48 protein-coding genes and 3 tRNA genes (1 of these 51 running past the window's edge) are annotated in these 57,671 nt (G+C 63.8%); 33 read left to right on the forward strand and 18 right to left on the reverse strand.

Annotated features, from left to right (window positions below; genetic code table 11):
• The first annotated feature begins 31 nt into the window (after positions 1–31).
• Positions 32–268, forward strand: coding sequence for a DUF1674 domain-containing protein (locus BLP10_RS04105; protein ID WP_091130511.1), 237 nt, complete (start codon positions 32–34; stop codon positions 266–268).
• Between the two features lie 87 nt (positions 269–355).
• Positions 356–1,654: a class I SAM-dependent methyltransferase gene (locus tag BLP10_RS04110; RefSeq protein ID WP_091130514.1), complete on the forward strand. Its 1,299-nt coding sequence runs from the start codon at positions 356–358 to the stop codon at positions 1,652–1,654.
• A gap of 88 nt (positions 1,655–1,742) precedes the next feature.
• On the opposite strand, the gene BLP10_RS04115 is transcribed toward BLP10_RS04110, so the two are convergent.
• Together BLP10_RS04115 and acs are read right to left on the reverse strand one after the other, a co-directional pair.
• Positions 1,743–2,240 (reverse strand): L,D-transpeptidase, encoded by a 498-nt coding sequence (locus tag BLP10_RS04115; protein WP_091130517.1) that lies wholly within the window; start codon positions 2,238–2,240, stop codon positions 1,743–1,745.
• 244 nt (positions 2,241–2,484) lie between these two features.
• Complete coding sequence (acs, locus tag BLP10_RS04120) at positions 2,485–4,443, reverse strand: acetate--CoA ligase (protein WP_091130520.1); 1,959 nt, start codon at positions 4,441–4,443, stop codon at positions 2,485–2,487.
• A gap of 210 nt (positions 4,444–4,653) precedes the next feature.
• Between acs and BLP10_RS04125 the strand changes: the two genes are divergently transcribed.
• Positions 4,654–5,265, forward strand: a complete 612-nt coding sequence (locus BLP10_RS04125; protein WP_091130521.1) for a DUF1287 domain-containing protein — start codon at positions 4,654–4,656, stop codon at positions 5,263–5,265.
• A 932-nt stretch (positions 5,266–6,197) separates the two neighbouring features.
• On the opposite strand, the gene BLP10_RS04130 is transcribed toward BLP10_RS04125, so the two are convergent.
• The 4 genes from BLP10_RS04130 to tsaD all read right to left on the reverse strand — a co-directional run bounded on the left by BLP10_RS04130 (position 6,198) and on the right by tsaD (position 9,177).
• The gene (locus BLP10_RS04130) at positions 6,198–6,611 is read right to left on the reverse strand and encodes an EVE domain-containing protein (protein ID WP_091130522.1); all 414 of its coding nucleotides are present in this window, start codon (positions 6,609–6,611) and stop codon (positions 6,198–6,200) included.
• Between the two features lie 71 nt (positions 6,612–6,682).
• Positions 6,683–7,678: an NAD(P)H-dependent glycerol-3-phosphate dehydrogenase gene (locus BLP10_RS04135; protein WP_091130523.1), complete on the reverse strand. Its 996-nt coding sequence runs from the start codon at positions 7,676–7,678 to the stop codon at positions 6,683–6,685.
• Entirely contained in the window at positions 7,675–7,950 is a 276-nt protein-coding gene (locus tag BLP10_RS04140) for a hypothetical protein (RefSeq protein ID WP_091130524.1), read from the reverse strand. The genes BLP10_RS04135 and BLP10_RS04140 overlap by 4 nt, the downstream gene beginning before the upstream one ends.
• Before the next feature lie 171 nt (positions 7,951–8,121).
• Positions 8,122–9,177 (reverse strand): tRNA (adenosine(37)-N6)-threonylcarbamoyltransferase complex transferase subunit TsaD, encoded by a 1,056-nt coding sequence (gene tsaD / locus BLP10_RS04145; RefSeq protein ID WP_091130525.1) that lies wholly within the window; start codon positions 9,175–9,177, stop codon positions 8,122–8,124.
• 128 nt (positions 9,178–9,305) lie between these two features.
• Here tsaD and hemC point away from each other — a divergent pair, with 128 nt between their 5' ends.
• From hemC to BLP10_RS04180, 7 genes are all read left to right on the forward strand, one after another.
• Positions 9,306–10,232, forward strand: coding sequence for a hydroxymethylbilane synthase (gene hemC, locus BLP10_RS04150; RefSeq protein WP_091130526.1), 927 nt, complete (start codon positions 9,306–9,308; stop codon positions 10,230–10,232).
• Positions 10,232–10,930, forward strand: a complete 699-nt coding sequence (locus BLP10_RS04155; RefSeq protein WP_175493773.1) for a uroporphyrinogen-III synthase — start codon at positions 10,232–10,234, stop codon at positions 10,928–10,930. Before hemC ends, BLP10_RS04155 begins: the two co-directional genes overlap by 1 nt.
• Before the next feature lie 183 nt (positions 10,931–11,113).
• Entirely contained in the window at positions 11,114–12,529 is a 1,416-nt protein-coding gene (locus tag BLP10_RS04160; protein WP_091130527.1) for a COG4223 family protein, read from the forward strand.
• 20 nt (positions 12,530–12,549) lie between these two features.
• Positions 12,550–14,148: a heme biosynthesis HemY N-terminal domain-containing protein gene (locus BLP10_RS04165; protein ID WP_091130529.1), complete on the forward strand. Its 1,599-nt coding sequence runs from the start codon at positions 12,550–12,552 to the stop codon at positions 14,146–14,148.
• An 82-nt stretch (positions 14,149–14,230) separates the two neighbouring features.
• Positions 14,231–14,306: transfer RNA gene (locus BLP10_RS04170), tRNA-Thr, on the forward strand.
• Positions 14,307–14,371: 65 nt separating this feature from the next.
• Positions 14,372–14,447: transfer RNA gene (locus BLP10_RS04175), tRNA-Ala, on the forward strand.
• Positions 14,448–14,477: 30 nt separating this feature from the next.
• Positions 14,478–14,552 (forward strand) — tRNA-Gly (locus BLP10_RS04180).
• Between the two features lie 474 nt (positions 14,553–15,026).
• On the opposite strand, the gene BLP10_RS04185 is transcribed toward BLP10_RS04180, so the two are convergent.
• The 5 genes from BLP10_RS04185 to BLP10_RS04205 form a co-directional block, all read right to left on the reverse strand.
• Complete coding sequence (locus BLP10_RS04185; protein WP_175493774.1) at positions 15,027–16,739, reverse strand: methyl-accepting chemotaxis protein; 1,713 nt, start codon at positions 16,737–16,739, stop codon at positions 15,027–15,029.
• A 92-nt stretch (positions 16,740–16,831) separates the two neighbouring features.
• The gene (locus BLP10_RS04190; RefSeq protein ID WP_091130532.1) at positions 16,832–17,719 is read right to left on the reverse strand and encodes a cation diffusion facilitator family transporter; all 888 of its coding nucleotides are present in this window, start codon (positions 17,717–17,719) and stop codon (positions 16,832–16,834) included.
• Positions 17,720–17,831: 112 nt separating this feature from the next.
• Positions 17,832–19,808: a CHASE2 domain-containing protein gene (locus BLP10_RS04195; protein WP_280141069.1), complete on the reverse strand. Its 1,977-nt coding sequence runs from the start codon at positions 19,806–19,808 to the stop codon at positions 17,832–17,834.
• A 2-nt stretch (positions 19,809–19,810) separates the two neighbouring features.
• Entirely contained in the window at positions 19,811–23,446 is a 3,636-nt protein-coding gene (locus tag BLP10_RS04200) for a FecR domain-containing protein (RefSeq protein WP_091130535.1), read from the reverse strand.
• A gap of 165 nt (positions 23,447–23,611) precedes the next feature.
• Positions 23,612–23,989: a response regulator gene (locus BLP10_RS04205; protein WP_091130539.1), complete on the reverse strand. Its 378-nt coding sequence runs from the start codon at positions 23,987–23,989 to the stop codon at positions 23,612–23,614.
• 249 nt (positions 23,990–24,238) lie between these two features.
• Here BLP10_RS04205 and BLP10_RS04210 point away from each other — a divergent pair, with 249 nt between their 5' ends.
• Together BLP10_RS04210 and BLP10_RS04215 are read left to right on the forward strand one after the other, a co-directional pair.
• Positions 24,239–25,201 (forward strand): glycine betaine ABC transporter substrate-binding protein, encoded by a 963-nt coding sequence (locus BLP10_RS04210; protein WP_425286933.1) that lies wholly within the window; start codon positions 24,239–24,241, stop codon positions 25,199–25,201.
• 125 nt (positions 25,202–25,326) lie between these two features.
• Entirely contained in the window at positions 25,327–26,067 is a 741-nt protein-coding gene (locus tag BLP10_RS04215; protein WP_091130542.1) for a glutamine amidotransferase, read from the forward strand.
• On the opposite strand, the gene BLP10_RS04220 is transcribed toward BLP10_RS04215, so the two are convergent.
• Positions 26,064–27,497, reverse strand: coding sequence for a helix-turn-helix domain-containing protein (locus BLP10_RS04220; RefSeq protein WP_091130545.1), 1,434 nt, complete (start codon positions 27,495–27,497; stop codon positions 26,064–26,066). The two genes, BLP10_RS04215 and BLP10_RS04220, sit on opposite strands and share 4 nt — an antisense overlap.
• Positions 27,498–27,714: 217 nt before the next feature.
• On the opposite strand from BLP10_RS04220, the gene BLP10_RS04225 reads away from it, so the two are divergent.
• From BLP10_RS04225 to BLP10_RS04290, 14 genes are all read left to right on the forward strand, one after another.
• Positions 27,715–27,924: a DUF4170 domain-containing protein gene (locus BLP10_RS04225; RefSeq protein ID WP_091130552.1), complete on the forward strand. Its 210-nt coding sequence runs from the start codon at positions 27,715–27,717 to the stop codon at positions 27,922–27,924.
• A gap of 233 nt (positions 27,925–28,157) precedes the next feature.
• Positions 28,158–29,018, forward strand: coding sequence for a glycine betaine ABC transporter substrate-binding protein OsmF (gene osmF / locus BLP10_RS04230; RefSeq protein WP_244510415.1), 861 nt, complete (start codon positions 28,158–28,160; stop codon positions 29,016–29,018).
• A gap of 60 nt (positions 29,019–29,078) precedes the next feature.
• Entirely contained in the window at positions 29,079–30,284 is a 1,206-nt protein-coding gene (locus BLP10_RS04235; RefSeq protein ID WP_244510390.1) for an ABC transporter permease, read from the forward strand.
• Complete coding sequence (locus BLP10_RS04240; protein ID WP_091130569.1) at positions 30,281–31,219, forward strand: ABC transporter ATP-binding protein; 939 nt, start codon at positions 30,281–30,283, stop codon at positions 31,217–31,219. The genes BLP10_RS04235 and BLP10_RS04240 overlap by 4 nt, the downstream gene beginning before the upstream one ends.
• A complete protein-coding gene (locus tag BLP10_RS04245; RefSeq protein WP_091130572.1) occupies positions 31,216–31,968 on the forward strand; it encodes an ABC transporter permease in 753 nt (250 codons plus the stop codon). Before BLP10_RS04240 ends, BLP10_RS04245 begins: the two co-directional genes overlap by 4 nt.
• Positions 31,965–32,531, forward strand: coding sequence for a biliverdin-producing heme oxygenase (locus BLP10_RS04250; protein WP_091130583.1), 567 nt, complete (start codon positions 31,965–31,967; stop codon positions 32,529–32,531). Before BLP10_RS04245 ends, BLP10_RS04250 begins: the two co-directional genes overlap by 4 nt.
• The gene (locus BLP10_RS04255; RefSeq protein WP_091130591.1) at positions 32,528–34,768 is read left to right on the forward strand and encodes an ATP-binding protein; all 2,241 of its coding nucleotides are present in this window, start codon (positions 32,528–32,530) and stop codon (positions 34,766–34,768) included. The genes BLP10_RS04250 and BLP10_RS04255 overlap by 4 nt, the downstream gene beginning before the upstream one ends.
• Positions 34,769–35,218, forward strand: coding sequence for a response regulator (locus BLP10_RS04260; protein WP_091130597.1), 450 nt, complete (start codon positions 34,769–34,771; stop codon positions 35,216–35,218).
• Positions 35,219–35,226: 8 nt separating this feature from the next.
• Positions 35,227–36,276: a sensor histidine kinase gene (locus tag BLP10_RS04265; RefSeq protein ID WP_091130600.1), complete on the forward strand. Its 1,050-nt coding sequence runs from the start codon at positions 35,227–35,229 to the stop codon at positions 36,274–36,276.
• Positions 36,277–36,325: 49 nt separating this feature from the next.
• Positions 36,326–38,419 carry a sensor histidine kinase gene (locus tag BLP10_RS04270; protein WP_175493775.1) on the forward strand — a complete coding sequence of 698 codons (2,094 nt, stop codon included), beginning with the start codon at positions 36,326–36,328 and terminating at the stop codon, positions 38,417–38,419.
• Between the two features lie 90 nt (positions 38,420–38,509).
• On the forward strand, positions 38,510–39,802 hold the full coding sequence (locus BLP10_RS04275) for an amidase (RefSeq protein WP_091132019.1): 1,293 nt from the start codon (positions 38,510–38,512) through the stop codon (positions 39,800–39,802).
• A gap of 85 nt (positions 39,803–39,887) precedes the next feature.
• Positions 39,888–40,283: a YbaN family protein gene (locus BLP10_RS04280; protein ID WP_091130612.1), complete on the forward strand. Its 396-nt coding sequence runs from the start codon at positions 39,888–39,890 to the stop codon at positions 40,281–40,283.
• A 316-nt stretch (positions 40,284–40,599) separates the two neighbouring features.
• Positions 40,600–42,192 carry an isocitrate lyase gene (locus BLP10_RS04285; protein WP_091130618.1) on the forward strand — a complete coding sequence of 531 codons (1,593 nt, stop codon included), beginning with the start codon at positions 40,600–40,602 and terminating at the stop codon, positions 42,190–42,192.
• A gap of 192 nt (positions 42,193–42,384) precedes the next feature.
• Positions 42,385–42,759: a hypothetical protein gene (locus tag BLP10_RS04290; RefSeq protein WP_244510391.1), complete on the forward strand. Its 375-nt coding sequence runs from the start codon at positions 42,385–42,387 to the stop codon at positions 42,757–42,759.
• A 6-nt stretch (positions 42,760–42,765) separates the two neighbouring features.
• Here BLP10_RS04290 and BLP10_RS04295 read toward each other — a convergent pair whose 3' ends face one another.
• Positions 42,766–43,740, reverse strand: a complete 975-nt coding sequence (locus BLP10_RS04295) for a sugar-binding transcriptional regulator (RefSeq protein ID WP_091132023.1) — start codon at positions 43,738–43,740, stop codon at positions 42,766–42,768.
• Positions 43,741–43,959: 219 nt separating this feature from the next.
• Between BLP10_RS04295 and BLP10_RS04300 the strand changes: the two genes are divergently transcribed.
• The 6 genes from BLP10_RS04300 to BLP10_RS04325 all read left to right on the forward strand — a co-directional run bounded on the left by BLP10_RS04300 (position 43,960) and on the right by BLP10_RS04325 (position 51,604).
• A complete protein-coding gene (locus BLP10_RS04300; protein ID WP_091130620.1) occupies positions 43,960–44,946 on the forward strand; it encodes an ABC transporter substrate-binding protein in 987 nt (328 codons plus the stop codon).
• Positions 44,947–45,093: 147 nt separating this feature from the next.
• Positions 45,094–46,707: an ABC transporter permease gene (locus BLP10_RS04305; RefSeq protein ID WP_244510416.1), complete on the forward strand. Its 1,614-nt coding sequence runs from the start codon at positions 45,094–45,096 to the stop codon at positions 46,705–46,707.
• Positions 46,695–47,777: an ABC transporter ATP-binding protein gene (locus tag BLP10_RS04310; protein WP_091130624.1), complete on the forward strand. Its 1,083-nt coding sequence runs from the start codon at positions 46,695–46,697 to the stop codon at positions 47,775–47,777. The genes BLP10_RS04305 and BLP10_RS04310 overlap by 13 nt, the downstream gene beginning before the upstream one ends.
• Positions 47,774–48,943 (forward strand): MBL fold metallo-hydrolase, encoded by a 1,170-nt coding sequence (locus BLP10_RS04315; protein WP_342025918.1) that lies wholly within the window; start codon positions 47,774–47,776, stop codon positions 48,941–48,943. The genes BLP10_RS04310 and BLP10_RS04315 overlap by 4 nt, the downstream gene beginning before the upstream one ends.
• Positions 48,940–49,740, forward strand: a complete 801-nt coding sequence (locus BLP10_RS04320) for a 5'/3'-nucleotidase SurE (protein WP_091130629.1) — start codon at positions 48,940–48,942, stop codon at positions 49,738–49,740. The genes BLP10_RS04315 and BLP10_RS04320 overlap by 4 nt, the downstream gene beginning before the upstream one ends.
• Positions 49,741–49,909: 169 nt before the next feature.
• Positions 49,910–51,604: a Na/Pi cotransporter family protein gene (locus tag BLP10_RS04325; RefSeq protein WP_091130633.1), complete on the forward strand. Its 1,695-nt coding sequence runs from the start codon at positions 49,910–49,912 to the stop codon at positions 51,602–51,604.
• Between the two features lie 76 nt (positions 51,605–51,680).
• On the opposite strand, the gene BLP10_RS04330 is transcribed toward BLP10_RS04325, so the two are convergent.
• The 5 genes from BLP10_RS04330 to BLP10_RS04350 all read right to left on the reverse strand — a co-directional run bounded on the left by BLP10_RS04330 (position 51,681) and on the right by BLP10_RS04350 (position 57,293).
• The gene (locus BLP10_RS04330; RefSeq protein ID WP_091130643.1) at positions 51,681–53,102 is read right to left on the reverse strand and encodes an acetoin dehydrogenase dihydrolipoyllysine-residue acetyltransferase subunit; all 1,422 of its coding nucleotides are present in this window, start codon (positions 53,100–53,102) and stop codon (positions 51,681–51,683) included.
• Between the two features lies 1 nt (position 53,103).
• On the reverse strand, positions 53,104–54,102 hold the full coding sequence (locus BLP10_RS04335) for an alpha-ketoacid dehydrogenase subunit beta (protein ID WP_091130647.1): 999 nt from the start codon (positions 54,100–54,102) through the stop codon (positions 53,104–53,106).
• Between the two features lie 7 nt (positions 54,103–54,109).
• Positions 54,110–55,138 (reverse strand): thiamine pyrophosphate-dependent dehydrogenase E1 component subunit alpha, encoded by a 1,029-nt coding sequence (locus BLP10_RS04340; protein WP_091130656.1) that lies wholly within the window; start codon positions 55,136–55,138, stop codon positions 54,110–54,112.
• A 53-nt stretch (positions 55,139–55,191) separates the two neighbouring features.
• Positions 55,192–56,520, reverse strand: coding sequence for an NAD(P)H-dependent oxidoreductase (locus tag BLP10_RS04345; protein WP_091130663.1), 1,329 nt, complete (start codon positions 56,518–56,520; stop codon positions 55,192–55,194).
• A gap of 152 nt (positions 56,521–56,672) precedes the next feature.
• A complete protein-coding gene (locus tag BLP10_RS04350) occupies positions 56,673–57,293 on the reverse strand; it encodes a hypothetical protein (protein WP_091130668.1) in 621 nt (206 codons plus the stop codon).
• Positions 57,294–57,517: 224 nt separating this feature from the next.
• Here BLP10_RS04350 and BLP10_RS04355 point away from each other — a divergent pair, with 224 nt between their 5' ends.
• Positions 57,518–57,671 carry the beginning of a transcriptional regulator GutM gene (locus BLP10_RS04355; RefSeq protein ID WP_091130669.1) on the forward strand. The gene runs 272 nt beyond the window's last position, so 154 of the gene's 426 nt are visible here — the first part of the coding sequence; its start codon is at positions 57,518–57,520; its stop codon lies beyond the right edge, outside the window.

A 57,671-nucleotide genomic window follows, 5' to 3' on the forward strand; every position in this document is an offset into this window, starting at 1 on the left:
ATCGGGAGCACAGACCTGATAAAGGCTTCTCATGAGCACCGACGACACCCGGCCGACCTTGTCTGCACCTGCCCTCGAAGGGGCCGCACCCAGAAAACCTCTCTCGCCCGCAGCTCAGCGGGCTCTGGAGGAGGCCGCCCAGCGGCGCAGGGAAATCGACGCCAAGGCGGCGGAGATCGCCAAGGAGAAGGAGCTTCAGGGCCGCGGCGGCCTGGAGCCCGTGCGCTACGACGACTGGGAGGTGAAAGGCCTCGCCAGCGACTTTTAAACGGCTCTCTTCCCGGAAACGATTGTCTCAGGCCACACCCCCGCTTAGTGTCCTCCGCAATGACGAAGCACCAAAGGTAGTGGGGTGATGAGCGGGGCAGAGCGGCTCAGGCTTTTCCGGGATCTTCTGGAGGACGCGCACAAGGCGCTCGACCTGCAATTCGGCTTCGAATTGTGGGACGGCTCCACGGTTCCTGCCGACCTGCCGTCCTATGCCATGCGTCTCGCCATCCGGCACGAGAACGTGGTGGCAAGCCTCGTCCGCCGCCCGACTCTGGACACGGCGCTCAATGCCTATGTGTCGGGCCTGTTGGAACTGAAGAACGGCACCATCTTCGATCTCGCCGCCCAGCGTCCGCAGAAGGCCGGGCGTCGTCTTCGCGGGTTGAGCAAGGTCAAGGCGCTGAAGACCGCCTATCATTTCCTGCGCGCGCCCGCCGACATGCCGCGCCCGCTTGCCCGCGTCGAGGAGAACCCGAAGGCGCGGGAGGGAAAGCCCCAGACCAACAAGAAGAACGTCGCCTATCACTACGACGTGTCAAACGCGTTCTACGGCCTCTTCCTCGATCCGGAGATGGTCTATACCTGCGCCTACTTCCAGCCGGATTGGCACGACGATCTCGCCCGCGCGCAATTCGACAAGCTCGACATGATCTGCCGCAAGCTGCGGCTGAAACCGGGCGAGCGCTTCCTCGATATCGGCTGCGGCTGGGGCGCGCTGGTCTGCCATGCGGCGCAGCATTACGGCGTGAAGGCCACCGGCGTGACGCTCGCCGAGGAGCAGGCGAAGCTCGCCCGCGAGAAGGTGGCGCGGCTGGGATTGCAGGACCGCGTCGAGATTCTCGTGAAGGACTTCACGCAGATGGAGGGCGAGTTCGACAAGATCTCCTCCATCGGCATGTTCGAGCATGTGGGCATCAGGAATCATCCCACTTATTTCCGCTCGGTGCATCGCCTGCTTCGTCCGCGCGGGCTTTACCTTCATCACACCATCGCGCGGCGCGCGAAGAAGAGCGAGCGGGCCTTCCGCAAGCTCAAGCCCGAATACAAGGCGCTCACCCGCTATATCTTCCCCGGAGGCGAGCTCGATCACCTCGGCATGTCGATCGCCAATCTCGAGCGCTTCGGCTTCGAGGTGCACGACGTGGAAGGCTGGCGCGAGCATTACCAGCGCACCACGCGCCTGTGGTGGGAGAACCTGAATGCGAGGCGGAAGGAGGCCGAGGCCATGGTGGGCAAGGAGAAGACCCGCATGTGGCTTCTCTACCTGGCTGGCTGCTCCCTTGCCTTCGAGCGTGCGGCGGTGGGCGTGAACCAGACCCTCGTCTCCAAGCGCACGCGCGGCCCCTCGGGCCTGCCGCCGTCGCGGGCGGATCTCTACGCCTAGAGCCGATTCCATTTGCATGGAACGGCTCTCTTCTTTGTCATGCCGCATTTTTTGACGGCGAACCGGATCCACTTCGCCGAAAAATGCTCTAGCGCGTCACCACCACCCGCGTGCCTACATTCACCCGGTTGTAGAGATCGACGATGTCCTCGTTGAGCATGCGGATGCAGCCATACGAGGCATAGGTGCCAATGGAGCTGGGACGGTTGGTGCCGTGGATGGCGTATTCGTCGAGATTGAGAGTGAGCGCCCGCGCGCCCATGGGATTGTTCGGCGCCCCGCCCGGGATCACGTCGGGCAGGCGGGGGTTGTCGCGCTTGACCTCTGCTGGCGGCGCCCAGGCGGGCTTCATGTATTTGCCGTCGATCTGCGCCTCGCCGAACCATTGCTTGCCGGGTTTTCCGACCGCCACGCGATAGCGCAGGGCCGTCCCGTCGCCGCGCACGTAGTAGAGCCGCCGCTCGCCCGTCTTGATGACGATGGTGCCGGGCGAGATGCTTTCCTGAAACGGCACGACCTCGCGGGCGAATGCGTCCGGGGTGGCAAGGGTGAAGGCGGCCAAGGCGATGGCGATCCGCGCGATCATGTGAAAACCCTCCTGCTGCTAGCGTGAGGGTGAGACGCAAAGGAAACGGTGACGGTTCCGAGGCTCCACGAAACGCATCGTACTGGAGGGCGTGAGCCGATCTGGCTCTCTAACGCTCTGCCTCATCCTGAGGAGGTTTGATGGTCTGAAAACGAGATGGCCGAGACGAGCTCGGCCATGACGTGAAGAGTGTCTGGAACCATCCTGGGCTCCACAGCGCGGCCCCAGGATGACGCGCTCCGGATCAGGCCGCCTGCGTGCGCTTGTTCTGCCTGTTGGTGATGAGGTCGTCGACCACGGCGGGGTCGGCGAGGGTCGAGGTGTCGCCCAGCGAGCCGAACTCGTCCTCGGCGATCTTGCGCAGGATGCGGCGCATGATCTTGCCGGAGCGGGTCTTCGGCAGGCCGGGGGCGAACTGGATCAGGTCCGGCGAGGCGATCGGGCCGATTTCCTTGCGCACCCAGGCCACCAGCTCCTTGCGCAGCTCCTCCGTGGGCTGCTCGCCCGCCATCAGCGTCACGTAGGCGTAGATGCCCTGGCCCTTGATGTCGTGCGGATAGCCGACCACGGCGGCTTCCGACACCTTCGGATGAGCCACGAGCGCGGATTCCACTTCCGCCGTGCCCATGCGGTGGCCGGACACGTTGATCACGTCGTCCACGCGGCCGGTGATCCAGTAATAGCCGTCCGCATCGCGGCGGCAACCGTCGCCGGTGAAGTACTTGCCGGGATAGGTGGAGAAGTATGTCTGCACGAAGCGCTCATGGTCGCCATAGACCGTGCGCATCTGGCCCGGCCAGGAATCGGCGATCACGAGATTGCCTTCCGTTGCTCCCTCCTGCACGTTGCCTTCCGCATCCACGATCTGCGGCTTTACGCCGAAGAAGGGCCGTGTGGCCGATCCTGGCTTCAGCTTCGTCGCGCCGGGAAGCGGCGTGATGAGGATGCCGCCGGTTTCCGTTTGCCACCAGGTATCCACGATGGGGCAGCGGCTGTCGCCGACCACGCGGTGGTACCATTCCCAGGCTTCCGGGTTGATCGGCTCGCCCACGGAGCCTAGCAGGCGCAGGGTCTTGCGCGAGGTCTTCTTCACCGGCTCCTCGCCCGCCTGCATGAGCGAGCGGATCGCGGTCGGCGCGGTGTAGAAGATGTTCACGTTGTGCTTGTCGATCACCTCCCAGAAGCGGGAGATCGACGGATAGGTGGGCACGCCCTCGAACATCAGCGTGGTCGCGCCGTTCGCGAGCGGTCCGTAGAGAATGTAGGAGTGGCCCGTCACCCAGCCCACGTCGGCGGTGCACCAGTAGATGTCGCCGTCATGGTAGTCGAAGACGTATTGATGCGTCATCGCCGCATAGACGAGGTAGCCGCCGGTGGTGTGCAGCACGCCCTTCGGGGTGCCCGTCGAGCCGGAAGTGTAGAGGATGAAGAGCGGGTCCTCCGCGTTCATCTCCTCATAGGGACAATCGTCCGAGACCAGCCCGGCCGCCTCGTCGTAATACACGTCGCGGCCCGGCACCATGTTGACGGCGCCGCCCGTGCGGCGCACGACGAGCACATGGTCGACCACGCCCGCGCCGACGCGCTCGATGGCGGCATCGACATTGACCTTCAGCGGCACCTTGCGGCCGCCGCGCAGGCCCTCGTCGGCCGTGATGACGAAGGCGGATTTGGCGTCCTGAATGCGGCTTGCGAGCGAATCCGGCGAGAAGCCGCCGAAGACCACGGAATGGATCGCGCCGAGACGCGCGCAGGCCAGCATCGCATAGGCCGCTTCCGGGATCATCGGCATGTAGATCGTGACGCGGTCGCCCTTCTCGACGCCGCGATTGCGCATGATGTTGGCCATGCGGTTCACCTGCGCGTAGAGCTCGCGGTAGGTGATCTTTTTGGATTCGGACGGATCGTCGCCTTCCCAGATGATGGCGACCTGATCGCCGCGGGTGTGCAGATGCCTGTCGACGCAGTTATAGGCGACGTTGGTGACGCCGTCCTCGAACCAGCGGATCGAGACGTCGCCGGGCCCGAAATTGGTATTCTTGATCCGGGTCGGCTCCTTGAACCAGTGGATGCGCTTGGCTTCCTCGGCCCAAAACGCCTCCGGGTCCTTCACCGAGGCCTCGTATTTCGCGCGGTAGCCGGCGTCGTCCAGATAGGCACGGTGGGTCCATTCGGACGGCACGTCGTAGATCTTCTCTTCCATGACGTTTCTCCCAGACAGGTCGTTATGAGGTAATTAGGTCTAGGTTTACGGAAAGAGAGAGGGGTCGGGCAAGCGGTGCAGGGCTCGCACTTTGGTCGCTGCTACTTTTGGTGCGGTGCAGCATGGCTGCCTTAGAGATCTGAATGAAACTTCATTGCAAATCCGTCGGAGGACCCTAATCTTTGACCCCAGGAAGAAGGATGGGGGCTCATGCGGCTTTTCGGCTTCGCGTTGTTCGTGTTGCTTCTGGTCTCAGAGCATTCGGTTTTTGCGGAAGCCCTCGATCCTTCACTCAAACTGGTCAGGGCCGCCAGGGCGCAGGTGGGCGTCACCGTTTCCTACAATCCGGCTTATGTGCGCCTGCCATATCCCGGCGGAGATGTTGCGCCTGAGCAGGGTGTCTGCACGGATGTGATCGTGCGGGCCTATCGCACCGCTTTGAGCATCGATCTGCAAAAGCTCGTGCATGAGGACATGAAGTCGTCGTTCGCCCTCTATCCGAAGCAATGGGGGTTGAAGCGGCCCGATCCCAATATCGACCATCGGCGCGTGCCCAACCTTCAGACGCTCTTCCGGCGCAAGGGCGCATCATTGCCGGTGACAGCCGATCCGGCCGATTACCGGCCCGGGGATTTGGTCACGCAGATGCTGCCGGGAAACCTGCCCCATATCGCGATCGTTTCCGACCGGCGCAGCGCCGACGGCAAAAGGCCGCTCGTGATTCACAACATCGGCGCGGGGACACGCGAGGAAGACGGGCTGTTCGCATTCCCTGTCACGGGCCATTATCGCTTCGCGCCAATCTCGTCATCTTCGCTCTGAGGGCGAGAACCGGAAGCCTGATGCGCCTGCCGGCTGTTCACATCCCGGCATCGCCCGGCGCATCGGAAGACCTGCTGCACAATCTGAGTGAAGCATGGGATGGAATCATCGCGTCCGCTTCGTGTCGGAACCTGAATTATCAAAGAGCAAGCGGGAGTGTCCTCGCGAGCTTTTCGCTCCGAGGTTTGGGGACGAGGGAGGCGCGAGGGGTCGTCCGGCTCGCTATGGAAGGAATGAAGAACCTGACGGCCCCTCACGCACGGTTTGTTTAGGCGTACATCGCGTCTTGCAGCGATGGGCCTCCCATCCAGGCGCTGCGTCAGCGCCTGCACAGGACCGCTCCCAACCCCGCACATGCGACGCCTCGCGAGCGCGCCCCTCAGCGGGTCGGGACAGGCAAGGATATAGCCCAGCTTAGGACCAAAGTCAAGAACAAAGTAAGAACATTGCATCTGGCCCAGCCAGAGCCGGGAGCGTCGGCGGATGAGGCGGGTGGTCCCTCCCCCTTGCGGGGAGGGGAAGGGGGGGGGGTGGTCTGACTGGGTGAGCGCTCAGACCAGTGAAGCGCTGGAAGACCTCTCCCGGGTGGGAGAGGTCGGAGCGCAGCTCCGGGTGAGGGACTGCCTGATCCGGAAAGGGCACTCCCTCACCCCTTGCCCCTCTCCCACCCGGGAGAGGGGATGTGCTGTCGAGCTGTCGTGCGGTCTGGATGCTTGCTGCGCTTTGACATTCCGACCCCACCCCTAACCCCTCCCCGCAAGGGGGAGGGAACACGCGCTCTTTGCGTCGGGTTCTCCCGGGATTCCCGCGACTCTCAAAACGAGATCACCGGCCCAAGGCCGGTGATGATGATGAGGGTGTCTCCGGCACGGCGTGAGCCGAGCAGGGGTCCTCTGCAGGATAGCCTTTCGCTCAGGGAGAGGCGCGAGGGATTACACTCCGCCCAGCTTGCAGACGATCTCCCACTCCTCCTCCGTCACCGGCTGCACCGAGAGGCGGGAATTGTTGACGAGGATCATCTTTTCGAGACCGGGATGCTTCTTGATCTCGTCGAGCGTCACGGGACGCTTGAAGGGCTTCACCGCTTTCACGTCCACCATGCCGAACTTGCCGCTCTCGTCCGTGTGGTCGGGGTAGTATTCCTTGATCACCTCGACGATCCCGACGACGGCCTTGCCCTCGTTGGAATGATAGAAGAAGCCCTGCTCGCCGATCTTCATTGCCATCAGGTTCTGCTTGGCGACGTGATTGCGCACGCCGTTCCAGTGAGTGCCCTTGGCGCCTTGCGCAACCTGCTGGTCCCAGGACCACACGGAGGGTTCTGACTTGTAGAGCCACTTGGCCATTCTTTTACTCTTCTGCTGGACGCAAAATCTGCGAAAAACCGGCAACCACTTTTTCGGATTTTGCTTTCGACTCAGTGTTCAGACTTGATGGGACGGTTCATGAGCGCATCGACTGCCTCATCGAGGGTCCATGCGCCGGAAAGCACCTGCTCGACGGCTTCCGCGATCGGCATGTCGATGTTCTTGGCTTTTGCCAGCCTGACGAGGGCGCTGGCGGTGGTCGCACCCTCCACCAGCTTGCCGCCGGAGGCCGCCTCGACGCTCATGCCCTGGCCGAGGCGAAGGCCGAAGGAGAAGTTGCGCGATTGCGCGGAGGAGCAGGTGAGGACGAGATCGCCAAGGCCCGAAAGACCCATCAGCGTCTCGGCCTGCCCGCCATAGGCGCGCGAAAAGCGCAGGAGTTCAGCGAACCCGCGCGCGATCAACGCTGCCTTCGCGCTCTCGCCGAGGCCGCGCCCCACCACCGCGCCACAGGCGATGGCGAGCACGTTCTTGGCCGCGCCCCCGATCTCGACGCCGCGCACGTCGGTGCGGTGATAGACGCGAAGGGTGGGGCCTGACAGAGCCGTTGCGAGATCCTCCGCCAACGCGGGGTCGAGGCAGGCCAGCGTCACGGCGGTCGGCAAACCGCGCGCCACGTCGTGAGCGAAGCTCGGGCCGGAAAGAACCGCCACGGAAGAGCCGGGACGGACCTCCTCCACCACATCGCAGAGAAACGCGCCGGTCTTTTGCTCGATGCCTTTCGCGCAGAGCACGAGGGGCGTTTCAGCCGGAAGGATGGGGGACAGGGCCAGCACCATCTCGCGGGTCGTCTGCGCAGGCGTGACGAGAAGAACCGCACAGCACGAGGCAAGTTGGCTCAGGTCGGCCGTGGGTACGATGCGGTCGAGCAGGCGCGCTCCCGGCAGGCATCGCTCGTTCATGCGCGTGGCGGCAAGGTCCGCCGCCTGTTCGGGCGAGCGCATCCAGAGGATCACGTCGTTGCCGGCGATGGCTGCGGCATTGGCGAGCGCCGTTCCCCAGGCTCCGGCTCCGGCAATGCCGATGGTTTGGACTTTCACGCTCATCTCAAGGGATCATCAGTGGAGGCTTTGGCACCAAGAATGCTTCGCATCAGTATAAGACCTGCAAAGCCGCCTCCGAAAAAGCCGAAGATCGCTCCGTTGAAGGTCATGAGCATCAGATAAAATTCGTATTTTGTTTCCTCTGCTGAAGCAGCGCTTATCCCAAAGGCAAGGGCGAAAACTTCAGCGGCGACGAGAGTACCGGTCAACAAACCGATTGCAGCTCCGAAACTAATGGCAACCAAGCCAAAGATTATTCTGAGAGTCCGGTTCATCCTTCGGCGCTCGCTAAGCCCTCCTCCCCCTTGCGGGGAGGAGTTGGAGGTGGGGGTGTCAGCGCCACGTTAGTCCAGTTTCGCGCTGGCACCCCCACCCTTGATCCCTCCCCACAAGGGGGAGGGAGAAGGGACCTGTGTTTGGTCAGCGAACCTCTCAGAAGGAGCATGTCAGGCCTTCACCCCTACCGCTTGGCCGCTGGTGTCGAGCGGCCAGCGGGCGCGGGCGGGTGCGTTGATGTCGTCGACCATGCCGAGCCGCAGGCGCTCGAGGCCCGCCCAGGCGATCATGGCGGCGTTGTCGCCGCACAGGTCCAGGGGCGGGGCGACGAGCTTGAGGCCGGTCTCCACCGCAAGCCGCTGAAGCGCCTGGCGCATGGTCTGGTTGGCGGCAACGCCGCCCGCTACCACGAGCGCCTTGGGCGCATCCGCGATCTCGCGGAACCGGCGCAGGCCCACGCGGGTGCGGTCCACCACCACATCCACGATGGCGGCCTGGAAGCTGGCGCAAAGATCGGCGATGTCGGTCTGGGTCAGGGGAGCGATCTTCTCGGCCTCGATCCGCACGGCGGTCTTGAGGCCGGAGAGCGAGAAATTCGGTTCCGCCCGCCCCTGCATGGGGCGGGGCAGGGCGAAGCGCTCCGGATTGCCCTTTGCCGCCTCGCGCTCCACATGGGGGCCGCCGGGATAGGGAAGCCCGAGCATCTTCGCCACCTTGTCGAAGGCCTCGCCGATGGCGTCGTCGATGGTGGTGCCGATGCGCATGTAATCGCCCACGCCCTTCACCGCCACGAGCTGCGTGTGGCCGCCGGAGGCGAGAAGCAGAAGATAGGGAAAGCCGATTCCGTCGGTGAGCCGCGCGGTCAGCGCATGGGCTTCGAGGTGGTTCACCGCCATCAGGGGCTTGCGGGTCACGAGCGCGATGGCCTTCGCGGTAGTGAGGCCCACCAGCACGCCGCCGATGAGGCCGGGTCCTGCGGCCACCGCGATGCCGTCGATGTCCTTGACCGTGCAATGGGCGTTCTTCAGGGCGCGGGCGATCAGGCGGTCGAGCACCTCCACATGGGCGCGGGCCGCGATCTCCGGCACCACGCCGCCATAGGCCGCGTGCTCGGCGATCTGGCTCAGGACCTCGCTGGAGAGGATCTCGCCTTTTCCGTCGAAGCCGACGCCGACCACGGCAGCCGCGGTTTCGTCGCAGGTGGTTTCGATGCCGAGGATGCGCATGGTCTGGGGCTACCGTTGGCGTTAAGTGATCTTTCGGGCTTTCGGCCCGGCTGTCCTCCCCCTATAGTCCGCCGCGCCGCTCAAGATCAAACGCGGATGTTGTCTTAAAGCAGGAGTACGCAGCGGGAATGGCCTCTTCACCGACCCTGGTCATCGGCACGCGCGGCAGCCCCCTGGCGCTGGCGCAGGCCCACGAGACGCAAGACAGGCTGGTCGCCGCCCATGGCTGGACCGTGGAGCATCTGCCCCTGTCGATCATCAAGACCACGGGCGACGCCATTCAGGACCGGCCTCTCTCGGAAGCAGGCGGCAAGGGCCTTTTCACCAAGGAACTCGACATCGCGCTGCTGGAAGGCTCCATCGACCTCGCGGTGCACTCGGCAAAGGACCTGCCGACGACCCTGCCGGAAGGCATCGTAATCGCGGGCTTCTTGCCGCGCGAGGACGTGCGCGATGCCTTCATCAGCCACCGCTACAAGAGCCTCGCCGACCTGCCGTCCGGCGCGGTGGTGGGCTCGGCGTCCCTGCGCCGGCAGGCGCAGATCCGCCGCCTGCGGCCCGACCTGAAGGTCACGCTGTTGCGCGGCAACGTGCAGACGCGGCTTGCGAAGCTCGAACGGGGCGAGGTGGATGCGACGCTCCTCGCCATGGCGGGCCTGCGCCGCCTCGGCCTCACCGACCATGTGAAGACCACCCTCGACACGGACGATTTCCTTCCCGCCGTGGGGCAGGGGGCCATCGCCATCGCGATCCGCGCCGAAGATGAGCGCGTGCGCGAGGCTCTGCAGCCGATCCTCGATGCCGCCACCGGCCATGCGCTCGCTGCCGAACGCGCCTTCCTGACGATCCTCGACGGCTCCTGCCGCACGCCGATCGCGGGCCATGCCCGCATGGTGGGCGATGCATTCGAAATCCGGGGCCTCGTTCTGCGTCCCGATGGTTCGGAATGTCTGGAAGCCGTCCGGCGCGGGTCGCCGGACGATGCGGTCACCCTGGGCCGCGAGGCAGGAACCGAGCTGCGCACCCGCATGCCCGCCGGGTTCCTGACAGCCTGATGCGGATTCTTCTCACACGTGCGAGGGAGGATGCCGAGCGGACGGCAGAAAAACTCGCAAGCCTCGGGCATGAGGCAGAGATCGCGCCGGTGCTCCGGATCGTGCCGACGGGCGATCCGATGCCGGACGCTTCATATGCCGCGCTCATCGTCACCAGCGCCCATGCGATGGAAGCCCTGTCCGATTTCGCGAACAAGAGCCTTCCCGTTTTCTCAGTGGGCGAGCGCACGAGCGATGCCCTGCGGGAGGGCGGGTTCACCTCCATCGAGACGGCGGAGGGCGATGCGGTCTCCCTCTCGGCGTTGATCCGCAGACAGGTCGAGCCGCCATACACCTTTCTCCACGTCACGGCGCGCCATCACAAGGAGGAGCCGGCTGTCTCCCTTCGCGCGGCAGGCTTCACTCTGCTCACCTGGGAAGCGTACGAAGCCGAGGCCCTGGCGAGTCTACCCGAAGCGGCCGTGGAGTCCCTCCGCACTGGCAAAATCGGGGCCGTGCTCCATTATTCCCGTCGGAGCGCTGAACTTTTCATTCAGCTGGCGGAGCAGGCGGGGCTTCGGTCCGCGATCCTCGGCTGTCTTCATCTCTGCCTTTCCGCAGATGTGGCCGTGCCTCTCGAGGCCATGGGCGCTGCCACCCGGATTGCCGGCGGGCCCCACGAGAATGAGCTTCTCGAGCTGGTGCGGGGCCTTTCGTGACCTTGGCTGCGGCTTGGGTTACGATTTTGAGGTAGGGATCTTTGCCGAAGGAAAGGATCGTGGTCCGATGAAGCCATTCGCTTTTCCCGACCGTCATCTTGCCGGGAACCGAACCGTTGCGCTCAAGCTTGCCTCAATTGCGTTCCAGTCTGCCCTTTCACGATTGCCCATCACGAGTGACCTGTGACTGATTCATCCGATCCCAAAGCTCCCAAGAATTCCCGCAAGAAGTCCGCTCGCGAGCCGGCAACCATCGATCTGAAGGCAACCGTGATCGATGACGGCGCCGCGCAGGACAAGGCCTGGGATGCTGTGAAGCCCGAGGAAACCATCATGCCGGACGCCGAGACCAAGGCGGAGGCGGAGGACACCATCGGCGCTTCGGAGGCGACCCTCGATTCGGGCGCAAGCACCGATTCCATCGAATCGGCCAGCGCCAGCGACGGGCTGCCGCCGCAACCCGAGGAGCTGCCCCCGCGGTCGGACGAGCCATATGTTGCGCCCTCGGCTCCGACGCCCGAGCGCCGTCCGTCGGCGGCTGCCCTCGTCGGCTCCGGCCTTCTGGGCGGCCTCGTCGGCGCGGGCCTCGTTTACGGCCTGCAGGTCTGGCAGCAGCAGCAGCCGGCATCGACTCAAGGCGACCAGCGTCTCGCGCAGCTCGAGCAGCGGGTGAACGCGCTGGGCCGGCAGGGATCGCAGAGCGCACCGGGCGTGGACCTGTCCTCCATCGAAGGGCGGCTCAATGCGCTGGAAGCCGCTCGGGGTCCGCTCGACCAGCGGCTTGAGGAGATACAGAACGCGGCGAACGCCGCGGCCTCCCGCGCCGAGGAAGCGCTCAACCGGCCCCTGCCTCAGCCGGAGGCACCGCAGAACGAGGGGGCGCTGAACGATCTCTCCGCCACCGTCAATGAGCTTTCGGGGCGTCTCGCCGCGCTCGAGAACGAGGTGCGGACGAATGCGCAGAACGCCGCCAGTGCCTCAAGCGCCGTGCAGGGTCTGGAAAGCCGCCTCGGTGAGCAGGATCAGCGCCTCGCGGCTCTCTCGCAACAGATCACTGAGAACAGCCGGAACGTGGAAGAGGCGGGCCAGACCGGCACCCGCGTCGTCCTCACCGAGCGCCTGAACGATTCCCTGCGCAGCGGCGCGCCTTATGCGGATGTGCTGGAGGCGTTGAGGAAAGCGGGGACCGACGGCGAGCGGCTGAAGGCCCTGGAGCCTTTCGCCGAGAAGGGAGCGCCCACCGCCTCCGCCATGCTCGAGAGCTTCGAGCCCCTCGAAGCGCAGATCCTGCGTGATCAGCGGGCGGCTTCGGGCGAGTGGTCCGACCGGATGCTGAGGATGCTGGACAAGGTGGTGACCGTGCGGCCGGTGAACGAACCGGATGCGACAGGCGTTCCCGGAGCGGTGGCGCGGATCCTGCAGACGCTGGGCGCAGGCGACCTGAACGGAGCCGCCGCCGCCTGGGCCTCGCTGCCCGAGCCGGCGCGGCGGATCTCTGAAGACTGGGGCCGGCAGGTCACGGCGCTGGCGGGAGCCCAAGAGGCCGCCCGCGAGCTTTCCACCGAGGCTCTCGCCGCCCTTAACCGTTCGACGCAATAAAAGAAAAGGAACAGCCCAGAATGTGGCGCGCTCTCGTTTTCATCGGCCTTCTCTGCGTCGCAGCCTTCGGGGCGGTGTGGTTGGCGGAAAGGCCAGGCACGGTTCTGATCACCTTCGGCGGCTATGAGGTGCGGACCTCGGTCGCGGTCGCCAGCGTCACCCTTGTGGGTCTGGCCTTGGGATTGGCCCTGCTCTGGTCCCTGGTCACCGGAATCCTGCGCCTGCCCTCGCGCCTCACCTTCGCCTCGCGGGCGCGCCGGCGCTCCCGGGGCTATCAGGCCGTCTCGCGGGGCATGGTGGCCGTGGGCGCGGGCGATACCATCGCCGCCCGCCGCTATGCCAACGAGGCCGAGCGCCTGCTGGGCCGGGAGCCCCTGACCCTTCTCCTGAAGGCCCAGGCCGCCCAGGTCTCCGGCAACCGGGAAGCGGCGGAGGCCGCTTTCAAGCAGATGATGGACGAGGACGAGACCCGGGTTCTGGGCTTGCGCGGTCTCTTCGTGGAGGCCCGCCGCCGGGGCGATGGGCTGGCCGCCCGCGAATACGCCTCCGAGGCCGTGCGCCTGGCGCCCGCCGCCGCCTGGGCGAGCGACGCGGTGCTGGAGGCGCGCTGCGCCGAGCGCGACTGGCGCGGGGCGCTGGAAGCCATCGAGCGGCGCACGTCCCTCGGCCTCCTCGACAAGGCCACCGCCAAGCGCCACCGGGCGGTGTTGCTCACGGCGGACGCTCTTGAACGCGCCGAGCACGATCCCGACGGCGCCCTGCGCAGCGCTCAGGATGCGGTGAAGCTCGCGCCCAATCTGGTTCCTGCCGCTGCCCTCGCAGGCAAGCTCCTGTCGCGCAGGGGCGATCTGCGCCGGGCCGCCAAGGTCGTGGAAACTGCCTGGCGCAGCCAGCCGCACCCGGATCTGGCGGAAGTCTATCTCAATCTGCGTCCCGGCGATTCGGGCCTCGACCGCTTGAAGCGCGCGGAGACCCTGTTCAAGCTCTCCGGCGGCGCACAGGAAGGCCGGCTCGCCGTCGCCCGCTCCGCCCTCGAAGCGCGTGAGTTCGATCGGGTCCGGGATGCCCTGGAGCCGCTGCTTCTGGACCGGCCCAGCATGCGCGTATGCCTGCTCATGTCCGATCTCGAGCAGGCGGAGCATGGCTCCACGGGCAAGGGACGCGAATGGCTTGCCCGCGCCACCCGTGCGCCGCGCGATCCGGCCTGGATCGCCGATGGGGTCGTATCGGATCAGTGGGCTCCGATCTCCCCGGTCACAGGCCGCCTCGATGCGTTCGTGTGGCAGGCGCCGCCAGACGTGCTGATCGCTCCCGAGATCACCATGCACGACGACGTGACGGCTGATCTCGATGACGAACCCAAGGCCCTGCCTGTTGTCGCGGAGGAGCCGCAGCCTGCCCCGGTCGTGCTCGCTGAGCCGGAGCCCGCGCCTGCTCCGGAGCCTGTTCCGGCAGAGCCCGTCAGCACGGTCGAAGCGGCGTGGCCCGAGCCTGCGAAGGACAAGGAGGAGTCGACGCCTCCAAAGCCGGAGCCCGTGGTCTTCCCGGTCACGCCCCCGGATGTGCCCAAGCCCGAGGAACCAGCGTCCGCGCGCCGCAGCGCTTTTTCTATCTGGTAGGCGAAAATCAGGGCGTTGCTGCCCTTGCCAAGCGATAGGCGAGAGGGTATGACGACGCCCTCTTCGATCGCATGATCGGCACGCCGCAATAGCTCAGCTGGTAGAGCACCTCATTCGTAATGAGGGGGTCGGGGGTTCGAATCCCTCTTGCGGCACCATTCCCAATCGATTAGCAAAGGCCGCCTTCGGGCAGCTCTTGGCTGCCGGATGGGAGGCATGGAAGGGGGCCATAGCTCAGCTGGGAGAGCGCTTGCATGGCATGCAAGAGGTCGGCGGTTCGATCCCGCCTGGCTCCACCATCCATCCTGTGGGACGAAGAGACGGAGCGTGCGGGTGTAGCTCAGGGGTAGAGCACAACCTTGCCAAGGTTGGGGTCGAGGGTTCGAATCCCTTCGCCCGCTCCAATTTTTCAAAAAGGCCGCCTTCGGGCGGCTTTTTTGCTTTTCAGAGCCCGACAAACAAACGGGCCCTCGCGATAGGTGGAGGGCCCGTCGTGACCGTAAAGGTCATGCATCGTTGATGCTATCCGGCAAAGCCGGTTGATATGATCTTCAGATTGTGGAGCCGGGAGCCTCCCCCAACGCTCAATCCTGCAAAGTGGAGGGAGCCTTCGGCTCAGGCGATATTTCTATCTCAGCCTCCATACCCAAAAGGCCGGGGCGGGTGCTCGGCCAGGCATTTGCACGGTCGGCGGCAATCTTGAGGAACCCGCTTCGAAGCGATGCCGATCCGCTGTTCGGGACAGGTACTGCTCAACATGGGGAGATTGACCTGTCCCTTTGACAAGGCGCAGGACAGGAACTTGTTTCAGCGTGGCGGAAAGAAAAAAGCCCGGCAGAGCCGGGCTTTATGACGTTTTCCTGTGAAGGAGGTCTCGATCAGGCCGCTTTGACGCCGGAGAGGAAGCTGGAAACCTCCTGATCAAGGTCGTTGGAATGGCGCGCGAGCTCCTGAGCCGCGCTCAGCACCTGGCTCGCCGCAGCTCCCGTCTCGCCGGCCCCCTTCTGGAGCTCCGCGATGTTCTCCGACGCGGTTTCCGTGACGCGCGCCGCTTCCTGCACGTTGCGGGCGATCTCGGCCGTGGCCGCACCCTGCTCCTCCATTGCGGCCGCGATCGAAGTCGAGATCTGCGACATCTCGGTGATCGTGCGCGCAATGTCCTGAATCGCGCTCACCGTCTCCTGCGTCGCCTGCTGCACCGACGCGATCTGCGCGCTGATTTCCTCAGTGGCCTTGGCTGTCTGCGACGCCAGTTCCTTCACCTCGGTTGCCACCACGGCAAAGCCCTTCCCCGCCTCGCCGGCGCGGGCCGCTTCGATGGTGGCGTTGAGCGCAAGAAGGTTCGTCTGCCCGGCGATGGTGTTGATCAGCTGCACCACGTCGCCGATCCGCTCGGCGCTCGTCGCCAGCGCCTGCACGGTTTGATTCGTGCGCTGGGTGCCCTGCACCGCGCGCTCGGCCACCTGGGAGGATTGGCCCACCTGATTGGCGATTTCGCGGATGGAGATCGACAGCTCCTCGGCAGCGGCGGCGACCGTCTGCACGTTCGCGGAGGTCTGCTGAGAGGCGGTGGAGACAGTCAGCGTCTGCTGCGAAGTCTGGCCTGCAACGGCGCTCATGGACTGGGCGGTGGCTTCCATCTGGGTGGCGGCCGAGGACAGGCCTTGGGTGAGGGAGGAAACCTTGGTCTCGAAGGTGCGGGTGAGCTCGTCGAGCATCTGTGCCCGGCGCATCTTGGCCTCGCTCTCGGCCTCCTGAGCGGCGGCGATCCGGCGGGCTTCGACGGCATTCTCCTTGAAGACCTGGACGGCGTTCGCCATCACGCCGATCTCGTCGCGACGGGCAGTGCCTTCGACCGTCACGGTGAGATCACCGTTCGCAAGCCCACGCATGCTGGCCACGAGCTTCTGAATCGGATTGGAGATGCTGCGGCCCAGGCCGAACGCGATCGCGATCAGGACGATGGCCGAGATGCCCACGAAGGCGAGAAACATGTTGCGGTAGCCGGCATTGATGACGGCAAGATCGTCGATGTACATGCCTGCCGCCACAACCCAATTCCATTGAGGAACGGGGGCTGCGTAAACCATCTTCGGGGCCGGAACGGTTTCGCCCAGCTTCGGCCAGAGGAAGTTCACGAACCCGCCGCCCTTCTTGCCGGCCTCGACCTGCTCGCGGGTCACGTAGGTTCCGTTGGCGTCCTTCACGTTGGCGAGGCTCTTGCCTTCCGTATCCTTGTTGGGATGCACGACGACGAAGCTGGTGTGATCGAGCACGACGAAGTAGTCGTTGCCGTTGTAGCGCATCGTGCGCAGCGTATCGGCTGCGCGCTTCTTCGCCTCATCGACGGAGAACTCACCGTTCTTGGCGCGCTCCTGATAACCCGTGATCAGCGTAATGGCGCTTTGGGTGAGATTCTTCAGCTCTGCCTGCTTCCGCTCGAGCAGCACGCTGGAGATGGTCATCGAACCATAAATCGTGAGTGCGATCAGCGCGAGAATGCCGAAAGCCATTCCGGCATAGAACCGGCCTGCAACGCCGGTGAACGCGTTCAACCACCTTGAACGCGTGGTAACAGTGTCTTGAGACATCTTGATCCTCATCTTCCCGCCCGCGCGACCTGCGTTGCGGATTCACAGATGAGCGGCACGATAAGCCGTGAGGCTTGCCCGGAGATGTCGCCTTACAGCACGACGATGCCGGCGTGCTTCGCCTTGTTGTCGGGCTCTACATGGATCGTGATGAGGGCGTCCTTGACCTCATCCTTGAGCGCCCGCTCCAGGCGGTCGCAGATATCGTGAGCGTCGGTCACGCTCATGGTGCCGGGGACGACGAGGTGGAAATCGATGAAGGTCATCTTGCCCGCGTGCCGCGTGCGCAGGTCGTGCGCCTCGATGGCGCCTTCCGCATTCATGGCGATGATGTCGCGCACGCGCGCGAGCGTCGTCTCGGGCAGGGCCTCATCCATGAGGCCGCCGATGCTCTCCTTGATCAGCCCCCAGCCGGACCAGAGAATGTTGACCGCAACGAACGCGGCCAGGAGCGGATCAAGCCAGGTCCACCCGGTCACGGGGACGAGCACGAGGCCGATGATGACGCCCACCGAGGTGAACACGTCCGTCAACAGATGGCGCCCATCGGCCACGATGGCGGGCGAGCGCAGGCGGCGGCCCTGACGGATGAGAAGCCAGGACCAGAATCCATTGATGACGGTTGCCGCCGCGTTGATGGCGAGGCCCATGGCCGGCGCATTGATCATCTTGGGGGCGAAGAACCCGAAATAGGCTTCGCGCAGGATCATCAGGGCCGCAACGATGATCAGCACCCCTTCGAGCACGGCGGAGAAATACTCCACCTTGTGATGGCCGTAAGGATGATTGGCGTCGGCGGGCGTGGCGCTCAATCGAACGGCCATGAAGGCCGCAACCGCCGTCACCACGTTGATGATGCTCTCGAGCGCATCGGAGTAGAGCGCGATGCTTCCCGTCAGATAATAGGCGGCATATTTGAGCGCGAAGACGAGCGCTCCGATCAATATGCTGCCGATGGCAAGCTTTTGAATGCGGTTCATGGCTTACATCGACAAACGGAGCGGCAAAACGAGCGAGCCGCTCTTATAGAGACTGCTTCTTGAGACGCAAGTCTTTCGTTTTACTTGCAATTCGCTTGCAGGTGCGGCCGGGTCAACCTTGCATCTGCTCGATCTTGCGCATGAGCTTGCCGTAATAACCGGCAAGCGACGGATGGAGCGACTGGCAGCGGACGGCAAGGCTGAGCGCCTCGTCTCTCCGTCCGTCGCGCATGCATGCGAGAATCTGCGAATGCAGACGGGTGAGCTCGGCAACGGCCGGGTCCTGATTGTGCGACGCAGGCGCGACGACGGTGTAAATCGCCGATTCCGTCGCGCGCCCGCGCACCGCGATGCGGTCGAGTTCGATCAGAACGTAATCCTCACGCACCGCTTCGGCGGTGGCAGGACCGAGGATCAACGAGACCTTGTATTCCTTCGAGAGGCTTTCCAGGCGCGAGGCGAGATTCACCGTATCGCCGAGCACGGAATAGTCGTAGCGCCAGCGGGAGCCGACATTGCCCACCACGCAATCGCCCGTGTTGATGCCAACGCCAATCGCGAAGACGGGTGCATCCTCGCCTTCTTCCCGGCGCAGCTCCGCATTGAGCACGGCGACGGCTTCCATCATGCGCGTCGCCGCGCGCACCGCGCGCCGGGGGTGGTGCGGGCTCGGCAGAGGCGCGTTCCAGAATGCCATCACGCAATCGCCCATGTATTTGTCGATGGTCCCGCCTTCCGCAAGCACGGCTTCGGAGAGGGGATCGAGCAGGCGATTGATGAGCGAAGTCAGGCGCTCCGGTTCATCCTTCAGCTTCTCCGAGAGAGACGTGAAGCCGCGCACGTCGCAGAAAAGAATCGAGAGATTGCGCCGCTCGCCGCCGAGCCTGAGCGCGTTCGGATCGTGCGCGAGCTGCGCCACGAGATCGGGCGAGATATAGCGCGAGAAGGCTTCCGACACCGCTTGGCGCATTTGCCGCTCGCGCGCGTAGTCGAGGCCGAAGCGCGTTCCGAAAACCGCAAGCGCCGTTGCGACCGGCAGCACGGGGGGCAGCCACACGCGCTCCATGCGCAGAACGAGCCACGAGCCCGCAATGAAGAAAATCACCACGAACAGGGCTGCGAATCCGGTTCTCCAGCTTACGCCGTAAATGGACATGGTCGCAGCAAGGCAGGCGGCTCCGACGATGAGTGCCAGCACCGCGAGGCGCGAGACCGGAACGACGAAAAGGTTATGAAGCAGGTTGTCGACGATGGTCGCCTGCACCTCCACGCCTGCCGTGAGGCTGCCCGTCGTCAGCGTGTAGGCGGTGGGAAAGGCGTCGGGCGTGCCGGCATTGGCGGATGTCGCCGCCTTCAGGCTGAGGCCCACCAGAACGATCTTGTCCTTGAATCGCCCGGGCTGAAGAAACTCCTCTGGGTCGAGAGCCTGATAATAGGACACGGTCGGATAAGTGCGGGCAGGGCCGAAATACTGGATGAGAGCGCCTTCCGGCACCGGCCTCACCGGCTTGCCCGCGAGACGCAGGATCTCGGCCGCGAAGCTGTCCGGCTGGGCCGGCATGCGGCGCAGGTAGACGTCGCCGTCAGGATCGACCGAGGCGACGCCGGGAACCGCGCCTGCGTCGAGGAACGGATCGATGGGGTTGACGCGCGTGGTCTGAACGCCGTGATCGAGCTTCGTTGTCACGTCGTCGGCGGCCAGCACCACATCCGGTCCGAGGGCTGCGGCAAGACGCTTGTCGGCTTCCTCCGTCGAGGGCTCGGCAAAGATGATGTCGAAGCCGATGGCTTTCGCGCCCGCCGCCCGCAGTCTCTCGACGAGTTGGGCATGCAGATCCCGCGGCCACGGCCAGCGTTGCCCGATTTCCGAGAAGGACGGTTCGTCGATGGCGACAACCTCCACGCCATAGGCTGGCGGGCGCGGCGGCGCGATGGTCGAAAGGATGTCGAAGACCCGCGCTTCGATGAGCGCGAAGGGCTGAAAGAAGGCGAGCGGGCTCAGGAGCGCGGCGATGAGCCCCGCCATGGCGAAGTGCCGCCAGAGCGGCTCTCCCGTCTGCATGCGCCTGGAGGCAGCGGGTCCGTTCACACTCAGAACCGCGCCTTCACGCTCGCCGCGAAGGTCCTTCCCGGTCCCGAAATGTTCGGCGCGACCTCATAGGCCTCATCAAACATGTTGAGAACGCTCACGCCCAGGAGCAGTCGCCGGTCCGGCGTCTCCCAAGTCAAAGACGCATCCGCCGTCCAGTAATCGTCGATCTCGGTACCTGTCAGGTCGCCCTGCAGATCGCCCACGAAGGTGGCGGCGACCGTGAGCTTGAGGCGGCTCGGGTGAACGAAGGTGACGCCCGCGCGCGCGAAATCGCCGGCGATCAGCGGCACATCGTTTCCGAATGCATCGCCGGAGCGCACTTCAGCCGATTGCGTGCCGATGGTGCCGAACACGCCGAAGCCGTGAGTGAGCCAGATATTGGCCGTCGCAGCCAGCCGTTCGATGCGCGCCTTCTCGACAACGATGCTGTCGAAGGTGTTCGGCACACCGATATCGAGATTGTCGGCGTTCTGCCGCTGATACTCGACAGCCGTGAAGAAGTAGGGCGACCATTCCGCATCCCAGCGCAGGGCGAGAGTGTCGACCTCGGCGCCCAGCGCGAGGGGCAGCGTATTCGGCACCAGACCCACGGTCGTAACCGGCGAGAGCGTGTAGGCGAGCGGCATCAGCCCGTCGCGGCGATAGGCCGCCCGCAGCCAATGGCCCTCGAAAGGCGCAATGCCGATGCCAGCGCGCGGCGAGACCATGCTGTCGTCGCCGAAATCGGTATCCAGCGTCGTGCGGTGGATGCCGGCTTGAGCCTCGAACCAATCCGACGGACGCCAGAAGAGGTCGGCATAAAGCCGTGTCGCCCTGAACGTCGTGTCCGTCTCTTCGTCGATGGGCTCGAATACGGATTGGCCCGTATTCGGATTGAAGGCGAAGCTGGTGCCCGTAGTGGTGCTGCGAATGCGCCCGCGCTGTCCTTCGAAGCCATAGCGCAGGGTGAAATCATCGAAGCCGATGCTGTGAGAGATTGCCGCCATCGCGCCTTCGGTGCGGCTGCGCTCCTGCTGCTCCGCGCCCAGGATGATCGGAGGAATCAGGTAAGCCGCCGCGCTGGAAAATTGCGTGTCGAACGTCCGCTGCCCGAACAAAGCTGCGGTGAGCACGTTCCTGTCGCTGAAGCTGTGGCTCCAGCCCGCGCCGCCGAGCACGGCGGTGGTATCCCGCGTCCCTGAAAACGCGCTGGTGTTCGTGGTGATCGTCGCAACACCCGGCTTGCCCTCGGCGGCCGCGCCGAACAGCACGAAGCGATCCGCTGCCGAAGGTGCGGAGCCGATGAAGAAGGCGCCCTTGGTTTCGTCCTCCCGGTCGATGGTCGCGCCGTCGCGTGTCTGCGCGCGGCCGACATTGAGAGAGAAGGAGGTGGGAAGCGGCTCGTTGGAATAGCCCTGGACATTGGCTTCCGTCTGCCAGCCGAGATGGCCATCGTGCGACAGCAAGCTGCCGCCGATCTCGACATCGAGGAAGGGACGGCGGATCAGGTCGAGGCGTCCAATCCGGCCGGAGACCGCGAGCGGATCGAGAAACAGGCCCTGGAGCGTCAGGTTGAGCGCCGTCATGTCCACATCGACGCCGGTCTCGATGGTGGAGATGTCGGGACGCGCCGTGAAGAGATTGGGCCGGTCGACGGCGGCCTGATCGAAATAGCTCGAAGCGCTGAACGGATCGAACACGCGGTCGCCGTAAAAGCGCGACCACTCGTTGAGATTCAGGAAGCGATAGGCCTGAGCCGGATAGGATCCGCCGTCCTTGTTCACGGCAAGTCCCTCGAAATCGCCGCCTCGCTGGCGATAGCGGCGCAAGGTCTCGCGAGCGGCGAGCACCGCCTGGTCCGCCTGATATTGATCGATGGCAATCGCCGTGCGGGCGCTCGACACCACGGGATCGTTGGGATCGAGGCGGTCCGCATTGTCGAGAGCCTGATCGGCCAGTTCCTCCTCGCCGTTCTGGTAATAGGCGATTGCGGCCATCAGCAGACCCTGGGAGAGGCCTGGATTGGCGGCGGAACCTGCGAGGATCGCCTCCAGCGCCTTGGCGCTCTCGCCCTTCTGCAGGAGGTAGCGGCCGCGCGCGATATAGGCCACGGAGAAGTCAGGATCGAGAGCGAGCGCCTTGTCGATCAGCGCGCCTGCTTCCTCGACACGGTTCTGGTCGAGCAGAAGGATCGCGAGATTGGCGTAAGACACGGGACTTCCCGGATCCTCCGCGATGGCCCGGCGCAGGGCTTCCTCCGCTGCCAGAGGCCGGTCGCGCTCGGATTCGAACAGGCCGATGCTGTTCCAGATATTGGAGTTGCCCGGTGCGACGAGCGCCGCTTTGCGCAAGGCCTCGACGGCGGCATTCACCTCGCCGTCGATGTCGCCGCGAATGTTGCTGTCGGCTGCGATCACCTCCGGATCGTCCGGATCAATGGCCTTTGCCCGCGCGATGGAAGCACGCATCGCTTCGCGCCGGTTCAGCGCATAGGAAACCTGCGCCGACATCACTGCGATGCGCGCATCGTTCGGGAAGCGCTTTTCGGCAGCCTTCAAGACCTCGGCTGCCGCCGTCAGATCCTGGCGGAAAGCCGTCACATAGGCATGAGCCAGCACGGCCAGGGGATCGTTGAGCGAGCTTTTCGGTTCCGGGTAGACGCGATCGGGATCGGCCAGGGATTGGGCGATGTAGCGGCCGTAGGAAGCGAGCACGCGGCGCTTCGCATCCGTGCCGCGCTCCGCCCTGGAGAAGAGGGCGGCCGCTTCCGGCCAGCGCTGTTCCATGCCGAGAAGAGTGGCTTCCACGAGATCGGCGCGGGCGCGTTGCGCAGCGCTCAAATGTTTGGCGCGGGCTTGCGTGAGAGCCTGTGCCGCAGCCGTGCGGCCATCCAAGGCGATGGCGGCCTCCGAAAGGCTCAGCCAATCCTCGGCCGTGCGCCCCTCGGGGGGAACGGCAGCAATACGCGCGCGCTCCGATCTCAAAGCGGGGCCCGTGAGCGGCGATGCCGGCATGGAGGAAAACGTATCGCGCAGGCTCAAGTAGAAGAGCATCTGCTCGCGGTCTTCGGAATTCGTGAGCACGAACTTCGTCGGCGCACGTCCGATGGACGCCACTGCCCCTTCGCCTTGCCGGACCGTGACGGAGCCCTGCGCGTTGCGCAGCTCCACCACGCCCTCGAGGACGACGAGCGAGGTGCGTCCGCCTTCGACCGAGAGCGACCAGTCGGTGCCGCGGATGGCGGCGACTGCCGCAGGGGTCTTCACGTCGACGCCGGAGCCGTCACGCGCGGCGCGTGCCCAGATGTTGCCGGCGTCGAGATTAAGCGTGGTCGTGCCGCTGACGCTGCTCGCCACGTCGTTGACGGTCAACGTGGAGTTGCGTCCGACGCGGATCTGGGTCTGATCCGAGAAAAGGATGGCCAGGTTGCCGATGGCGTTGGTTCGCAGCACGTCGCCGCCGATCACATCCTGCCGGAGCTGAGCGGCCCGCCAGAGATCCTCCCGGACGAAGCGCATCTCCTCGCCGCCCTTGACGGCAACGATCGAGCCCAATGCGGGGTTCTGCCTGGGAACAGGTGCTTGGGCGTGGACCTCGGATAGGCACAGCACAAGAGTGCTTGCCGCCGCGAGGAGCCGGAATTTGCGTTGAGCCATGGGAGCCGACGAGTGAAATTAGCCTATACTGCGTAACGTAACATAACCTTAGCAGTCAGCAGGATCAAAGCCGAATCGGCAATGATCTTCTGTGCTCGAAAGCACATGGCTAATTCCTTTAGGGAAGGGCCGGCCTCAATACTGGAAAAACGGCCGTCCGGGCGATCAGGAAACGATCTTGCTCCGGGCGATGATCAGCTTCTGCTTCAGGTCATGCTGAGCGAAGGGCTTCTGCAGGACCGGGCGGTCACGGAACGAATCGCGGATGCCGGCGCTGCCGTAACCCGTCGAGAAGACGAAGGGGATCGAGCGCTGCGCGAGGGCCTCGGCGACAGGATAAATCGGCTCGCCCGCCACGTTCACGTCGAGGATGGCAAGATCGACCTGCTCTTTGGCGACGGCATCGAGGGCTGCGGACAGGCGCGCTGCGGGGCCGATCACCTCACAGCCGAAATCGAGAAGCATGTCTTCCAGCAGCAGGGAGATCGCCGCCTCGTCTTCCACCACGAGGATGCGCAGCCCGTTCAGATCTCCGTCGCTCATCACGCTGTCAGTCACCGTTTCTCTTTCCGTATGCAGAGACTTAACTCGTCTTCAGGGTATTCAACTTAACTTATGTTAACCGACGATCCTAAAGCGGTATTGGGAATCAGGGTTCTATCATCCTTACGCCAAGGTGCAAAAGCGAGTGGAACAACCCGACGCTCTTTCGCCTCAACGGCCTAGTTGATCTTAGAGCAGGCGACTCCAATTGCATAGGTCCTGAAGAGCTTGAGTTTGTTGGATAAAGCGATGGTGAAGCCCAGGCTTTTCGTAGCTTTCATGCGACTCTTCGCCTTAGGTCTCATGGGAGCTCTCGCCCCGGCTTCCGGCCTTGCGCAGGAGCGGCCCGGGGTGGTGGTCGCCTCCAAGGCCGATACGGAGGGGGCCCTCCTCGGCAACATGATCGCCCTGATTCTCGAGCGCGAAGGGGTCCCGGTGGATCTGCGCCTGCAGCTCGGTCCGACCCAGAGGGTCCGCGCGGCTCTTCTGTCCGGGGAAATCGACCTCTATCCCGAATACACCGGCAATGGGGCCTTCTTTCATGATATGGAGGGCGACCCGGCCTGGAAATCGCCCGATGCGGCTTTCGACCGGATCAAGAAGCTGGATGCGGAGCGTCACAAGCTGGTCTGGCTCGCCCGGGCTCCCGCCAACAACTCGTGGCTGATCGCCGTTCGGGGCGATCTGGCCCGGCGTCTCGACCTGAGCACCATGGACGATTTCGCCCAGGCCGTGGGACGCTCCACGGATCTCAAGCTCGCGGCCTCGGCCGAGTTCGTGGAAAGCCCGGCGGCTCTGCCATCCTTCGAGAGAACCTACGGTTTTCAGTTTCCCCGGGACAGGATCGTCGTTCAACTTGGTGGAGACACCATGAAGACCATGCGTGCGGCTGCCCGCAACACCGATGGGGTGAACGCCGCCATGGTCTATGGAACGGACGGCGCGATCGTTCCCCTCGATCTTGTCGTGATGAAGGACAACAAGGGCGCTCAGATCGTGTACGAGCCTGCGCCGGTCATCCGGGCGGCGATTCTGCAGCGATATCCGAAGATCGCGCAGGCGCTGGCTCCGGCCTTCAGCTCGCTCACGACGACGAAGCTCCAGGCCCTCAATGCCGAGATCGCTATCGAAGACAAACAGGCGCGGGACGTCGCCAGGCGCTATCTGGACGACTTGGCAGGATCGAGGACAGGTCCACGGACGTCGCCATAACCTTAATCCCTTGCGCACGCCGTGTTTCCTCCTGAATAATTGCGTCATGTTCAGTCGATTTGTTTCCCCTCGCGCCTGTCTTCGCCCTCCGCAGGTCCTGCAGGATCGTGAGTTGGAGGGGGACCATGGCTAGATTCCAGACCAAGGCTCCCGTTCTCATCGTTCTCCATCAGGAGCACTCCACCCCGGGCCGCGTCGGACGCCTGCTCGCGGAGCGCGGGCATCGGCTCGACATCCGCCGTCCCCGCTTCGGCGATCCCTTGCCGGAGACGCTCGCCGACCATGCGGGCGCGGTGATCTTCGGCGGCCCCATGAGCGCCAACGACCCTGACGACTTCATCAAGACGGAGACCGACTGGATCGGGGTTCCCCTGAAGGAGAACAAGCCGTTCCTGGGGCTTTGCCTCGGTGCGCAGATGCTCGCCCGGCACATGGGCGCGAGCGTGTGGCAGCATCCGGAAGGGCGGGCCGAGATCGGCTATTATCCTCTCGTGCCCACGCAGGCCGGGGAGCGCCTGAGTGAAGCCTGGGGCGTGCCGTGGCCGAGCCATGTCTATCACTGGCATCGCGAGGGCTTCGATTGTCCCCTCGGGGCTGAGACCCTCGCGACAGGGGACGATTTTCCGACCCAGGCGATCCAGGTCGGCCAAAAGGCGTTCGGCCTGCAGTTCCACCCGGAGGTCACGCACGCCATGCTCTGCCGCTGGACCGTCGTCGCCGAGGAGCGCCTGGCCGCGCCCGGCGCGCAGGACCGCGTTCGTCAGCTCGAAGGCCGCTTCCAGTACGATCCGCACGTGTCGCGCTGGATCGACAGGTTTCTCGATCACTGGCTCGATGAGCAGCCCGGGACGGGTCCGGAACCTTAGGTCGCGTCGAACTCGAACGGCGAGATGCCGCGCCGCATCTCGTCCACGATCAGCGCATGCATCATGGGCGGGGCCGCGCGTTGCGGGCAGGCGACGCGTTCGCAGAGGCGGCAATTGATGCCGATGGGTGTGGCGTCGGCGGCGGACAGATCGAGCCCGCGCGCATAGACGAGGCGATGGGCGTATTTCAGCTCGCAGCCGAGGCCCACCACGAATTGCGGATCCGGCATGCCCCAGGGATTGGAGGCGCGCTTGACGGAACGGGCCATGGAGAACCAGCGTGAGCCGTCGGGCAGCTCGACGATCTGCGTTGCCACCTGTCCCGGCGTCCTGAAGGTGGAGTGCAGGTTCCAGAGCGGGCAGGTGCCGCCGAACTGCGAGAACGGGAAACGTCCCGACGAGAAGCGCTTCGACACGTTGCCCGCCGCATCCACGCGCACGAGGAAGAACGGGATGCCGCGCGCGCCGGGGCGGGCGAGGGTGGTGAGGCGGTGCGCCACCTGCTCGAAGCTCGCGCCGAAGCGCGCGCCGAGTACTTCCACGTCGTAGCCGAGCGCTTCCGCCGCCGCATGGAACTTGCCGTAGGGCATCATGAGCGCCCCGGCGAAGTAGTTGCCGAAGGACACGCGCAGAAGGCGTCGCGCCGGACCGTCGACGGGCTCGAGCCGCGCCGCGAGCGCGTCGATCGTTGCGCGCATCTCCGCAAAGGCGAGCTGATAGGCGGCCTGAAAAGTGCGCCCCGACGGATCGACGAGTTCGGAAATCAGAAGCTGGCGGCGGTGATGGTCGTAACGCCTCAAGTTATCGGACATCACGTCGATCGGCATGACGCGCACGCGGATTCCGTGCTTGGAGCGCAACCGTTCCGCGATGGCGAAGAACGGCTCGTGACCCGTCACCGCAAGGTCAGAAGCTAGCGCCTCGGCAGCCTCGTCCAGTTCCGGGAAATGATTCTTGGCTTCGTGGATCAGCTCGCGCACCCGATCCACCGGGTTGACCTGCGGCGCATCCTCGGCGCGGTCGCGGTCGTTCAGATTGGGAGTCATCACCTCTCGTGCTCCGCGCATGGCCTGATAGGCGCGGTAAAGGCGGTTGACGGCATCCACGAGGGAGGGCGCGTTCTCGATGGTCTCGCGCAGCTCGATGCGGGCGACCGGCGCGCTCCGGAAGAGCGGATCGGCAAACACCTCTTCCAGCTCCGAGACCGTGCGCTCATGGTCGTCGTTGGCGAATTCGCGCGGGTCCAGCGAATAGGCGTGGGCGAGGCGGATGAGCACCTGCGCGGTGATGGGACGCTGGTTGCGCTCCATGAGGTTGAGATAGCTGGGCGAGAGCCCGAGCTCCTCCGCCATGCGCGCCTGGCTCAGGTTGAGGTCGCGGCGCAGGCGCTTGAGGCGGGGGCCGACGAAAAGTTTTCTGCTCTCATCCATTTGTAAATCTTTTTACAAGTTTACCGAGCTTGTGCTGTCGGCAATTTACAACGCCACTTTTCTTCTTAAATCAGCCATTGAAACAAAGGCTTCTTCTGGAATTATACCTATCAGACGCCTAGCCGATGAACAGAGTTTGTGGGTCTGCCGGGCACTTTGTCAACGGATGTAAATTTCATTGAGAGGCTTTCGCCTCTCAGCAAAAAGGAGAACGGCCATGCAAAAGTCTCGTTTCTGGGTGGTTGGCGGGGAATACACCTCCTGCGATTGCGAATCCCTGGTCCAAGGTACCGAGCGAGTCGTCGGCCCCTTCGAGAGCCGCGCCGAGGCGGAGAGCACTTGGCGGCTCCTGTCCGAGGATCATCGTCCCCAGGCCCAGGTGCGCTTCACCATCGCCCAGGAGCCGCCGGCAATTCTGAGCGCTTGACGATCACAGGCCTCCCTGAAGCCATGCCCATCCACCCTCGGCGCTGCCGGTGGTGGGTGAGGGCGTTTGAGCACGAAGTTTTTATCCCTGCGATCGGGACTCGAAAGGTGCCCTCTGCTTAAATACCCGGCGTGACCTAGATTGATCTGTGCTCGTCTTGGTCATGCTGAGGGACAATCATGAAGCCCGTACTGAAAAGCCTCGTTGCCGCCCTGGGTCTCGGCCTCGCCGCCATGAGTTCCGTCAAAGCCGACGTGGTCGTCTCGTCGAAGATCGACACGGAGGGATCGGTTCTCGGCAACATGATCCTGCTGACGCTCCAGGCGAACGGCATCAAGACGCAGGATCGCATCCAGCTCGGTGCGACGCCGGTGGTGCGCAAGGCGATCACCGCAGGCGAAATCGACATCTATCCCGAATACACCGGAAACGCCGGTTTCTTCTTCAACAAATCCGATGATCCGGTCTGGAAGGATGCGGCAAAGGGCTACGAGACGGCAAAGAAACTCGATTACGAAGCCAACAAGATCGTCTGGCTCGATCCCGCGCCGGCGAACAACACCTGGGCCATCGCATTGCGCCGGGATGTGACGGACGCCAACAAGCTCAAGACGCTGTCCGACTTCGGCAAATGGGTTTCGGGCGGTGGCGAGGTGAAGCTCGCCGCTTCAGCCGAGTTCGTGAATTCGGAGGCGGCCTTGCCGTCCTTCCAGAAAACCTACGGCTTCACCATGAAACCCGATCAGCTCATTGTGCTGTCCGGCGGCGATACGGCTGCGACGATCAAGGCGGCGGCCGAGAAGACCAGCGGCGCCAATGCGGCGATGGTTTACGGCACGGATGGCGGCATCGCGCCGTCGGGGCTCGTGGTGCTCGACGACGACAAGGGCGTGCAGCCGGTCTATGCGCCCGCGCCCATCATCCGCGAGACGGTGCTGAAGGAGAATCCGAAAATCGCGGAGATCCTCAAGCCCGTTTTCTCTTCTCTCGACCTCACGACTCTCCAGAAGCTGAATGCCCGGGTGCAGGTGGGTGGCGAGGCGGCGAAAGCCGTCGCAGCCGATTATCTGAAATCGAAAGGCTTCATCAAGTAAGTGCCGAAGGATCGCCCGGATGAGATAATCGGGCAGCCAAGCGAAAGACCAGGGTACAACGTGAGTTCCGCCACATCCCGGACGAGCACGCTTGGCGTGGCTCCCCCGCCACGCCCCACGCTCTCCTTTGACCATCTGGGGTGCGTGATCGCCATCATCATCGGCATCGCGCTCTTTGCCGCTCCTTTTGCAACGTATCGCGCAACGCGCATCGCGTCCGGCGAGGCGCGTTTCCTGATCGAGGCGCTGCCCATCGCCATGGGCACTGTCATCGTCGTCGTGTCGCTTGGCGTTGCCGTGGTGGCGGTGCTGGTGCGCGACCCTTTCGGAAGATTGGGTTCGGCCGTCATCGGCCTTGCGGTTCTTCTTCCTGCGCTGGGTCTTTCCGCCGGTTTCCTGACGCCGGCCGACAACACCTTTGCCCGTGTGTCGCCCTCCCTGGGTTTCTGGCTGCTGACCCTGTCGTTCTCGCTCCTCGCCATTGACGCCCTGGCGCGCCTGAGGCTCGGTCCCTATGGACGGCTGGTTGCTTTGGCTGTGGGAGTCAGCGCTCTTGCGCTCCTGCTGTTCTCGGGCATCTGGGACAGCCTCTCGATCCTCAAGGAATACCACACCCGCGCGGACACCTTTTGGCGCGAGGCGCGACAGCACCTCCTGCTCGCTTTCGGCTCCATGGCGGCGGCATGCATCATCGGCATCCCCCTCGGCATCGCCGCTTATCGGTTGAAGACCCTGCGGACAGCCCTGCTGCAGGGACTGGGAATCGTGCAGACGATCCCGAGCATCGCGCTCTTCGGCCTTCTCATGGCGCCGCTCGGCGCCATCGCAGCCAGCGTGCCGCTTGCCGCTGCCTTGGGAATCAAGGGCATCGGCGCGGCGCCCGCCTTCATCGCGTTGTTTCTCTATGCCCTGTTTCCCATTGTCGCCAACACGATTGCCGGATTGAGCCAGGTCCCGGCGGCTGCCGTCGACGCGGCGCGGGGCATGGGCATGTCGGCCCGCCAGCAGCTTGTCGAGATCGAAATGCCGCTCGCCTTTCCGGTGATCCTTGCCGGCATTCGCATCGTGCTCGTTCAGAATCTCGGACTCGCCACGGTGGCGGCGTTGATCGGGGGAGGCGGCTTTGGAACCTTCGTGTTTCAGGGCATCGGTCAGACGGCAATCGATCTCGTGCTGCTGGGTGCCATCCCCACCGTCGCCCTATCCTTTGCCTCATCCATCTTTCTCGATGCATTGGTCGATCTCGCCAAGGGAGCGCATGCATGATCGAGATCGAACATCTCACCAAGCGCTATGGCACGACGACCGTCGTCGACGATGTGTCCTTCGAAGTGGACGAGGGCAGCCTTACTGTGGTCGTCGGCACGTCGGGCGCGGGCAAATCGACACTTCTGCGCATGATCAACCGATTGGTGGAGCCCAGCGCGGGGCGCGTGCTCATCGACGGAGAGGATACGCGCACGATTCCTGAGGAGGAGCTGAGGCATCGCATCGGCTACGTCATCCAGGGCTATGGCCTGTTCCCGCATCGCAATGTGGCGGCCAACATCGCCACCGTGCCGCGCCTGCTCGGATGGGACCGCAAAAAAATCGCGCAGCGCGTGGACGAACTGCTCGACCTGTTTCAGCTCGATCCTGCGGAATTCGCGCAAAAATTTCCGCATGAATTGTCCGGCGGCCAGCAGCAGCGCGTGGGCGTGGCGCGGGCCTTGGCGGCTCGTCCCTCTCTGCTGCTGATGGATGAGCCGTTCGGAGCGCTCGACGCAGTGATCCGCGCCAAGGCGCAGGACGACCTCCTCGCCATCCAGCGCCGCTTGGGGACCACCATTGTTCTCGTCACGCACGACATGAACGAAGCCTTCCATCTCGGCGACCATATCGCCGTCATGGATCAGGCCCGCCTTCTGCAGCATGCGACGCCGGCCGAACTGTTGATGCATCCGGCCGACGATTTCGTGGAACGCCTTGTGGGAACCGCGGAGCGTCCGTTCCGCCTCATCTCGCTGGCGACGGTGCAGGATGCTCTCGAGGCAGGTGAAGCCGCTGGCGAGCCGGTCGCGGCTTCCGACAACCTGCACGATGCCCTCGCGCGCCTCATATGGACGGGGCGCGAAGCCCTGCCGGTGGCGGACGCCAAAGGCGCGATCGTCGGCAGGATCAGCGTCGGCGGCATCCTGCAGCATGGGCGTCCGCATCCATGACGCTGCCTTCCGTCGTCCGCTTGCTGGGCCTGTTGCTGCTCGTCGCCTTCATCACGATGCCGCAGGCCTTCGCGTTCATCTTCGAGCCTTTGATCACGCGTGGCGCGCCGGCCATCTACAATCAGGGGAGCCTGCTTGCGCTCACCCTGCAGCATCTGCGCACAGTGTTCCTGGCAACGCTTGCCAGCACCGCTCTCGCCGTTTCGCTCGGCATCTTCGTCACCCGCCCCTCGGGCGCGGAGTTCCTGCCGCTCTCGCGCAGCCTCGTGAATATCGGGCAGACATTCCCGCCGATTGCCGTTCTCGCCATCGCGGTTCCTCTTGTCGGGTTCGGGGAGAAGCCGACTTTCATCGCGCTGTTTCTCTACGGTCTCCTGCCGATCTTCGAGAACACCCTGACGGGCCTGACGCAGGTTCCCGCGCAGGCCATAGAGGCAGCGCGCGGCATGGGGATGAATGCGTGGCAGCGCCTGTCCCAGGTCGAGCTGCCGCTGGCTTTTCCCGTGATCCTTGCCGGAATCCGCCTGTCGGTCATCATCAGCCTGGGCACGGCCACCATCGGTTCCACGGTCGCGGCCAAGGGGCTCGGCGAGGTGATCATCGCCGGGCTGCAATCGAACAATATCGCTTTCGTGCTCCAGGGCGGATTGGTGGTTGCGCTGCTCGCCGTTCTGATCCACGACGGGTTGGGGCTTGTGGAGCGCGCTGCCGCCCGCAGATTGGGCCGCGCTCCGGATGAAGTGTCATGACCCTGCTCGAACGTCTGAAAATCGAAACCAGGCCCGCCCATGACCGGATCGAGCTGGCCATGGATCTCGAACGCCGGATCGCCAGCCGCGACGGCTATCGGAGTCTTCTGATTCGGTTCTACGGCTTTCACAGCGCCTGGGAACAGGCCGCCTCAAACCTTGCGCCGGATCGGGATTTCTTCGAACGCCGCCGCAAGACGAGGCTCCTGGCCAAGGACCTTTCGGCGCTTGGCCTGTCGGATGACGAGATCATTCGTTTGCCGCAATGCGCTCCTCTCATGCCGATGCCGTCGCCCGCAGCCATGCTCGGCAGCATGTATGTGGTCGAAGGCTCGACGCTGGGCGGCGCCGTCATTGCGCGCGAGGTGGAGCGCAATCTCGGGTTAGGACCCGAGACCGGTTGTGCCTATTTCAAGAGCTACGGGCGTGATATTGCTGTCATGTGGAAGCAGTTCGGAACGAAGCTTCTGGAAGCGTCCTCTCCCGAAGCCGACGACGTGATCGTCGAAGCCGCGCAGAAGACTTTTGACGTCATGCACGATTGGCTGTGTGAGGGCCCATGAATCAGCGAGTGCCACAAGAGATCGATCTGACGGCATGCGACCGGGAGCCGATCCACATCCCGGGGAGCATCCAGCCTCATGGCATCCTGTTCGCCCTGTCCCGGACGGACATGACGCTGACCCATGTGAGCGCCAACGCCGCGTCCGTCCTCGGCCTTGAGCCCCTGTCTCTCCTGAAGCGGCCTTTCCGCGAGGCCCTGCCCGAGATCGCCGCGCTGATCGAAGCGGATCTCGAAGAGCCAGTGAGCCTGGGAATGGCACGTTTCCTGCGCACGATCACGCTGAACACCACCGCAGGAAAAGCAGCGTTCGACGCCATAGCCTCCCGCTCTGACGGGCATGTGGTCCTCGAGCTGGAAGCGGTGTCCAGCGACAAAGTCTCCAGCATCGATGCGCTTTACCCGACATTGCGGCGCTTCGTGGAGGAACTGCACGGAGCCTCCACGATCGACAGGCTCTGCCAGATGGCGGCAAAGGATATCCGCCGCATGACCGGATTCGACCGGGTTCTCGTTTATCGCTTCGACGAGAGCTGGAACGGCACCGTGATCGCGGAGGACGGGAACGGCAAGCTGCCGTCTTATCTGGACCTGCGCTTTCCAGCCTCCGACATCCCGGCCCAGGCGCGGGAACTCTATCGCCGCAACCGTCTGCGCATCATTCCCGATGCGGATTATGCGCCTGTTCCCATCCAGTCGCACGATCCCGCTCCGCTCGATCTGAGCGACTCGGTTCTGCGCAGCGTCTCGCCCGTGCATCTCGAATACATGCGCAACATGGGCACGCCCGCCTCCATGTCGATCTCGATCCTGCGCGACGGCGCACTCTGGGGGTTGATCTCCTGCCATAACAGCACCCCCAGACGGGTGCCGTTGCCGGTGCGCAACGCCTGCGATTTCCTCACCCAGATTTTCTCGCTCCAGCTGGAGGCCAAGGAGAATACCGCACTGGCGGAAGCCCGGGTGCGGCTTCGCAGCGTTCAGGCGCGTCTCCTGGCCTATATGGCCGGAGAGAGCTTCTTCATCGACGGTCTGGTGAGCCATCCGGACGACCTGATGCTGCTCGCCGGTGCGCAGGGTGCCGCCATCGTGACGGACGAGTATTGCTGGCGCATGGGCGACACGCCGAGCGAGAACGATGTCAAGGCGCTGTACGCCTGGCTCTCGGAGCATCATCAGGAGGACGTTTTCGCGACGGACCGGTTGGCGGAACTCTGGCCGGAGGCCGAACGCTACGCTGACAAGGCCAGCGGCCTCCTCTCCATTTCGATCTCGAAAATGCGTTCGAGCTATATCCTCTGGTTCCGCCCGGAGATCATCGAGACCGTCAAGTGGGGCGGCAACCCGGAGAAGCCCGTTCGTGAGGAAGCCGGTACGCTGCGGCTTCACCCCCGGCGCTCCTTCGAGATTTGGAAAGAGACCGTGCGCGGGCACTCGGCTGCCTGGGACCGAAGCGAGATCGAGGCGGTCAAGGAGCTGCGCAACGCCATCGTCGGAATCGTCCTGCGCCGCGCCGAAGAGCTGGCGGCCCTGACGGACGAACTTCGTCGCTCGAACAAGGAGTTGGAGGCTTTCTCCTATTCCGTCTCACACGATCTGCGGGCGCCTTTCCGGCATATCGTCGGCTATTCGGAGCTTCTGAAGAAGCAGGAATGGTCGGATCTGTCCGAGCGCGGCAAGCGTTATATCGATACGATCATTGAATCGGCCTACACGGCGGGAACGCTGGTCGACAATCTGCTGCGTTTCTCGCAAATGGGGCGCACGGCCCTCAAGCCCCGTCCGGTGAATACAGCCGAGCTTGTCGAAGAGATCCGACAGAGGCTCACCATGCAGACGGAGGGGCGGCGGATCGAATGGAACATCGGCAGCCTGCCCACAATCACGGCAGATCCGGTGCTCATCAGGCTCGTCTTTGAGAATCTTTTGGATAATGCCGTCAAATATTCTCGAACGCGGGATACATCCCGTATCGAAGTGAGTTCCTACCGGGAAAACGGGGAGATTGTCTTTTTCGTGCGCGACAATGGCGTCGGCTTCGATATGAAGTATGTCGACAAGCTGTTCGGCGTGTTCCAACGTCTTCATCGGATGGAAGAGTTCGAAGGAACCGGGATCGGGTTGGCCAATGTTCGCCGCATTGTCGAAAGACATGGAGGGCGCAGTTGGGCTCAAGGCCAGCCGGACAAGGGCGCGACCTTCTATATCGCCCTGCCGGAGAATGAAGGAGCGGCGTGAATGCCGGAATTGAAACCGATCCTGCTGGTTGAAGACAACCCGAAGGATCTTGAACTGACCCTGGCCGCTCTGGAGCAAAGCCAACTCGCCAACGAGGTCGTCGTGGTCCGCGACGGCGAGGAGGCACTCGACTTCCTGAACCGGCGCGGCGCCCATGAAAGCCGCAACACGAGCGATCCCGCCGTGGTGCTGCTCGACCTGAAACTGCCGAAGATCGACGGTCTCGAGGTGCTGGAAAAGGTGAAGGCCGACCCGCGCCTGCGGCAGACCCCCGTGGTGATGCTGACCTCCTCGCGCGAGGAGAGCGACCTGATCCGCAGCTACGAGCTCGGCGTCAATGCCTTCGTCGTGAAGCCGGTGGGCTTCCGCGAGTTCTTCGACGCCATCCAGGATCTGGGCGTGTTCTGGGCCATCCTCAACGAGCCGCCGCCCCGGCGGCCCGACCAGTAGAGGCGTTCATGAATCGGCCGGCCGCTCTCCAATCCAGCCGGGTGCTGCGCATTCTCTTTCTGGAGGACAGCGCGCTCGATGCCGAGCTGGTGACCGAGGCCCTGTTCTCGGCGGGTCTCTCCATCAAGGTCGAACGGGTCGTCACGGAAGAAGAGTTCGTCAATTCTCTTCGCGACGACGCATGGGACCTCGTGCTTGCCGATTATCTCCTTCCCGGGTTCGACGGGCTGAACGCCCTCGCCCTAGTCCGGGAGCGCTATCCCGAACTGCCCGTCGTATTCGTTTCCGGAGCGCTTGGCGAAGAGGTCGCTGTCGAGGCGCTCAAGCGCGGTGCGACGGATTACGTGCTCAAGGACAGGCTTGAGCGGTTGCCCGTCACGATCCTGCGCGCCCTCGCCGAGGCGCGCGAGCGGACAGAAAAGCATCAGGCCCAGGATGCTCTTCAGAAACTCCTCGACGATCGGACCGCGCTTCTGCACGAGCTCGATCACCGGGTGAAGAACAACCTGCAGCTTCTCCTCTCCCTGGTCGGCATTGAGCTCCGACACGCCGAGGATGAGACGACGACTCGGGTGCTGGAGCGTATGCGGGGACGTCTACAGGCGCTCGGCGCAGCTCATCGGGATCTTTATGACGGGCAGGGCTCATCCCGCTTCGAAGCCGGTAATTTCGCGCGTGGCCTGTGCCAGGAGCTGACGGCTGCCCTCGGCGGCGTGAAGATCATACCCGAGTTCGATATCGAGGACATTGAGGTGGAAGCCGCCAAGGCCGCGCCCATGGCTCTCCTGTTCAACGAGATCGTCGTGAATGCTCTCACGCATGCCTATCGGGAGCGCCATGGCAAGCTGATGCTCGCCATGCGCGTGCGCGACGGCAAACTGCTCTTTCAGCTCTCGGACGATGTCTTCAGTCCTGAGGAAAAGCGTGCTGCGAAGGAAGGGGCTTCCGGCACCGTGCTGAAAGGGTTGGCCCGTCAGCTCGATGCGAATGTGGAATGGCCGGACGATGAGCCGCGCATTCTCGTGCGCGTCCTCATGCCGGTTCACGAAGTCGGCTGACATGAACGATCCAGGACCCAACGCATCGGCCGCGACAATAAATCCAAGTTTGCCCGTCAGCCCTCGCACGTCGTTGCGTCAGTTGCTCTGGGCGCTCGTGTTCGCGCTTACCCTGCCTGCCATCCTGATTGCCGCCGCAGGGCTCTATTCGGGCTATCGTGCCGAGCAGGAAACCATGGACCTGCGTCTCCAGGAGACGGTGCGGGCCATGAGCCTGTCCCTCGACCGGGAGATCGAGAAGAGCGAGGTGGTGATGCGAATGCTTGCCCTCTCGCCCTATATCGCCGATGGCAATTTCAGTGCCTTCCACCGGCAGGCGCAGGAAGCGGGCATCCCCAAACCGTCCTGGGTGTCCCTCGTCACGCCGGAGGGCGAAGTGCTTCTCAGCACGCGCGTCCCATACGGCTCGGAATTGCCGGATAGTGTTCGACAGACGAGCCTGTTGAAGGTGCTGGAAACCCGTACGACGCACCTCTCCGATCTCTTCAACGGCTCCATCACGGGGCAGCCCCTGATCACGCTGGATGTTCCCGTCATCCTCGATGAGAAGGTGGCGTATATTCTTTCCGCATCCATCAGCCCGAACATCTTTCAGAAGCTCATCGCGGATCAACGCATCGCTTCAAACTGGAACGCTGCCGTGCTCGATCGCAGCGGGCGCGTCGTCGCCCGCTCACGCATGCCGGAGAGGTTCGTCGGTCAGCTCGGTAATCCCATCATTCGCGATGCGATCAATTCGAATCCTGAAGGCCATGTTCAGAGCGTGACGCTGGAGGGCGTTCCGGTCCGTGCCTATTTCAGCAAATCGGCTGTCTACGGCTGGTCGTTCGTCATCAGCGTGCCTTCCACGGAGCTGTCGGCGTCTTTCAAACGCTCCCTGTTCTGGCTCGTGATTCTGGCCGGGTGCATCCTCATGGGGGTTGCTCTCGCGGCCGTTCTCTCCCGCCTGATCGCCAAGCCTGTCGATCAGCTTGTGGCCCAGGCGCATGCGCTCGGTGCGGGCCAGGAGGTGCTCGGGGCGAGCACCCATGTGCTCGAATTCGACACGATCCAGAAGGCCCTGACGGATGCAGCCGCAAATGTCCGGGAGCAGGAGAGAAACCGTGAAGAGGTTCTGACACGCGTCGCCGAGAGCGAGGCGCGGCTGCGACTGGCGCTCAATGCCGGTCACCTGGGCTCCTGGGAATACACCCCCTCGACCGGCATCTTCGTGACCTCGCCGCAATGCCGCGCCAATTTCGGCCGCGGGCCCGACCAGCCGTTCTCCTATGACGATCTGATCGCCGCCATCCATCCCGACGACCGTGCCCGGCAAGCCGAAGCCGTTGTCCGAACCCTCAAAAACCGGGTGGATCTGCAGGTGGAATATCGTGCCATCTGGCCGGATCAGAGCGAGCACTGGATTCGCATCAGCGGGCAGGTGCGCGTGGCCCCGGACGGCCATCTGTCTCTTGTCGGCGTCTCGCAGGACATCACGGAGCAGAAGCTGGCGGACGAGCGCCAGGGTATCATGCTCCATGAGCTGAACCACCGGGTGAAGAACACGCTCGCCACCGTGCAATCCGTAGCGTCCATGACGCGCCGCTCCGCCGACCAGGGCGATCCGGCAGCGTGGGATGCGTTTCTCGGACGCGTGCAGGGCCTTGCCAAGACGCACGATCTTCTCACCGCCACGCAATGGCAGGGCGCCCTGCTGAAGGATGTGCTCAAGAACGAGCTGGAGCCCTATCAGGATGCCTTGAACCAGCGCATCCGCCTGCGCGGCCCGGAGATCAACCTGCAGCCGAGCGCCGTGCTGGCCTTGGGGCTTGCCGTCCACGAGCTGGCCACCAATGCATCAAAATACGGGAGCCTTACCTCGCCCGAAGGCAAGGTGCATGTCATGTGGGCGCTGGCGTCCGCCCTGAACCCGCCGGTGCTGATCGTGGAATGGGTCGAGAGCGGGGGGCCGCCCGTAACGCCGCCCCAGCGGCAGGGCTTCGGCACCAAGCTCATCCAGCGTGGCCTCGCGCAGCAGCTCGGCGGCGAGATCAAGCTCAACTTCCATCCGGATGGCGTCCGCTGCGTGATCACCTTCCCCATCAAGAACGTGATGGTCGAGATCGACGAGACGGACGAGAGCGTCGAGCGTTATGCGTCCTGACACAGGTTTGAAGCGGCAGCAGGCGTCTTGACACTTCCGTGTTGCCCCTGATGAGTGGCAGACTCATGTCGGTTTGCTATGGGGGCTTCCATGATGACGGTGCGGGACAAGCTCGAAATGATTCTGGCCCGGCTGACGGCGCGGGAGGAAGACGAGCGGGTTTTCACGACGCTCTATCCGGCGGCAGCGCGGGCCGCCGCCGATGCTGCCGATGCGCGCCGGCAGGCCGGTGTATCGCTGGGGCCCCTGGACGGTTCCCTCATCTCCATCAAGGATCTGTTCGATGTCGCGGGCGAGGCGACAGTCGCAGGCTCCGTCGTGCTGCGCGATGCAGCACCCGCCGAACAGGATGCCGCCATCGTCCGCCGTCTCCGCCAGGCCGGGGCGGTGATCCTGGGCAAAACCAGCATGGTGGAGTTCGCCTTCTCCGGCCTTGGCCTCAATCCCCATTTCGGCACGCCCGGCAACGCGACGGATCCCTTGCGGATCCCTGGCGGTTCGTCGTCCGGCGCAGGCGTTGCCGTAGCGGAGGGAACCTCGGAAATTTCCATTGGCAGCGACACGGGCGGATCGGTGCGGATTCCGGCTGCGCTCAACGGTGTCGTCGGCTTCAAGCCGACCGCGAAGCGCGTGCCGCTCGATGGCGCTTTTCCGCTCTCGCCCAGCCTGGATTCCATCGGCCCGCTCGCCCGCTCCGTGCAGGACTGCGCGTTCGCGGATGCCGTGATGGCCGGTGAGGAGCCGTATCGGCTGCAGCCCTATCCGCTGGCCGGTTTGCGGATCGGCGTTCCTCGCGGGCGTTTGTTCACGCGCAGCGAGGCCATGGTGGAGGAAGCCTTCGAGAGAACCCTGAGCCGCTTGTCCAAAGCCGGGGCGACGATCATCGACCATTCCATCGACGATCTGCTGGTGGCGATGCGCGAGACGACGGCGCAATCGTCCATCGCATCCATCGAAGCCGCCGAAATTCATGCGGATTGGCTGACGAGTCGGTCCGACGAGATCGACCCGCGTGTTCATTACTGGCTCGCCCGCAGCAGTGCCGTTCCGGCCCATGTTTACCTGCGCATGATGCGCTGCCGTCGCGCGCTGTTGCAGGACATGGATCAGCGTCTCGCGCCCATCGATGTCATGGCTCTCCCCACGACCGCGATCACCGCGCCTCTCATCGCGCCGCTGGAGGCGGACGAGACGCTGTACAACGAGACGGATGCCCTGATCCTGCGCAATACGCAGGTGGCCAATCAGTTCGATCTCACGGCGGTGTCGGTGCCCGTGCCGGATTGCGAGCGGCCCGTCGGTTTCATGCTCATGGCGCGGCATGGAGATGATCGTCGCCTTTTCAGCATTGCGGCAAGCGTGGAGCAGGAACTCCTGAGCTGATCGGCGAGGGGCCTGGAGGGGACTTGGCGGCACGATTCCGGAAGGAGGGCGTTTCCTTCTCTCCGGATCGCAGACGGGATTGGTGATGAAGCGGAGGTTCTATCTTGCACTCGGCTATGCGAGCCTCGCGCTCGGCATTCTGGGGATCGCGCTGCCAGTCCTGCCGACGACGCCTTTCATCATCCTGGCCGCCTGGTGCTTCACCCGGTCGAACCCGGCTCTCGCCGTCTGGCTTTATAGCCATCCCCGCTTCGGAATGTTTCTGACCACTTGGCGCGACCAGCGGGCCATCGCCCCCCGCGCCAAGGTTTACGCGCTCCTGGTCATGGCGGGGTCCTATGCCCTTACCGTGTGGCTGACATCGAACCCCTATCTGCCCTTTATCCTCGGCGCCGTCATGGGAGGTGTCGGTCTTTACATCGCCACCCGCCCGACGCCACGGAGCGAGGCAGGAAGGATACGTGGGCGGCTGGACCTGTAGGATCTTTACATCTTGCCCCAATCGGCTTTTCCGGCCTTCCGGTCTGCATGAAGACGATGCCGTATAGATACCATTTCGCTCTTCAAACCATAGACTTAAGGTGTAGCCTTTTCTTCACGCCGACGATCTAAACCGCTGCGCCCCGAAATTATCCAGCAAAATCAAAGGCAAGCTGGACCGCATGATTTGTGAATAATTTACAGATTAACACTAGGTGTTTTGTAAGGGTTCACACCTGGACCTTAACTCGCCTTACCGGCCCCGAACGCAGCCGCTACTTCCTCGTTCAACTTGTCCAAAAGCGAGGATTACGAACGTGGCTTACCAAGATCAGATCGCACAGGCTCAACGCATCATCGAGACCGCCCGGACCTGGGACGGCATCAATCCGGAATCGGTCGCCCGCATGCGCCTGCAGAACCGTTTTCAGAGCGGCCTCGACATCGCGCGCTACACCGCGAAGATCATGCGTGAGGACATGGCGGCCTACGACGCCGATCCTTCCCTCTACACCCAATCTCTCGGCTGCTGGCACGGCTTCATCGGCCAGCAGAAGATGATCTCGATCAAGAAGCATTTCGGATCCACCAAGGGCCGCTATCTCTATCTCTCCGGCTGGATGGTCGCGGCGCTCCGTTCCGAGTTCGGCCCGCTGCCCGATCAGTCGATGCACGAGAAGACCAGCGTTCCCGCGCTAATCGAGGAGCTCTACACGTTCCTGCGTCAGGCCGATGCCCGCGAGCTGGGTATGCTGTTCCGCGATCTCGATGCAGCGCGGACGAGCGGCAACCAGATCAAGGAAAAGGAAATCCTCAACGCCATCGACAATCACCAGACGCACATCGTGCCGATCATCGCCGACATCGATGCCGGTTTCGGCAACGCGGAGGCCACTTATCTTCTCGCCAAGAAGATGATCGAGGCCGGCGCCTGCTGCCTCCAGATCGAGAACCAGGTGTCGGACGAAAAGCAGTGCGGCCACCAGGACGGCAAGGTCACTGTTCCGCACGAAGACTTCCTCGCCAAGATCCGCGCCGTGCGCTACGCCTTCCTCGAACTCGGCGTCGACGACGGGCTCATCGTGGCGCGCACGGATTCTCTGGGCGCCGGTCTCACCAAGCAGATCGCCATCAGCCGCGAGCCCGGCGATATCGGCGACCTCTACAACAGCTTCCTCGATTGCGAGGAGATCACGCCCGAGAACTGCGTCAACGGCGACGTGGTGATCAACCGCAACGGCAAGCTCCTGCGCCCGAAGCGGCTGGCGAGCAACCTGTTCCAGTTCCGTCCCGGCACGGGCGAGGACCGCTGCGTGCTCGACTGCATCACCGCGCTCCAGAACGGCGCCGATCTTCTCTGGATCGAGACCGAGAAGCCGCATATCGAGCAGATCGCCGGCATGGTGGACCGCGTCCGCGAAGTCTTCCCGAACGCGAAGCTCGTCTACAACAACTCGCCGTCCTTCAACTGGACGCTCAATTTCCGCCAGCAGGTTTTCGATGCTTGGGAGAAAGCGGGCAAGGATATGTCGCAGTACGACCGCGCAAAGCTCATGAGCGTGGATTACGACGAGACGGATCTGGCGAAGGAAGCCGACGAGCGCATCCGCACCTTCCAGGCGGACAGCTCCAGGCGCGCCGGCATCTTCCACCACCTCATCACCCTGCCGACCTATCACACGGCGGCTCTGTCGACCGACAATCTCGCCAGGGAGTATTTCGGCGAGCAGGGCATGCTGGGCTATGTCCGCAACGTGCAGCGCCAGGAAATCCGCCAGGGCATCGCCTGCGTGAAGCACCAGAACATGGCAGGCTCCGACATCGGCGACGACCATAAGGAATATTTCTCGGGCGAGGCCGCTTTGAAGGCTGGCGGCACGCACAACACCATGAATCAGTTCGCAGCCTAAAACCTGCGCGGGCCTGAACAGCCACCGGTAAGAGCGGGTTGCAACAGCAATCCGCTCTTTCTCGTTAAGCCTGACGGAAAACGGCAAGGCGCCCGGCCTGCCGAATATTCCTTGTTCTACCTGGGAGAATATCGCACATTCGACATAGGCGAGAGCTGTCGCCATGGAGCCCGTTTCGAGGAGAGGAAACCCGTGAAACCGTCGAGTTCGAGTGATCTGAAGCAGGTTCTGGCCAAGGCGATCTACACGCTTCCGACACCCACCGACCTGAAGCTGGTGGCGCAGCGTTTCGTCGATCATGCCGTCGAGCCGCGCCTTTCAGGCTCCGACGTGATCGCTCTCGTGCAGGAACTCGGCTATTCCGACCTCGACAGCTTCTGCCGCGACGTGGGCCTCCCCGATCACATCATCGACCGGTGGAAGCGCTTCGGCATCTCGGCGGAGATGGGGCAGATCTTCGCATTTCTGGCCCTGCAGCGCAGGCGCGTGCGCGATGCCGTGGACGAGTTCGAGGCCACCCGGCATGTGGGCCTCGACGAATTCTTCCGCGATCGCGGACTGATCTGAAGACCCTCAATCCTCCTTGAGAAGCGAGGCGGCCGTCTCGCTGTCGGTAATCAGCACCTGGACCGAGACGGCCTTCAGGGCTGCGCGGATCGCCTCGACCTTGTGCCCGCCGCCTGCTGCGAGCACCACGTTCGGGATCTTGCTGACGGCATCGAGGCCGATGGCCATGACCTGGCGGTTGATGTCGTGGTCGACGAGGCGTCCGTCAGACGTCACGAAGAAACAGAGAAGATTGGCGACGGCCCCCTGCCTGCGCAGCGGTTCGATGAGGTCGGTCGGCACGATGCCGTGCCGGAAAATCGTCGCCTCCGGCGACACGTCGCCGACCGTGAGCAGGGCGATGTCGGCACTTTCGGCCCGCGCCCGGGCGAATTGCAGGGTCGGCTGCGCCCAGAGGCGATCCCGCAACTCGGGATCGTCCACGATCACCGGCGCCGTGATCTGATAGCTGTCCGCGCCGAGAGCTTCCGCCACCTTCACGGCGACGATGGATGGATTGATCCATTGCGAATGCGGCAGGCTGCCGACGAGAGCCGCGACCGTCGCATCCTTGAGCTGTCTCCGCGGCAGGAACGCAAGGCTGGCATAGAGGGTCGCGCCACCGCCAATGGCGAGCGTCGCACCGTCCTCCATCTGTTCGGCCACGTAGGATGCAACCGCATGGCCGATGGATTTCTCGAGGCTTCTCTCATCGCTGGGGGTCGGCACCACGATGGCCGTGGACAGGCCCCATCGCTTCTCGAGTTCTCTCTCCAGACGGATCTGCCCGGCGGTCGGCGTATTGATGGTCGTCGTGACGATGCCGTCTTCGATGCACGAGGCGAGGGTGCGCATGACTTTCACGCGCGTGACACCAAGCTTTTCCGCAATCTGCTCCTGAGTGAAGCCTTCAACGTAATAAAGCCATGCAGTTTTAACGGCCAGATCGGAGGATGCGAGCGGCCGCCGGACCTCTTCGCCCTTCTTCTTCGGTGCTGACATTCCCCTGCGTTCCTTCCGAATATTCGTGATAAGGTTGCGATGATGCCTTGAGATATCGGCCATTTCACGAAGTTTTGTTCATTTGTTATTGACACTGAACAAATGCACAATATCGTTCTTCCCTAATGTCATCAATCGGTGACATCACAATGAATAAGAAATGCCGGATCGACGGGGCACTCACGTCCAGCCGATATCGTGTAACATCTGGAGGAAGTCATGATTCAATCCCTGAAAGGTCTGCGACTGGCACCCTTGGCCCTCGCTGCGAGCCTCATCGCCTCTGCCGCACAGGCCGAAACCCTGATGCTCTATACCTCCCAGCCGGAAGCGGATGCTTCGAAGACCGTCGAAGAATTCCGCAAAGCCAATCCGGGCGTCGAGGTTCAGGTCTACCGCTCCGGTACGAGCGATATCCTCAGCAAGCTCGCGGCCGAATTCGCCGCCGGCGCTCCCCAGCCTGACGTGCTCTTCATCGCCGATGCGGTGAGCATGGAGCTCCTGAAGAAGGACGGCCGCCTGGCCGCCTACAAGGAAGCGAAGACGGACGGTTTCCCGGCCGAGAGCTATGATGCCGACAAGACCTATTTCGGCAGCAAGCTGATCACCACCGGCATCGCCTACAACACGGGCGCCGCCGAGAAGCCGAAGCACTGGTCGGACCTGACCGCTCCCGCTTACAAGGGCATGCTCGTGATGCCGAGCCCGCTCTATTCCGGCGCCGCCGCCTACCAGCTTTCGGGCTTCGCCGCGAAGCCGGAACTCGGCTGGAGCTACTTCGAGAAGCTCAAGGCCAACGACACCATCGCGGTTCGCGGCAACGGCGCGGTGCTGAAATCCGTGGCCAGCGGTGAGAAGCCTTACGGCATCCTCGTCGACTTCATGGCGCTCAACGCCAAGGCCAAGGGTTCGCCCATCGAGTTCGTGTTCCCGGAGGAGGGCGTTCCCGCCGTGACCGAGCCGGTGGCGATCATGTCCACCGCCAAGAATCCGGAAGCTGCGAAGAAGTTCATCGACTTCATTCTGTCCGACGCCGGCCAGAAGCTCGCGCTGTCGCAGGGCTATCTGCCCGCCAAGGAGAGCGTCGGCCGTCCGTCATGGCTGCCCGCAGACGCCAAGATCAAGATCATGCCGATCGACATCAAGGCCGTCCTCCAGCGGACAGAGGAAGACAAGAGCAAGTTCTCGAAGCTCTTCGGCGGCTAAGGAGCCCATTCGATGGCCGTATCGATCAGTCGCGTTCCGGGAAGATCCGATTTCCACATGCAGGCTCCCGCCAAAAAGGGACTGCCGTCGGAAAAAATTCTGACAGGACTTGTCGTCGCAATCGTCGTCATCCTGTCGATCCTTCCCATGCTTCGTCTGGTGCAGGAAATTCTTGCGCCGGGCGGGCGACTGTCGATTGCGGCCGTCGAAGCCGGGTTGTCGAATCCCTCGACGTGGACCGCAACCTGGAATTCTCTCGTGGTCGGTTTCGGAGGCACCATTCTCGCGGTGCTCTTCGGAACCGCCGTAGCGATTCTCGTTTCCCTCACCGACGTTCGCGGACGCAGCGCTTTCGTGCTCTGCTTCGTGACGCCGCTGATGATCGCGCCGCAGGTCACGGCGCTGGCATGGCTGCAGCTGTTCGGGCCCGCGAGCCCGCTGCTGAAGCTGATCGGCTTGGCCCCGCCGCTGGGCACTCGCAACCCGCTCTACTCGGCGCAGGGCATCATTCTGCTGCTCGGCATTCAATACGGGCCGCTGGTGTTCCTCATGGTGCGCGCAGGCCTGCGCAAGCTCCCACGTGAGCTGGTGGAAGCGGGTCTTGCCGGAGGCGCAGGCCGCTGGACGGTGCTCCGCACCATCGTCCTGCCATTGATGACGCCGTCCATCATCGGCGCATCCGCGCTCGTGTTCGTCTCCTGCGTCGGCAATTTCGGCATTCCTGCCTTCCTCGGCATTCCGGCGAATTATCTCGTCCTGCCGACGCTCATCTATCAACGCCTTGCCGGCGCCGGTCCTTCCGTGCTGGCGGAGGTGGCGTTCCTCTCCGTGCTGATCGGCGCCATCGCCATGGCGGGCATCGTCGCGCAGGACATCATCAGCCGCCGCCGCGACTACCGGATCTCGACCACGTCGCTTCCCGTCGAGCCCTTCGAGCTCGGGCGCTATCGCGTGCTCGCCGAAACGATCATGTGGCTGATTGTCTGCGCCATCCTGGTGCTGCCGCTGCTGGGATTGTTCCTGACGTCGCTCGTGCCGGGCTATGGCATTCCGCTGTCGCTCAAGACCGCGACGCTCTCCAACTATTCCTTCGTGCTGTTCGATCACGCCGCCGCCAAGAGCGCGTTCCTCAACAGCTCGGTTCTGTCCGTCACGGCCGCCGTCTTCGCCGTGCTGGTGGCAGTTCCGCTCGGCTATTTCATCGCCTGGCGAGTGTCCTGGTGGACCAAGATCCTGAACCTCACCGTGGAGATGCCTTACGCATTGCCGGGCGTGGTGCTGGCGATCGCGGCGCTGCTTCTGTTCCTCAAGCCGATCCCGCTGATCAACCTGCAGATCTACAACACGGTCTGGATCATTCTGTACGCCTATCTCGCGCGTTTCATGGTCTTGGCCCTGCGCCCGACGGTCAGCGGTTTCCACCAGATCGACCGCTCGCTGGAAGAGGCCGCGCAGGTGGCCGGCGCCGGCTTTATGATGCGGCTTCGCACGATCATCTTCCCGCTCGTGGCCCCGGTGGCTGTTGCAGGTGGATTGCTGATCTTCATGACGGCGCTGAGCGAGCTGACGGTTTCCGCGCTGCTGTGGTCCTCGGGCTCGGAGACCATCGGCGTCGTCATCTTCTCCTTCGAGCAGGGCGGTGATTCCAGCTACGCGGCGGCCATCTCGATGATGACTGTGGCGCTCACCTTCCTGGTGATGCTCGCATCCAATTTCCTCGCACCTCATTTGCCGAACGGAGTCCTCCCATGGCGGGATTAACCATCGACCAGGTCAGCAAACGCTTCGGCGAGCATGAGGCACTGTCAAACGTGTCCATCGACGTTGCCGACGGAGAGTTCCTGGCGGTTCTCGGCCCCTCCGGGTGCGGCAAGACCACCTTGCTGCGCATGGTGGCGGGTTTCGAGAAGGTCTCGGGCGGACGCATCGTCATCGGCGGGCAGACCATGTCGTCCGCCGAGCACAGCCTTCCTCCCGAGAAGCGCAAGGTCGGCATCGTGTTCCAGAACTACGCGCTGTGGCCGCACATGACCGTTGCGGAAAATGTCGGCTATAGCCTGAAGGTGGCGAAGGTTGGCCGCGCCGAGCGCGACCGTCGCGTGACCGAGGCTCTGTCCCTCGTCAATCTCAACGGCTTCGGCGACCGGCGTCCGGCCAATCTCTCCGGCGGCCAACGCCAGCGCGTCGCGCTTGCGCGCTGCCTTGTCTCCGCGCCGTCGCTCGTTCTCTTCGACGAGCCGCTCGCCAATCTCGACGTTCACCTGCGCGCCTCGATGGAGGATGAGTTCGCCGATTTCCACAAGCGCACAGGAACCACCATCGTCTACATCACGCACGATCAGGCCGAGGCCATGGCGCTCGCGGATCGCATCGCGGTCATGGACAAGGGCAAGCTCGCGCAGCTTGCGCCTCCGCGCGAGCTATATCGTGAGCCGGCGAACGAAATGGTCGCCTCCTTCATCTCGCAGGGCATCATTCTGCCCGCCGACGTGCTGACGGCTGCGGAATCCGGACATTGCCGCGTACGCGTGCTGGGGCAGGAGGTGGTGGTTCGCTGCCGTCCCGACGAGCGCCCGCGCGCCGGCGCGAAGCTGTGCTGCCGCTCGCCTGAGCTGGAGGCTGTCGGCGCGCATGAGGAGGGCATCCCGGTTGCCATCAAGCGCGTCGTCTATCAAGGCGGGAGCGCCCGGGTCGAGCTGTCGCCGGTCGAGCGCCCGGATCTCAACCTGCATATCGAGCAGGCCGATCCGGTGACGCTGGAAGCGGGCGTGGAAGCGCGCGTGCGCATCAAGAGCGGCTGGGTCATTCCAGAGGCGGGGAACGCCTCATGATGCAGGTCGACCTTCATGGCGGCTTCGGCGAGAAGGGACGCACGAGCGTCGCGCTCCGCTCCACGGGCAGCCATATCCTTCTCGATGTGGGGATCAAGGTAGGCGCTTCGGGGCGCGAGTACTATCCCGCCATCGAGAGGGACATCGAGACGATCGATGCTCTGCTTCTGTCCCATGCGCATGAGGATCATGTCGGCGCGCTGTCATGGCTGCTCGCGAAAGGCTATCGCGGGCCGATCTTCATGACGGAGGAAACCCGGGATGAAGCGCCGGCAACGCTCGCGCATTATGCGGATGCGGCGCAACTGGAGCAGTTTCCCTTCCCGAGCGGTCAAGTCGAACTGTTCAGCCCTGGCGATACGCTGACCATCGGCGATTTCACCATCCGGACCGGACGTTCGGGCCATGTGGTCGGCGGCGTGTGGTTCGCGGTCGAGAACGGGCAGGCGAATGTGGTGTATTCCGCCGACATTCTGCCGGACAGCCGCGTGTTCGTGATGGACCCCCTGCCGCCCTGCGACCTCCTGATCCTCGATGCGTCCTACGGCGCCGATCCGGTATCCGGCGGCGCGCGCGCCGACGCGATTGCCACCTGGGTCGCCGAGCATCCGAAAGGATGCCTGCTGCCGACCCCCTTGTTCGGCCGCTCCCTCGAGCTTCTGGCGGTCATGCCGAAGCGCTTCGCCATTCATGCCAGCATGCGTCAGGCCCTGGCGGTTCAAATCGCGGCAGCCGGTGCCCTGTACCCCAAGGCTGTCGAGCGGTTGAAGCAGCAGCTTGCCGCGGCCATCGACTGGAACGACGGCGATCCTCTGCCGGATTGCCCGCTTCTCGCCGATGATGGCATGGGAACCGCGGGTCCTTCCGCGACGCTGATCCCGCTCGCGGATGCAAGCAATTACCCGGTGCTGCTGACAGGGCATCTGCCGGCGTCGTCGCCCGGCGACCTGCTCCATCGTGCCGGGCGCGCGGACTGGATCCGCATGCCGACCCATCCGACCCTGTCGGGCAACATGGAGATCTGGCGCAAGTGCGGCGAGCCGCAGGTCCTCGGCCATTCCTGCACTCCGCCCATGCTCGATGAATTGAAATCCCACATTCCGTCCCTGCGTGCCGATGCGCGCACCGGCCAGAGCCTGACCCTTCTTGAAGGAAAGATCGTATGAGAATCCTCGTCTGCAACGATGATGGCGTGGAAGCGCCGGGCATCGCCTTTCTGGCCGAGGTTGCTCGCAAGCTCTCCGACGACGTGTGGGTCGTGGCTCCCGACGGGAAGCGCACGGCGGGAAGCTCGTCTCTGACGATTGCGCGCCCGCTGACCATGAAGCGTCTGTCCGAGCGGCGGTATTCCTGTTCCGGCACCCCCGCTGACAGTGTCGTGACGGCGATGACGTGGCTCTTCAAGGACGGCAAGCGTCCGGATCTCGTGCTGGCAGGCGTCAACGACGGCCGCAACGTGGCTGAGGACCTTGCTTATTCCGGCACCCTCGGCATCGCCCGGGAGGCGACCTTCTGGGGCATTCCGGCCATCGGCTTTTCGCGCGTCAAGAATCCCCGGATCACGGATCAGGACGTGCCGTGGCTGTCCGACCTGATCCGCGGCCTCTGGCAGAACCGGGAGAGTTGGGCCACCGAAGGGCATTTCCTGAGCATCAACCTGCCCATGGACCTGCCCGCGCCGATCCTCCAGCCGAGGATTGGCCGGGACAAGATCGGCAATGCGGCCGAGGTGGTCTCGTCCGAGGGCGACACGACCGTCATCGTGGTTCCGCGCGGGCGGCCCCACAGCACGACGCCAGGAGACGAGAACGAGGCCATCGACAGCGGCCACGTCACCATCAACCGCCTGAACTGGTTCGGCGAAGCACCGATGCCGACGGATCTTTTGTCAGCGCTTTCCGTTGCGTCATTCGAGCGCGAGGAGCCTCGGACGGCGAAGGAGCCGGCCTCGGAGCAAGCGTAGCCCTCGGATCGCGCTACGCTGGCTCGAGCAGCCGGAAACCGACCGCGATGCGCCTCCTCGGAGGCCAGCAAAGATATTTTATTCACTTTCGACCTCAAAGGGCTTGCAATCGAGGGCTATTCGCACTCTATCGGAACATTAAGTCGGCAAAACAAATCAGGCATAGGAAATGGACGCTACCCGGACACTCATTCAGATGATTGGCAGTGTCGCCCTGCTCTTGTGGGGCGTGCGCATGGTGCGCACCGGCGTGACCCAGGCCTTGGGCACCCAGCTGCGCAGGATGGTGGCCGTTTCGTCCAGCAATCGGTTCTCCGCCTTCATCACCGGCATGTTCGCGACCACGCTGCTGCAATCGAGCACGGCGATGGCGCTGATCATAGGCTCCTTTGCTGGGCGAGGCCTGATCGGGCTGTCGGCGGCGCTTGCCGTGATGCTTGGCGCGGATGTGGGCTCGACGCTTGCAGCGCAGCTTCTCGCCTTCGACATCAAATGGCTCTGGGCGGTTCTCGTCGCGGGCGGATATGTGCTCTACAGTAGCCGCGAGAGTGCCCTGGGTGCAGCCCGTGCCATCATCGGTCTTGGCTTTCTCCTGCTCGCCCTCCAGGAGCTGAGCATCGCAGCGACAGCATTGCGCGAAGCCCCGACCATGCGCATCGTGCTCGGCGCGGTGGGCGGCGAGCCCCTCATCGCACTCGGCATCGCGGCGCTTCTGACCTGGGCGGCCCATTCGAGCCTCGCCATCGTTCTGTTCGTCATGTCGCTGGCTGGAGGCGGGGTCATTCCTGTGCCGGTGGCGTTGATTCTCGTCCTCGGCGCCAATATCGGCGGGGCCTTCGCTCCCTGGGTGGCGCTGTCCGGCTCTCCGCCTGCGGCGCGGCGCGTGCCTCTGGGCAACCTGCTCATGCGCGGCGTGATCGGTCTTGCCGCCATCCCGTTCGTCAGCTTCATCGCCGATGAAATGGCGCTGTTCGTGCAGGATCCGGCCCGCAACGTGGTTATTTTCCACACCGCCTTCAATCTTGTCGTGGCGCTGGTGGGGCTCCCTCTTGTCGGAGTGATCGCCAACCTCCTGCAGCGCTGGGGCAACGAGCCCGAGGTTTCCATCGATGAAGGCAAGCCGCGCCATCTGGAAAAGAGCGTGCTCGATACGCCTTCCGAGGCCCTGGCATGCGCCATGCGCGAATCCCTGCGCATGGGCGATCTGGTTTCGTCCATGCTGCAGAATGTGCTCACGGCTATCGAAGGCAACGACCAGAAGCTGGTGAAGGACATCGAGAAGGCAGACGACACCGTCGACCGCCTGCACGAGGCCATCAAGCTCTACCTCGTGGAAGTGTCAAAGGCGCCCATGACGGAAGAGGAAAGCCGCCGCCTGCTGGAGATCCTGACCTTCACGACCAATCTGGAGCATATCGGCGACATCATCGACAAGAACCTCGTGGAGCTTGCCGCCAAGAAGGTGCGGCGCCAGCTCTCCTTCTCGGCTGAAGGGCTGGAGGAAATCCGTGGCTTCCATGCGCGCGTCATCGAGACCATGCGTCTTGCCGCCAACGTGTTCGCCACCCGCGATGTGGGTCTCGCCCGGAGGCTCTTTGCCGATAAGAGCGCCATGCGCACGGCCGAGCGCAATGCCGCCGAGAGCCATTTCGTGCGCCTGAAGGATGGCAGGCCCGAATCCATTGAGACGAGCTCGATCCATATCGACATCCTCCGCGACCTGAAGCGCATCCATGGCCACCTCACGGCCACGGCCTATCCGCTTCTGGAGGCCGAGGGCGATCTCGCGGAGTCACGGCTCAAGCAGAAGAGCAATCGGGACTCGCAGGACGATCTGTCCCTGCCCGTGAGCGGACGCGTTTAAAGGCGAGTTTCGAAGACGCAAAAAGAAATGCCCGGCATAAAGCCGGGCATTTTTCGTTGTTGAGGTATTCAGCCGCCTATCCGAGACGGGCAAGTTCTGCCGCAAGCCGACCGATGGCGTGCCGCTGCTCGATTTGCGGCATGTGACCGGTGGCCGGAAAGAGGTGGACGGCCACTGTCCCCGGCAGGCCTGCCGCGTGCCGGGCCGGAATGATTCGGTCTTCCGTGCCGTAGACCACCTTCACCGGCCAATCGAAGTTTTCCAGCAGGTGGCGGATGGTGAAGGATTGCGTACCGTCCGGGAAGAGGCGGGCCGCGAGCTGTTCCTGCGATTGCGTTAGCGTGCCGTTGCGGGCGCGCAGCGTTGCGCTGACGAAGGACGGGCCCAGGCTGCTCTCCTCAAAGGCAAGTTCGCGAACCCATGGAGCAAGGCTCGCCTCGCTCGTGGCGCGCAGGAAGCCGGAGATGAAGGCGCCGTTCATGTCGGGGCCCAGACCGGCGGGCGACAGCAGCATCAGCGAGCGGATATCGAGCTGCGATTGAGCGGCGGCTGTGGCCGCGACGGCCGACCCGAGGGAATGGCCGATCAGATGCAGGCTCTCGACACCTTCCTCGAGAAGGGTGTCGATAACGGACGCAGCCAGATCGTCGAGTGTGCTTTCACTGGTGAGCGGCGAGCGTCCATGCCCGGGCAGGTCGATGCCGAGGATCGGACGATCCGCGGGCATGGAGACCAGAAGGGGACGCCAGCTGTTCAGGTCGGAGCCGAAGCCATGGATCAGCACGAGCGGCGTGCCCGTTCCCTGACGCAGCCAGACCCGGTTCAAGGCGCCTGCCTCACGCGGCCCCGATGAAGCTGCCGGCGCGCGGGAGGAGGAGTGCTCGGCGGGAGCGGCAGGACGCGTCTCGGAGGATGCGCCCCTGGCGCTGACATGCTCCAGCACGTCGCTGTGCTGGATGCGGCCGCGAGGCCCCGACCCGCGCAGCCGGCTCAGCTCGATTCCACGCTCGCGTGCCAGACGGCGGGCAAGCGGGGTGGCGCGAATGCCATGCGAGTCGGCAGGAGCAGGTTCCCGTTCCGGCGCTTGAGCGGCCAGGGACGATCCCGGAGGCGTTGACGGAGCCGAATAGGAAGGCTCGGCAGGAGCATCGGTTGCGGTCGGGATGTCGATGGGCGCTCCGGGCGCGGCTTGAACCGGGCCGCCAGCGGCCTGAGCGGGTGCCGCTTCAGCCGGGGCAGCAGGAGCCGTGTAGGCTTCGTTCTCGCCATAGATCATGGCGACCACGCTTCCGACCGGTACTTCCTTGCCTTCCTCGCCGGTTACATCCCGAATGATGCCTGAGACGGGCGCCTCGATTTCCATCGCAGCCTTGTCGGTTTCGATCTCGAAGATCACCTGGCCCTTTTCGACCTTGGCGTTCTCTTCCACGAACCACTTGGAGACTTTGCCTGTCGACATATCCATGTCGACCCGCGGCAGGATCACCTCAGTCGGCATGTCAGGCCTCCTTGCGAACGAGCTTGCGCGCAGCGGCGACGATATCGGGAACCTGCGGCACGGCGGCCTTCTCGAGGTCCGGATTGTAGGGAAGCGGAGATTCCGCGCCACCCAGACGCATCACCGGCGCATCGAGATAGTCGAAGGCCTCGCTCTCGGCGATTGCCGCGCTGACCTCCGCGCCGATGCCGAGCGTTTTCACGCCCTCATAGACGCACAGGAGGCGCGAGGTCTTCTTCACGCTTTCGATGATGGCAGGCGTGTCCATGGGACGAAGTGAGCGCAGGTCGATCACCTCGACGTCGATGCCTTCCTCCGCGAGCTGTGCAGCCGCATCGAGCGATTTATGCACCATGATCGCGGTGGCGACGATGGTGAGGTCACGGCCCTGGCGGCGCGTCTCGGCCTTGCCGATCGGCACCGTGTAATAGCCCTCAGGCACCGGGCCCTTCATTTTGTAGAGCAGCTTGTGCTCGAAGATCATCACCGGGTCGGGATCGGCGACGGCTGCGAGCAGAAGGCCCTTCGCATCGTGCGGTGTCGAAGGCTGAACCACTTTCAGGCCGGGCACGTGCGCGAGCCAGGCTTCGAGGCTCTGGCTGTGCTGGGCCGCAGCACCCGTGCCGGAACCTGCGGGGAAGCGCATGACGAGCGGCACGGAGACATTGCCGCCGAGCATATAACGGATCTTCGCAGCCTGGTTCACGATCTGCTCCATGGCGAGCGTCGCGAAATCCGAGAACTGGAACTCGAAGATCGGGCGCATGCCTGTAAGGGCCGCGCCGACCGCGACGCCTGCGCCGCCGAGCTCGGAGATCGGGGTGTCCATCACCCGGTCCTCGCCGAAGCGATGAACCAGGTCGCCGGTCACCTGGAACGCGCCGCCATAGACGCCGATGTCCTCGCCCATGAGGAAGACACGCTCGTCCTGCTCCATGGCGATGGCCATCGCCTCCTGGATGGCTTGGGCATAGCTGAGTTCACGCACATTCGCATCCATGGCAGGTTCAATCCGTGTAGACATAGCGGGTGACGTCGGAGGGTGAGGGCGAGGGGCTGGCCTTCGCGAATTCGAGACCTTCGGCGATCTCGACTTCCACCTCGGCGCGAACCTTCTCGATCTCCTCGGGCGTGATCAGTCCGAGATCCGTGAGCTCCTTCTCGAAGATCCCGATGGGGTCACGGGCCTGCCAGGACTCGATCTCTTCCTTCGTGCGGTAGCGGTTGCGATCCGAGCGCGAGTGGCCGCGAATGCGGTAGGTCTTGCTCTCGATCAGCGTCGGACCCTCGCCGCGGCGTGCGCGGTCGCAGGCCTCGAAGGAGGCCGCGGCGACCTCGGCGAAATTGTTGCCGTCGACGATGACGCCCGGCATCGCATACGCGCTGGCGCGGTCGGCGATGTTCGGCACCGCCGTCGAGCGCTTCGTCGAGGTGGACATGCCGTAGCCATTGTTCTCGCACACGAAGACCACCGGCAGCTTCCAGACGGCGGCCATGTTGAGTGCCTCGTGGAATGCGCCTTCGTTGTTGGCGCCGTCACCGAAGAACGACACGACGACGGAATCCTTGCCCTGCTTCTTCATGGAAAGGGCCGCGCCGACTGCAATCGGAATGCCGCCGCCTACGATGCCGTTCGCGCCAAGATTGCCCTTGCTCACATCGGCGATGTGCATGGAGCCGCCCCGGCCGCGGCAATAGCCGTCTTCCTTGCCGAAGAACTCGGCGAGCATCTTCTTCACCTCGGCGCCTTTGCCGATGCAGTGGCCGTGGCCTCGGTGTGTGGAGGTGATGTAGTCGGCGTCCGACAGGGGCATGCAGATGCCTACGGCGCTGGCCTCCTGGCCAATCGACAGGTGCATCGTGCCATGGATGAGGCCGCGCATGTAGGATTCTTCCGCGCTTTCCTCGAAGCGGCGGATGAGGTGCATCTTGCGCAGCGCCTCGCGCAGATCGTCGGCTGACAGGCGCCGGTAGATATCCGGCAGATTGGCGGCATGTGCCGAAGCCGCCGCCTTGTTGGTCGTGGATTGAGCCATGACTGTTCTCTCGGCAGAGGGGGTGGGGGCGGCGCAAGGCCGCCCGTTCGGGTTCAGGCAGCCGACACGAAACGCTGATCGGCCTCGTCGAGACGACGGCGGATCTGCGTGACGATGAAGGATTCATCGGGCTGGCAGTTGTCGTAGGTGAGACGCTCGCCGGCCTTGATGGGCTTGATCACCTTGGCGCGCTCCGACAGGCCGAGCGGCAGAGCCTTCTCCGACCGCGCTTCGCTCCAGGTCATGGCGAAGCCGCGATAATCCGTCTCGCCGATCTTGCCGAGCGTCTCGCCCGGCTGCAGGTCGCGCTTGGCCACCGACACGCATTCGGCCACGGGATGATCGAGCGGCTGCATGTCGGGCTTGCCGAAGGCAACGGCGCGGGCGGCCGACAGCGGCGTCTCGAGGCTTGTGAGGTGATACGGGCGCAGGATCGAGAAGCATGGACCGGGGCCCACCTTCAGGTCGATCATGCGCTCCAGCACGCGCGGGTGCTTCGGCTTCACGATGCAAAACACGCCGGGCGCAACGCCCTTGCCGATGGAGTAGTCGACCACACCCGACCGGCTGAGAATGCCGCCGTCTTCCTTGGTGCACAGCACCTGCGCCAGCTCCTCGCGGGTGGCCTTCGGGCCGTGCATGCCAGGGACGTCAGGCACCAGGCCGGTGGCGTTGGCAACCGCCACCATCTCGACCATGGTCTTGGTACCGTCCACGAACTCCACCAGCATACGCGCATTCATGTTGCGCTCGCGGGCTTCCTGCTCGTAATCGGCAGGCATGGCGTCGAACTTCAGCGGATTGTTCTTGCCCTTGCCGGCGGCCACGATCTCGAAACCGAGGCTCTGGGCGAAGCTGATGATCTCCATCGTGCAGGCAGGCTCGTCGCCGGCAGCGCCGGTGTAGACCACGCCGGCCTTGCGGGCCTCCTCCTTGAGGAAGCGGCCGACGGTGATGTCGGCTTCCACGTTCAGCATGACGACATGCTTGCCGTTCTTCATGGCCTCGAGCGCGAAAAGCGTGCCGATGTTCGGGTTGCCGGTGGCGTCGATCACCACGTCGATGCGGCCTGCGGCGCAAAGAGCATTGAGGTCGTCGGTAATGGCGATCTTGTTCGCCTCGATGGCGCGGTCGATGTCGGAAGGGCTGGAGGCGTTCACGATGTCATCGGCGGCGAAGCCGGAGAGGAGAGCCGCATCGCGCGCAGCCTCGGTACGGACCTCGGAAATCGCGCCGATGCGCACGCCGGTCATGAGAGCGACCTCGACGACGATGTCGGTTCCCATCTGGCCAGCGCCGGCCAGGCCGATGGTAATCGGACCGGATTTCTCCATCCGTGCTGCAAGCTCGGCCGCCAAACCCAATTGCGTGACACCTGTCATCGAAGCCTCCCTTCTTCCTGAAATGATCTTAGACCAAGTACTGAACTTTTGTGCTTTGGTCAAAGAATATGTACAGTAACCTTATCGGCTCTACGCGCCTTGGAACTCAGTTTCAGCAGGCTGGTGAACGGCCCCTCAAGGACCTGTTCCGGCTATTGCAGCACAGGCTGCATCTCGTCCTTCACGGTATCCCGCAGCGAAGCCCAACCCAGGTGCTGCCAATGCGGCTCCTTGCCGACAAAGAGATCGAAGAAGCCGATCGCAGCCGACGGGTCGTCTGCGGTGTTCTCGCGAAACGACCACCAAGTCCTGATCTCTGTTGCGGCTGGAGCAAGGGATAGGGAGGTTCTGAAATCCTGTTGCAGGATCGCGTCGAGCAGGCTGGCGCAATAGCTGGTGAGCAGAAAGCCTTCAGGCCAGAACGCCGCAATGGCCAGGGTTTCCCCCGGCAGACCGCCGGCGTTGGGCCGATCAGGTTCATCCGGAATCCTTATGGGTGCCGTGCGAATGAGTTCGGCCAGAAGAAGGCCGCAGGTAAAGGTGCAGAAATCCGCGCTGTTCTGGGGATTGAATTGCTTTGCTTGAGCGAGCTTCTCCGCCCAATTCAGAAATGCCAGAGTGCTTATGCTTTCATCGACCTCAACCGCTACGCTCATGTGCTGAGCGACGAGATCGATGCCGCGGTTAAAGCTGCTGCGAAATCGATGGAGGCTTTGGACTTGATGCCTCAGATCCGGGATACGGACGAGCTCCTTGCTGAGGGTCAGATCCATCGTTGCGCTCCCAAGTGAGGGAATGCCGGGAAGTCCCGGTCGAGGCCCTGCCCGTGACAGGGCATTCTCTCCGCTTTCAATAAGCACTGTTATGTACACATTGACACTTGATATGGCAAATGTTCTCCTCGTAAGGAGAATGGACAAACTCGGCCCCCAGGACCGATGATGGACCTTAAAGGAAACGCGTACTTCGCTTGCATGGTTCAAGCTGGAGGTGGGTGATGGCTCTTTGGCAGATCGGCTTGCTCCTGCTCGCCGCTGTATGGCTGCTTCAGGCCGTCGGGACTTGGCTCCAGATGCGCCACTACCGTGAGGTGATGGGGACGATCCATAGCCGCTGGACCGACGGTTATATGGGCGTCGGCAATGCCCGCG

Origin of the sequence: Microvirga guangxiensis (assembly GCF_900102135.1) — a bacterium.
In the GTDB taxonomy this organism is placed as follows: domain Bacteria; phylum Pseudomonadota; class Alphaproteobacteria; order Rhizobiales; family Beijerinckiaceae; genus Microvirga; species Microvirga guangxiensis.

Coding starts and splice junctions, on each gene's coding strand:
- BLP10_RS04315 (WP_342025918.1), top strand. CDS start 47,774: ATGATGCAGGTCGACCTTCATGGCGGCTTCGGCGAGAAGGGACGCACG.
- BLP10_RS04210 (WP_425286933.1), top strand. CDS start 24,239: ATGGTGAAGCCCAGGCTTTTCGTAGCTTTCATGCGACTCTTCGCCTTA.
- BLP10_RS04320 (WP_091130629.1), top strand. CDS start 48,940: ATGAGAATCCTCGTCTGCAACGATGATGGCGTGGAAGCGCCGGGCATC.
- osmF (WP_244510415.1), top strand. CDS start 28,158: ATGAGTTCCGTCAAAGCCGACGTGGTCGTCTCGTCGAAGATCGACACG.
- BLP10_RS04275 (WP_091132019.1), top strand. CDS start 38,510: ATGATGACGGTGCGGGACAAGCTCGAAATGATTCTGGCCCGGCTGACG.
- BLP10_RS04340 (WP_091130656.1), bottom strand. CDS start 55,138: ATGGCTCAATCCACGACCAACAAGGCGGCGGCTTCGGCACATGCCGCC.
- BLP10_RS04185 (WP_175493774.1), bottom strand. CDS start 16,739: ATGTCTCAAGACACTGTTACCACGCGTTCAAGGTGGTTGAACGCGTTC.
- BLP10_RS04105 (WP_091130511.1), top strand. CDS start 32: ATGAGCACCGACGACACCCGGCCGACCTTGTCTGCACCTGCCCTCGAA.
- BLP10_RS04130 (WP_091130522.1), bottom strand. CDS start 6,611: ATGGCCAAGTGGCTCTACAAGTCAGAACCCTCCGTGTGGTCCTGGGAC.
- BLP10_RS04345 (WP_091130663.1), bottom strand. CDS start 56,520: ATGACAGGTGTCACGCAATTGGGTTTGGCGGCCGAGCTTGCAGCACGG.
- BLP10_RS04350 (WP_091130668.1), bottom strand. CDS start 57,293: ATGGATCTGACCCTCAGCAAGGAGCTCGTCCGTATCCCGGATCTGAGG.
- BLP10_RS04335 (WP_091130647.1), bottom strand. CDS start 54,102: ATGGATGCGAATGTGCGTGAACTCAGCTATGCCCAAGCCATCCAGGAG.
- BLP10_RS04260 (WP_091130597.1), top strand. CDS start 34,769: ATGCCGGAATTGAAACCGATCCTGCTGGTTGAAGACAACCCGAAGGAT.
- BLP10_RS04155 (WP_175493773.1), top strand. CDS start 10,232: ATGCGGATTCTTCTCACACGTGCGAGGGAGGATGCCGAGCGGACGGCA.
- BLP10_RS04225 (WP_091130552.1), top strand. CDS start 27,715: ATGCAAAAGTCTCGTTTCTGGGTGGTTGGCGGGGAATACACCTCCTGC.
- BLP10_RS04295 (WP_091132023.1), bottom strand. CDS start 43,740: ATGTCAGCACCGAAGAAGAAGGGCGAAGAGGTCCGGCGGCCGCTCGCA.
- BLP10_RS04220 (WP_091130545.1), bottom strand. CDS start 27,497: ATGGATGAGAGCAGAAAACTTTTCGTCGGCCCCCGCCTCAAGCGCCTG.
- BLP10_RS04190 (WP_091130532.1), bottom strand. CDS start 17,719: ATGAACCGCATTCAAAAGCTTGCCATCGGCAGCATATTGATCGGAGCG.
- BLP10_RS04115 (WP_091130517.1), bottom strand. CDS start 2,240: ATGATCGCGCGGATCGCCATCGCCTTGGCCGCCTTCACCCTTGCCACC.
- BLP10_RS04300 (WP_091130620.1), top strand. CDS start 43,960: ATGATTCAATCCCTGAAAGGTCTGCGACTGGCACCCTTGGCCCTCGCT.
- tsaD (WP_091130525.1), bottom strand. CDS start 9,177: ATGCGCATCCTCGGCATCGAAACCACCTGCGACGAAACCGCGGCTGCC.
- BLP10_RS04140 (WP_091130524.1), bottom strand. CDS start 7,950: ATGAACCGGACTCTCAGAATAATCTTTGGCTTGGTTGCCATTAGTTTC.
- BLP10_RS04125 (WP_091130521.1), top strand. CDS start 4,654: ATGCGGCTTTTCGGCTTCGCGTTGTTCGTGTTGCTTCTGGTCTCAGAG.
- BLP10_RS04135 (WP_091130523.1), bottom strand. CDS start 7,678: ATGAGCGTGAAAGTCCAAACCATCGGCATTGCCGGAGCCGGAGCCTGG.
- BLP10_RS04110 (WP_091130514.1), top strand. CDS start 356: ATGAGCGGGGCAGAGCGGCTCAGGCTTTTCCGGGATCTTCTGGAGGAC.
- BLP10_RS04330 (WP_091130643.1), bottom strand. CDS start 53,102: ATGCCGACTGAGGTGATCCTGCCGCGGGTCGACATGGATATGTCGACA.
- BLP10_RS04325 (WP_091130633.1), top strand. CDS start 49,910: ATGGACGCTACCCGGACACTCATTCAGATGATTGGCAGTGTCGCCCTG.
- BLP10_RS04250 (WP_091130583.1), top strand. CDS start 31,965: ATGACCCTGCTCGAACGTCTGAAAATCGAAACCAGGCCCGCCCATGAC.
- BLP10_RS04205 (WP_091130539.1), bottom strand. CDS start 23,989: ATGAGCGACGGAGATCTGAACGGGCTGCGCATCCTCGTGGTGGAAGAC.
- BLP10_RS04255 (WP_091130591.1), top strand. CDS start 32,528: ATGAATCAGCGAGTGCCACAAGAGATCGATCTGACGGCATGCGACCGG.
- BLP10_RS04240 (WP_091130569.1), top strand. CDS start 30,281: ATGATCGAGATCGAACATCTCACCAAGCGCTATGGCACGACGACCGTC.
- BLP10_RS04265 (WP_091130600.1), top strand. CDS start 35,227: ATGAATCGGCCGGCCGCTCTCCAATCCAGCCGGGTGCTGCGCATTCTC.
- hemC (WP_091130526.1), top strand. CDS start 9,306: ATGGCCTCTTCACCGACCCTGGTCATCGGCACGCGCGGCAGCCCCCTG.
- BLP10_RS04200 (WP_091130535.1), bottom strand. CDS start 23,446: ATGGCTCAACGCAAATTCCGGCTCCTCGCGGCGGCAAGCACTCTTGTG.
- acs (WP_091130520.1), bottom strand. CDS start 4,443: ATGGAAGAGAAGATCTACGACGTGCCGTCCGAATGGACCCACCGTGCC.
- BLP10_RS04280 (WP_091130612.1), top strand. CDS start 39,888: ATGAAGCGGAGGTTCTATCTTGCACTCGGCTATGCGAGCCTCGCGCTC.
- BLP10_RS04215 (WP_091130542.1), top strand. CDS start 25,327: ATGGCTAGATTCCAGACCAAGGCTCCCGTTCTCATCGTTCTCCATCAG.
- BLP10_RS04310 (WP_091130624.1), top strand. CDS start 46,695: ATGGCGGGATTAACCATCGACCAGGTCAGCAAACGCTTCGGCGAGCAT.
- BLP10_RS04305 (WP_244510416.1), top strand. CDS start 45,094: ATGCTTCGTCTGGTGCAGGAAATTCTTGCGCCGGGCGGGCGACTGTCG.
- BLP10_RS04245 (WP_091130572.1), top strand. CDS start 31,216: ATGACGCTGCCTTCCGTCGTCCGCTTGCTGGGCCTGTTGCTGCTCGTC.
- BLP10_RS04165 (WP_091130529.1), top strand. CDS start 12,550: ATGTGGCGCGCTCTCGTTTTCATCGGCCTTCTCTGCGTCGCAGCCTTC.